The organism is Nocardioides flavus (ex Wang et al. 2016) (assembly GCF_014653115.1).
GTDB lineage: Bacteria > Actinomycetota > Actinomycetes > Propionibacteriales > Nocardioidaceae > Nocardioides > Nocardioides flavus.
In genome coordinates, this window is the sequence record NZ_BNAD01000001.1 from 846,071 (window position 1) to 902,453 (window position 56,383).

54 protein-coding genes (2 of these 54 cut by a window edge) are annotated in these 56,383 nt (G+C 73.4%); 30 read left to right on the forward strand and 24 right to left on the reverse strand.

The features are described 5' to 3' along the window. Together IE200_RS04130 and IE200_RS04135 are read right to left on the reverse strand one after the other, a co-directional pair. Positions 1-1,291: the 5' portion of a solute symporter family protein gene (locus IE200_RS04130; protein WP_191278041.1), read on the reverse strand. Its footprint begins 317 nt before the window's first position; 1,291 of the gene's 1,608 nt are visible here — the first part of the coding sequence; its start codon is at positions 1,289-1,291; the stop codon falls past the left edge of the window. Next, the gene (locus IE200_RS04135; protein ID WP_191278042.1) at positions 1,291-1,632 is read right to left on the reverse strand and encodes a DUF485 domain-containing protein; all 342 of its coding nucleotides are present in this window, start codon (positions 1,630-1,632) and stop codon (positions 1,291-1,293) included. Before IE200_RS04135 ends, IE200_RS04130 begins: the two co-directional genes overlap by 1 nt. A gap of 365 nt (positions 1,633-1,997) precedes the next feature. Here IE200_RS04135 and IE200_RS04140 point away from each other — a divergent pair, with 365 nt between their 5' ends. The 5 genes from IE200_RS04140 (at position 1,998) to IE200_RS04160 (ending at position 7,707) form a co-directional block, all read left to right on the forward strand. Further along, on the forward strand, positions 1,998-2,201 hold the full coding sequence (locus IE200_RS04140) for a cold-shock protein (protein ID WP_191278043.1): 204 nt from the start codon (positions 1,998-2,000) through the stop codon (positions 2,199-2,201). 177 nt (positions 2,202-2,378) lie between these two features. After that, the gene (locus IE200_RS04145; protein ID WP_191278044.1) at positions 2,379-3,854 is read left to right on the forward strand and encodes an MFS transporter; all 1,476 of its coding nucleotides are present in this window, start codon (positions 2,379-2,381) and stop codon (positions 3,852-3,854) included. A 15-nt stretch (positions 3,855-3,869) separates the two neighbouring features. Next, positions 3,870-5,939 (forward strand): molybdopterin oxidoreductase family protein, encoded by a 2,070-nt coding sequence (locus IE200_RS04150; RefSeq protein ID WP_191278045.1) that lies wholly within the window; start codon positions 3,870-3,872, stop codon positions 5,937-5,939. Further along, positions 5,932-7,353, forward strand: coding sequence for an FAD-dependent oxidoreductase (locus IE200_RS04155; protein ID WP_191278046.1), 1,422 nt, complete (start codon positions 5,932-5,934; stop codon positions 7,351-7,353). The genes IE200_RS04150 and IE200_RS04155 overlap by 8 nt, the downstream gene beginning before the upstream one ends. A gap of 33 nt (positions 7,354-7,386) precedes the next feature. After that, complete coding sequence (locus tag IE200_RS04160; protein ID WP_191278047.1) at positions 7,387-7,707, forward strand: hypothetical protein; 321 nt, start codon at positions 7,387-7,389, stop codon at positions 7,705-7,707. Positions 7,708-7,901: 194 nt separating this feature from the next. Here IE200_RS04160 and soxR read toward each other — a convergent pair whose 3' ends face one another. Next, positions 7,902-8,399, reverse strand: coding sequence for a redox-sensitive transcriptional activator SoxR (gene soxR, locus IE200_RS04165; RefSeq protein ID WP_191278048.1), 498 nt, complete (start codon positions 8,397-8,399; stop codon positions 7,902-7,904). A gap of 35 nt (positions 8,400-8,434) precedes the next feature. On the opposite strand from soxR, the gene IE200_RS04170 reads away from it, so the two are divergent. From IE200_RS04170 to IE200_RS04210, 9 genes are all read left to right on the forward strand, one after another. Continuing rightward, positions 8,435-8,773, forward strand: a complete 339-nt coding sequence (locus IE200_RS04170) for an S-adenosylmethionine:tRNA ribosyltransferase-isomerase (RefSeq protein WP_407940954.1) — start codon at positions 8,435-8,437, stop codon at positions 8,771-8,773. 89 nt (positions 8,774-8,862) lie between these two features. Further along, the gene (locus IE200_RS04175) at positions 8,863-9,537 is read left to right on the forward strand and encodes a phosphatase PAP2 family protein (RefSeq protein ID WP_191278050.1); all 675 of its coding nucleotides are present in this window, start codon (positions 8,863-8,865) and stop codon (positions 9,535-9,537) included. 9 nt (positions 9,538-9,546) lie between these two features. Further along, complete coding sequence (locus IE200_RS04180; RefSeq protein ID WP_229856067.1) at positions 9,547-10,914, forward strand: TrkH family potassium uptake protein; 1,368 nt, start codon at positions 9,547-9,549, stop codon at positions 10,912-10,914. A 16-nt stretch (positions 10,915-10,930) separates the two neighbouring features. Further along, the gene (locus tag IE200_RS04185; RefSeq protein WP_191278051.1) at positions 10,931-11,617 is read left to right on the forward strand and encodes a potassium channel family protein; all 687 of its coding nucleotides are present in this window, start codon (positions 10,931-10,933) and stop codon (positions 11,615-11,617) included. 58 nt (positions 11,618-11,675) lie between these two features. After that, entirely contained in the window at positions 11,676-13,211 is a 1,536-nt protein-coding gene (locus tag IE200_RS04190; RefSeq protein WP_191278052.1) for an alpha/beta hydrolase family protein, read from the forward strand. A 98-nt stretch (positions 13,212-13,309) separates the two neighbouring features. Next, complete coding sequence (gene nirB / locus IE200_RS04195) at positions 13,310-15,874, forward strand: nitrite reductase large subunit NirB (protein WP_191278053.1); 2,565 nt, start codon at positions 13,310-13,312, stop codon at positions 15,872-15,874. Next, positions 15,871-16,206, forward strand: a complete 336-nt coding sequence (gene nirD / locus IE200_RS04200) for a nitrite reductase small subunit NirD (RefSeq protein WP_191278054.1) — start codon at positions 15,871-15,873, stop codon at positions 16,204-16,206. The genes nirB and nirD overlap by 4 nt, the downstream gene beginning before the upstream one ends. Then, entirely contained in the window at positions 16,203-17,312 is a 1,110-nt protein-coding gene (locus IE200_RS04205; RefSeq protein WP_191278055.1) for a uroporphyrinogen-III synthase, read from the forward strand. The genes nirD and IE200_RS04205 overlap by 4 nt, the downstream gene beginning before the upstream one ends. A gap of 108 nt (positions 17,313-17,420) precedes the next feature. After that, positions 17,421-18,182 (forward strand): HpcH/HpaI aldolase family protein, encoded by a 762-nt coding sequence (locus tag IE200_RS04210; protein ID WP_229856069.1) that lies wholly within the window; start codon positions 17,421-17,423, stop codon positions 18,180-18,182. A 7-nt stretch (positions 18,183-18,189) separates the two neighbouring features. Here IE200_RS04210 and IE200_RS04215 read toward each other — a convergent pair whose 3' ends face one another. From IE200_RS04215 to IE200_RS04255, 9 genes are all read right to left on the reverse strand, one after another. Then, positions 18,190-19,704, reverse strand: coding sequence for a sodium/solute symporter (locus IE200_RS04215; RefSeq protein ID WP_191278056.1), 1,515 nt, complete (start codon positions 19,702-19,704; stop codon positions 18,190-18,192). Continuing rightward, positions 19,701-20,102 (reverse strand): hypothetical protein, encoded by a 402-nt coding sequence (locus IE200_RS04220; protein WP_191278057.1) that lies wholly within the window; start codon positions 20,100-20,102, stop codon positions 19,701-19,703. The genes IE200_RS04215 and IE200_RS04220 overlap by 4 nt, the downstream gene beginning before the upstream one ends. Before the next feature lie 10 nt (positions 20,103-20,112). Continuing rightward, the gene (locus IE200_RS04225) at positions 20,113-20,826 is read right to left on the reverse strand and encodes a LytR/AlgR family response regulator transcription factor (RefSeq protein ID WP_191278058.1); all 714 of its coding nucleotides are present in this window, start codon (positions 20,824-20,826) and stop codon (positions 20,113-20,115) included. After that, positions 20,823-21,950: a sensor histidine kinase gene (locus tag IE200_RS04230; RefSeq protein WP_191278059.1), complete on the reverse strand. Its 1,128-nt coding sequence runs from the start codon at positions 21,948-21,950 to the stop codon at positions 20,823-20,825. Before IE200_RS04230 ends, IE200_RS04225 begins: the two co-directional genes overlap by 4 nt. A 30-nt stretch (positions 21,951-21,980) precedes the next feature. Next, entirely contained in the window at positions 21,981-22,667 is a 687-nt protein-coding gene (locus IE200_RS04235; RefSeq protein WP_191278060.1) for a calcium-binding protein, read from the reverse strand. Further along, positions 22,664-23,254: a hypothetical protein gene (locus IE200_RS04240; protein WP_191278061.1), complete on the reverse strand. Its 591-nt coding sequence runs from the start codon at positions 23,252-23,254 to the stop codon at positions 22,664-22,666. The genes IE200_RS04235 and IE200_RS04240 overlap by 4 nt, the downstream gene beginning before the upstream one ends. Next, on the reverse strand, positions 23,251-24,735 hold the full coding sequence (locus tag IE200_RS21015; protein ID WP_191278062.1) for a calcium-binding protein: 1,485 nt from the start codon (positions 24,733-24,735) through the stop codon (positions 23,251-23,253). Before IE200_RS21015 ends, IE200_RS04240 begins: the two co-directional genes overlap by 4 nt. Positions 24,736-24,925: 190 nt before the next feature. Beyond that, on the reverse strand, positions 24,926-25,774 hold the full coding sequence (locus IE200_RS04250) for a class I SAM-dependent methyltransferase (RefSeq protein ID WP_191278063.1): 849 nt from the start codon (positions 25,772-25,774) through the stop codon (positions 24,926-24,928). A gap of 23 nt (positions 25,775-25,797) precedes the next feature. Further along, on the reverse strand, positions 25,798-27,117 hold the full coding sequence (locus IE200_RS04255; RefSeq protein ID WP_191278064.1) for a hypothetical protein: 1,320 nt from the start codon (positions 27,115-27,117) through the stop codon (positions 25,798-25,800). An 87-nt stretch (positions 27,118-27,204) separates the two neighbouring features. On the opposite strand from IE200_RS04255, the gene IE200_RS04260 reads away from it, so the two are divergent. Next, positions 27,205-27,921, forward strand: a complete 717-nt coding sequence (locus IE200_RS04260; protein ID WP_191278065.1) for a Fic family protein — start codon at positions 27,205-27,207, stop codon at positions 27,919-27,921. A gap of 256 nt (positions 27,922-28,177) precedes the next feature. Here the strand turns inward: IE200_RS04260 and IE200_RS04265 are convergent, their stop codons facing one another. Beyond that, positions 28,178-28,975, reverse strand: coding sequence for an HAD family hydrolase (locus IE200_RS04265; RefSeq protein WP_191278066.1), 798 nt, complete (start codon positions 28,973-28,975; stop codon positions 28,178-28,180). A 133-nt stretch (positions 28,976-29,108) separates the two neighbouring features. Here IE200_RS04265 and ssd point away from each other — a divergent pair, with 133 nt between their 5' ends. The 7 genes from ssd to IE200_RS04300 are packed head-to-tail and all read left to right on the forward strand — an operon-like array spanning position 29,109 to position 33,698. Continuing rightward, positions 29,109-30,122 carry a septum site-determining protein Ssd gene (gene ssd / locus IE200_RS04270; protein WP_191278067.1) on the forward strand — a complete coding sequence of 338 codons (1,014 nt, stop codon included), beginning with the start codon at positions 29,109-29,111 and terminating at the stop codon, positions 30,120-30,122. Continuing rightward, positions 30,119-31,282: a TadA family conjugal transfer-associated ATPase gene (locus IE200_RS04275; RefSeq protein ID WP_191278068.1), complete on the forward strand. Its 1,164-nt coding sequence runs from the start codon at positions 30,119-30,121 to the stop codon at positions 31,280-31,282. Before ssd ends, IE200_RS04275 begins: the two co-directional genes overlap by 4 nt. After that, the gene (locus IE200_RS04280; RefSeq protein ID WP_191278069.1) at positions 31,279-31,959 is read left to right on the forward strand and encodes a type II secretion system F family protein; all 681 of its coding nucleotides are present in this window, start codon (positions 31,279-31,281) and stop codon (positions 31,957-31,959) included. Before IE200_RS04275 ends, IE200_RS04280 begins: the two co-directional genes overlap by 4 nt. After that, positions 31,956-32,645, forward strand: a complete 690-nt coding sequence (locus IE200_RS04285; RefSeq protein WP_191278070.1) for a type II secretion system F family protein — start codon at positions 31,956-31,958, stop codon at positions 32,643-32,645. The genes IE200_RS04280 and IE200_RS04285 overlap by 4 nt, the downstream gene beginning before the upstream one ends. Continuing rightward, positions 32,642-32,989, forward strand: coding sequence for a DUF4244 domain-containing protein (locus tag IE200_RS20615; RefSeq protein WP_229856070.1), 348 nt, complete (start codon positions 32,642-32,644; stop codon positions 32,987-32,989). Before IE200_RS04285 ends, IE200_RS20615 begins: the two co-directional genes overlap by 4 nt. After that, positions 32,989-33,351, forward strand: a complete 363-nt coding sequence (locus IE200_RS04295) for a TadE family protein (protein WP_191278071.1) — start codon at positions 32,989-32,991, stop codon at positions 33,349-33,351. The genes IE200_RS20615 and IE200_RS04295 overlap by 1 nt, the downstream gene beginning before the upstream one ends. Next, complete coding sequence (locus tag IE200_RS04300) at positions 33,348-33,698, forward strand: Rv3654c family TadE-like protein (protein ID WP_191278072.1); 351 nt, start codon at positions 33,348-33,350, stop codon at positions 33,696-33,698. The genes IE200_RS04295 and IE200_RS04300 overlap by 4 nt, the downstream gene beginning before the upstream one ends. Before the next feature lie 4 nt (positions 33,699-33,702). On the opposite strand, the gene IE200_RS04305 is transcribed toward IE200_RS04300, so the two are convergent. Further along, positions 33,703-34,014: a hypothetical protein gene (locus IE200_RS04305; RefSeq protein WP_191278073.1), complete on the reverse strand. Its 312-nt coding sequence runs from the start codon at positions 34,012-34,014 to the stop codon at positions 33,703-33,705. Positions 34,015-34,024: 10 nt separating this feature from the next. After that, on the reverse strand, positions 34,025-36,373 hold the full coding sequence (locus tag IE200_RS04310) for a DEAD/DEAH box helicase (RefSeq protein WP_229856072.1): 2,349 nt from the start codon (positions 36,371-36,373) through the stop codon (positions 34,025-34,027). A 219-nt stretch (positions 36,374-36,592) separates the two neighbouring features. Between IE200_RS04310 and IE200_RS04315 the strand changes: the two genes are divergently transcribed. Both IE200_RS04315 and IE200_RS04320 read left to right on the forward strand, forming a co-directional pair. Beyond that, entirely contained in the window at positions 36,593-36,928 is a 336-nt protein-coding gene (locus IE200_RS04315; protein ID WP_191278075.1) for an anti-sigma factor antagonist, read from the forward strand. Between the two features lie 197 nt (positions 36,929-37,125). Beyond that, the gene (locus IE200_RS04320) at positions 37,126-39,429 is read left to right on the forward strand and encodes a sodium-translocating pyrophosphatase (RefSeq protein ID WP_191278076.1); all 2,304 of its coding nucleotides are present in this window, start codon (positions 37,126-37,128) and stop codon (positions 39,427-39,429) included. 48 nt (positions 39,430-39,477) lie between these two features. On the opposite strand, the gene IE200_RS04325 is transcribed toward IE200_RS04320, so the two are convergent. The 7 genes from IE200_RS04325 to IE200_RS04355 all read right to left on the reverse strand — a co-directional run bounded on the left by IE200_RS04325 (position 39,478) and on the right by IE200_RS04355 (position 47,325). Then, positions 39,478-40,164, reverse strand: coding sequence for an AfsR/SARP family transcriptional regulator (locus IE200_RS04325; protein WP_191278077.1), 687 nt, complete (start codon positions 40,162-40,164; stop codon positions 39,478-39,480). Positions 40,165-40,331: 167 nt separating this feature from the next. After that, entirely contained in the window at positions 40,332-40,505 is a 174-nt protein-coding gene (locus tag IE200_RS04330; protein ID WP_191278078.1) for a hypothetical protein, read from the reverse strand. Positions 40,506-40,517: 12 nt separating this feature from the next. Continuing rightward, positions 40,518-44,723 (reverse strand): S8 family serine peptidase, encoded by a 4,206-nt coding sequence (locus tag IE200_RS04335; RefSeq protein WP_191278079.1) that lies wholly within the window; start codon positions 44,721-44,723, stop codon positions 40,518-40,520. A gap of 38 nt (positions 44,724-44,761) precedes the next feature. Further along, a complete protein-coding gene (locus IE200_RS04340) occupies positions 44,762-45,307 on the reverse strand; it encodes a hypothetical protein (RefSeq protein WP_191278080.1) in 546 nt (181 codons plus the stop codon). A 10-nt stretch (positions 45,308-45,317) separates the two neighbouring features. Continuing rightward, positions 45,318-46,064: a hypothetical protein gene (locus tag IE200_RS04345; RefSeq protein WP_191278081.1), complete on the reverse strand. Its 747-nt coding sequence runs from the start codon at positions 46,062-46,064 to the stop codon at positions 45,318-45,320. Beyond that, the gene (locus tag IE200_RS04350; protein WP_191278082.1) at positions 46,061-46,561 is read right to left on the reverse strand and encodes a hypothetical protein; all 501 of its coding nucleotides are present in this window, start codon (positions 46,559-46,561) and stop codon (positions 46,061-46,063) included. The genes IE200_RS04345 and IE200_RS04350 overlap by 4 nt, the downstream gene beginning before the upstream one ends. Continuing rightward, positions 46,558-47,325: a hypothetical protein gene (locus tag IE200_RS04355; RefSeq protein WP_191278083.1), complete on the reverse strand. Its 768-nt coding sequence runs from the start codon at positions 47,323-47,325 to the stop codon at positions 46,558-46,560. Before IE200_RS04355 ends, IE200_RS04350 begins: the two co-directional genes overlap by 4 nt. Positions 47,326-47,521: 196 nt before the next feature. Here IE200_RS04355 and IE200_RS04360 point away from each other — a divergent pair, with 196 nt between their 5' ends. Next, positions 47,522-49,024, forward strand: a complete 1,503-nt coding sequence (locus IE200_RS04360) for a DUF7059 domain-containing protein (protein WP_191278084.1) — start codon at positions 47,522-47,524, stop codon at positions 49,022-49,024. Here IE200_RS04360 and IE200_RS04365 read toward each other — a convergent pair. Beyond that, a complete protein-coding gene (locus IE200_RS04365; RefSeq protein ID WP_191278085.1) occupies positions 49,008-49,802 on the reverse strand; it encodes a hypothetical protein in 795 nt (264 codons plus the stop codon). The two genes, IE200_RS04360 and IE200_RS04365, sit on opposite strands and share 17 nt — an antisense overlap. A 226-nt stretch (positions 49,803-50,028) precedes the next feature. On the opposite strand from IE200_RS04365, the gene topA reads away from it, so the two are divergent. After that, the gene (gene topA / locus IE200_RS04370; RefSeq protein ID WP_191278086.1) at positions 50,029-52,761 is read left to right on the forward strand and encodes a type I DNA topoisomerase; all 2,733 of its coding nucleotides are present in this window, start codon (positions 50,029-50,031) and stop codon (positions 52,759-52,761) included. Between the two features lie 16 nt (positions 52,762-52,777). On the opposite strand, the gene IE200_RS04375 is transcribed toward topA, so the two are convergent. Beyond that, positions 52,778-53,152, reverse strand: a complete 375-nt coding sequence (locus IE200_RS04375) for a hypothetical protein (RefSeq protein WP_191278087.1) — start codon at positions 53,150-53,152, stop codon at positions 52,778-52,780. Positions 53,153-53,208: 56 nt separating this feature from the next. Between IE200_RS04375 and IE200_RS04380 the strand changes: the two genes are divergently transcribed. The 4 genes from IE200_RS04380 to IE200_RS04395 form a co-directional block, all read left to right on the forward strand. Next, positions 53,209-54,006, forward strand: a complete 798-nt coding sequence (locus IE200_RS04380; RefSeq protein WP_191278088.1) for an SGNH/GDSL hydrolase family protein — start codon at positions 53,209-53,211, stop codon at positions 54,004-54,006. 66 nt (positions 54,007-54,072) lie between these two features. Next, a complete protein-coding gene (gene tmk, locus IE200_RS04385) occupies positions 54,073-54,705 on the forward strand; it encodes a dTMP kinase (RefSeq protein ID WP_191278089.1) in 633 nt (210 codons plus the stop codon). Further along, positions 54,702-55,874 (forward strand): DNA polymerase III subunit delta', encoded by a 1,173-nt coding sequence (locus IE200_RS04390; protein ID WP_229856073.1) that lies wholly within the window; start codon positions 54,702-54,704, stop codon positions 55,872-55,874. The genes tmk and IE200_RS04390 overlap by 4 nt, the downstream gene beginning before the upstream one ends. Then, positions 55,874-56,383, forward strand: partial view of an alpha/beta hydrolase gene (locus IE200_RS04395; RefSeq protein ID WP_191278090.1) — the start only. 1,047 nt of this gene lie beyond the right edge of the window; only the first 510 of its 1,557 coding nucleotides appear in the window; the start codon lies at positions 55,874-55,876; the stop codon falls past the right edge of the window. Before IE200_RS04390 ends, IE200_RS04395 begins: the two co-directional genes overlap by 1 nt.

A 56,383-nucleotide genomic window follows, 5' to 3' on the forward strand; every position in this document is an offset into this window, starting at 1 on the left:
ACGGCAGGTTGGCCGAGGCGGCGACGGCGAAGGCCAGCGCCACGAGGAACGCGATGTTGAGCCGCTGCGCCGGGATCGACAGTCCGATCGCGACCGCGCCGATGACGAACGCCGAGATCCGGGCGACCCGCACCTCGTCGTACTCCGAGACGGGCTGGTCCTTCTTGATCACGCCCTTGTAGAGGTCGTGCGCCACCGACGAGGAGCTGGCCAGGGTGAGGCCGGCGACCACCGCGAGGATCGTCGCGAAGGCGACCGCGGCGATCAGCGCGAGCAGGATCGCGCCGCCCGTCGAGCCGTCCCCGCCGCCGACGGCCTCGGCGAGGAGCGGCGAGGCCAGGTTCTGGTTGCCGCCCTCGAGCGGGTCGACCGCGCTCCGGTCGAGCAGGGCCGCGGCGCCGAAGCCGAGGACGAGCGTCATCAGGTAGAAAGCGCCGATGAGGCCGATCGCCCACAGCACCGACTTCCGCGCGTCCTGGGCGGTCGGCACGGTGTAGAAGCGGATCAGGATGTGGGGCAGGCCCGCCGTGCCGAGCACGAGTGCCAGGCCGAGGGACAGGAAGTCGATCTGCGAGAGCAGCGACCCGCCGTACTGCAGGCCGGGCTGGACGAACGCCTCGCCCTTGCCGGAGTTCTCCGCTGCGGTGCCGAGGAGCTCGGAGAGGTTGAAGTCGAACCTGGCGAGGACCAGCACCACGATCAGCGCCGAGCCGATCATCAGCAGGACGGCCTTCACGATCTGGACGTAGGTCGTGCCCTTCATGCCGCCGACGACGACGTAGAAGATCATCAGCGCGCCGACGCCGACGATGGTGATGTTCTTGATCACCTGGCTGTCGACGCCGAGGAGCAGCGCCACGAGCGAGCCCGCGCCGACCATCTGGGCGAGCAGGTAGAAGATCGAGACGACCACGGTCGAGATCGACGCCGCGGTGCGCACCGGACGCTGGTTCATCCGGAAGGCGAGCTGGTCGGCCATCGTGTAGCGGCCGGCGTTGCGCAGCATCTCCGCGACCAGCAGCAGCGCGACGAGCCACGCCACGAGGAAGCCGATCGAGTAGAGGAAGCCGTCGTAGCCGTACACCGCGATGGCTCCGGAGATGCCGAGGAACGACGCCGCCGACATGTAGTCGCCGCCGATCGCGAGACCGTTCTGGAAGCCGGAGAACGAGCGACCCCCGGAGTAGAAGTCGGCGGCCGTCTTGGTCTGGCGGCTCGCCCAGAAGGTGATGCCGACGGTCGCCGCGACGACCGTCAGGAACAGGAGCGTGGTGAGGAGCTGGGTGTCCATCAGGCGTCCACCCCCGCGCGGTACTCGGCGTCGAGGCGTCGGGCGAGCGGGTCGAGCTTCTGTGCCGAGTAGCGCGCGTACATCCAGGCGAGACCGAACGTCGTCACGAACTGGAGCAGGCCGAAGACGAGGGCGACGTTGATGTTGCCCACGAGCTCGATCGCCATGAAGTCGCCGGCCCAGTTCGAGAGGACGACGTACAGCAGGTACCAGGCCAGGAACGCGGCCGTCGCCGGGAACACGAAGCTGCGGTAGCGGTGCCGCAGCTCGGCGAACTCGGGGGTCGCGTGCAACCGGTCGTAGATGGGGTCGTGGCGCGCGGCCTGGTCGTGCTCTGTCACGGATCGCGTCCTTTGCGGGGAATGTACGGCGGCCAGCGGGGTGTGACCGCGGTCACCGTGGCACCCCGCCGGTGCCGCGCGGGAGGGTCGCGTACGTCCGGGGCGGTCGGTGGGCGCCCCGGCTCGCCCAGCGGTCGCTGCCGTACGACGAGCGGTCCCGGAGTGCGACGAGTCGTCGGTGGGCGTCGCGATGCCGTAGGGTCGAGGGTGTTGAAGGGACGGAGCACCCAGCTGTCCTGGCCGCACACGATGCGCGGCTCGTATCTCGTACTCCTGGTTTCGGTTCGCTGGACATCAGTACGCATGGATGTCTTCAGCAGTTCAGGGGCACCTCCGCCCCGACACCGATTCACAGGAGATTCATCATGGCTCAGGGAACTGTCAAGTGGTTCAACGCTGACAAGGGCTTCGGCTTCATCGCGCAGGACGGCGGCGGCGAGGACGTGTTCGTGCACTACTCCGCGATCCAGTCCAACGGCTACAAGTCGCTCGACGAGAACCAGAAGGTCGAGTTCGACGTCACCTCCGGCCCCAAGGGCCCGCAGGCCGAGAACGTCCGCGTCGCCTGACGCACGCACTCCCCGAGGAGCCCCGACCGCCCGGCGGTCGGGGCTCCTCTGCGTCCTGGGGCGCCCGGGAGCCCTCGTGAGCCCCCGTGAGCCCTCGTGAGGTCGTGAGGAGAAGTTGACGGCTCGGCCACCGGAGCGGCAGGTCACGTGTCACACCGGTGGCCGAGTCTCGTCGGCATGAGCACGCAGACCCCCACCCGTCATAGCCGCCGCTGGATCGAGGACTGGCGTCCCGAGGACCCCGACTTCTGGGCGAGCACCGGGCGCCGGGTCGCCCGGCGCAACCTGGTCTGGTCGATCTTCGCCGAGCACCTCGGCTTCTCCGTCTGGCTGATCTGGAGCGTGAGCTCGGCCTTCCTGGTGGCGACCGGGTTCGACTACTCGCCGCAGCAGCTCTTCCTGCTGGTGGCGCTGCCCAACCTCGTCGGCTCGTTGCTGCGCCTGCCGTACACCTTCGCGGTGCCGAAGTTCGGTGGCCGCAACTGGACGATGGCGAGCGCGGCGCTGCTGCTCATCCCCACGCTCGGCTTCGCCTACGCCGTGCAGCGGCCGGACACGCCGTACTGGGTGTTCTGCCTCATCGCCGCCACGGCCGGTCTCGGCGGCGGCAACTTCGCCAGCTCGATGGCCAACATCAACTTCTTCTACCCCGCAGCCAAGAAGGGCGCGGCCCTGGGCCTCAACGCCGCGGGCGGCAACGTCGGAGTCGCGCTGATTCAGCTCCTCCTGCCCGTCATCGTCGGCGGCGCCGGCATCTTCGGCCTGGTCAAGGCCTCCGAGGGCGGGATCGACCTGCAGCGCGCGGCCTGGGTGTACGCCGGTCTCGCGGTCGTCGCGACGCTCGCGGCGTACTTGTTCATGGACAACCTGAGCACCGCCAAGTCCTCGCCCCGCGAGCAGCTGCAGGTCGTGCGCAAGCGGCAGACGTGGATCATGGCCTTCCTCTACATCGGCACCTTCGGCTCGTTCATCGGCTACTCCGCCGCGATGCCGCTGCTGATCAAGCTGAACTTCTGGGTGCCGGAGCCGGCGCCCCTGGGGACCGGCATCTACTTCGCCTACTACGCGTTCCTCGGTGCCTTGGTCGGCTCGGCGACGCGGCCGTTCGGCGGCTGGCTGGCCGACCGCCTCGGCGGCGCGAAGGTGACGCTGGGCGCGTTCGGTGCGATGGTCGTCTTCGCCCTGGCCGTGCTCTGGACGTTGATGCAGCTCACCCCGAACCCGACCGCGGACCCGGCGATCGCGTCCGCCAACCAGTCGTGGTTCCCGTGGTTCCTGGGCTTCTTCCTCTGCGTCTTCGCCGCCACCGGCATCGGCAACGGCTCGACGTACAAGATGATCCCGGCGATCTGGCGCACCGAGGCCGAGCGCGTCACGGCACCCGGCACCCCCGAGCGCAGCGCCGCCCTGCTGGCCGGCACGAAGCAGGCCTCCGCCGCGATCGGCGTGATCGGTGCGGTGGGCGCCATCGGCGGGTTCCTCATCCCGATGGCCTTCAGCGCACCGTGGGTGGCCGACCCCATGTCGGCCACCAAGGGGGCCTTCCTGGTCTTCACCGTCTTCTACGTGGTCTGCGGCGTCGTGACCTGGGCGGTCTACCTGCGCCGTCCTGCCGAGGTGCGTGCGCAGAGCCTGGCCGGCGCCGGGATCTGAGCGGAGACTGACCTGATGGCGACCGAGACCCATTGCCCCTACTGCTCCCTGCAGTGCGGGATGCGCCTGACCGGACGGCGTACGCCCGAGGTGAGCGCCTGGGAGGAGTTCCCCGTCAACCGGGGCGCGCTGTGCCGCAAGGGCTGGGCGGCCGCCGGGCTGTACGGCGGCCGCGAGCGCCTGACGTCGCCGCTGGTGCGCGACCGGGGGACCGGCGAGTGGTCGGCGGTGTCGTGGGACGACGCGCTCGACCGGTTCGTCGCCGGGATCCGGGCGGCGCAGGCGGCGAAGGGGCCGGACGGCGTCGCCGTCTTCGGTGGTGGTGGCCTGACCAACGAGAAGGCCTACGCCCTCGGCAAGCTCGCCCGGGTCGCGCTCGGCACCTCCCAGATCGACTACAACGGCCGCTGGTGCATGTCGTCGGCCGCCTCCGCCGGCATCCGCGCCTTCGGCGTCGACCGCGGGCTGCCGTTCCCCCTCGCCGACGTCGAGGAGGCCGACGTCCTCGTGCTCGTCGGCTCCAACCTCGCCGAGACGATGCCGCCCGCGGCGCGCCATCTCGACCGGCTCCGCGAGCGCGGCGGCCGGGTCGTGGTCATCGACCCCCGCCGTACGCCCACCGCGGAGCGGGCCGACCTGCACCTGCAGCCGGTGCCGGGAACCGACCTCCCGCTGGCGCTCGGCGTGCTGCACCTGCTGGTCGCCGCGGGCGCGGTCGACGAGGCGTACCTCGCCGAGCGGGTGACCGGGTGGGAGCCGGTGCGGGAGTCGGTCGCGGCCTGGTGGCCCGAGCGGGTCGAGCGCGTGACCGGGGTCGAGGCGACCGAGGTGCGCGCGCTGACGGACATGCTCGGCGCCTCACCGCGGGTCATGGTCCTCACCGCCCGGGGGGCCGAGCAGCACTCGACCGGCTCCGACACCGTGCTCGGTTGGATCAACGTGGCCCTGGCGCTCGGCATGGTCGGTCGCCGGGGCGCCGGCTACGGCTGCCTCACCGGGCAGGGCAACGGCCAGGGCGGCCGCGAGCACGGCCAGAAGGCCGACCAGCTGCCCGGCTACCGACGCATCGACGACCCCGCCGCACGCGCCCACGTGGCGGGGGTGTGGGGCGTCGACCCCGACTCGCTGCCGGGGCCCGGACGCTCGGCGTACGAGCTCCTCGACGCCCTCGGCACCCCGGACGGACCGTCGGCGCTGCTGGTCCTCGGTTCCAACATCGTCGTCAGCGCGCCGCGTGCCACGCACGTGACCTCGCGCCTGGAGGCGCTCGACCTGCTGGTGGTGTGCGACGTCGTGATGTCCGAGACCGCGGCCCTCGCCGACGTGGTGCTGCCGGTGACCCAGTGGGCGGAGGAGACCGGCACGATGACGAACCTCGAGGGGCGGGTGGTGCTGCGGCAGCGGGCGATCACGCCGCCGTCGGGTGTCCGGTCGGACCTCGAGGTGATCGCCGCGATCGCCGACCGGCTGGGATCGACGGCGTCCTTCCCGACGGACCCGGAAGAGGTCTTCGTCGAGCTGGGCCGGGCCTCGGCGGGCGGGCCGGCGGACTACTCCGCGATCACCTACGACCGGATCCGTGCCGAGCAGGGGGTCTTCTGGGGCGGCGAGCGGTTGTTCGCCGAGTCGTTCGCGCACCCCGACGGGCGGGCGCGCATGCTGGCCGTCGAGCACCGCGGCGCCGCGGAGCAGCCGTGCGCGGACTACCCGGTCCACCTCACGACCGGGCGGGTGCTCGCGCAGTACCAGTCCGGCGCCCAGACCCGCCGGGTGCGCTCGCTGCCCGACGAGGGTCCCTTCGTCGAGCTCCACCCTCAGCTGGCCGGCCGCCTCGGCGTGGCGACCGGCGAGCCCGTACGGGTCGCGACCCGCCGCGGCGAGATGACCGCACCGGCCAGGGTGGTGGCCACCATCCGGCCGGACACGGTGTTCGTGCCGTTCCACTGGGTCGGCGCCAACCGGCTGACCAACGACGCCCTCGACCCGGCCTCGCGGATGCCGGAGTTCAAGGTGTGTGCGGCTCGCCTCACGCCGGTCGAGGAGGTCGCGCAGCGACCGTCACGAGACCCGGTGACCCATGCCTGAGCGGGTCGTCGTCGTCGGCGGGGGCATGGCCGCCGTCCGCCTCGCCGAGCACCTCGGTGGGGACGATCGGTTCGCCGTGACCGTCCTCGCCGACGAGCCGCACGCGCCGTACAACCGGATCCTGCTGTCGGCGGTGCTGGAGGGCACCCACGCGCCGTCGGCGTTGACACTGCGCTCGCAGGCGTGGTTCGCCGACCACGGCATCGACCTGCGGCTCGGCGCCCGGGTGCTCGAGGTCGACCGCGACGCGCGCGAGGTCGTGCTCGTGGACGGGGAGCGCGTCGGCTTCGACCGGCTGGTCCTGGCGACCGGGTCGATCCCCACGCTGCCGCCGATCCGTGGACTGGTCCGGCGTGACGGGACGCTGCACCCGAAGGTCCACGCCTTCCGCTCGCTCGCCGACTGCCGACGGCTGGACGAGGCGGCGTCGTTGCTGGTCGAGGAAGGGCGGAGCCCTGTCGCGAGACCCGCACGCGCGGTCGTCGTCGGCGGTGGCCTCCTCGGACTCCAGGTCGCCCGTGCGCTGTCGGTGCGCGGGCTGCGGACCGAGGTAGTGGAGGGCGCCGGCCACCTCCTCGCCAGCCAGGTCGGGCCGGGCGGGGGGTGGGTGCTCGAGCGGGACCTCCGCCGCCTCGGCACCGACGTCTACACCGGAGCCCGCGCCGTACGCCTCACCGACGAGGGCCTGCGGCTCGACAACGGCTACGTGCTGCCGACCGAGCTCGTCGTCCTCACCGCGGGTGGTCGCCCCTCGACCTCGCTGGCCCGGCGCGCCGGGCTGATGGTCCGCCGGGGCGTCGTGGTGGACTCCAGCCTGACGAGCGTGACCGACGACCGCGTGCACGCCATCGGCGACTGCGCCGAGCACCGTCGCCGCACGACCGGGTTCGTCCCGCCGGCGTGGGAGCAGGCGGAGGTGCTCGCCCGGGTGCTGCGCGGCGACGCCACGGCGTACGACGGGCGCCGCAGCGTCGCCCGGCTGCGGGCCACCGGGCTCGAGGTGGCCGTGCTCGGCGACCCCGAGCACGCCGAGGGCGAGGTCGTGGAGATGTCCAACCCGATCGCCGGCTCGCACCGCCGGCTCGTGGTCCACGGCGGCCGGATCGTCGCGGCGGCGCTCGTCGGCGACCTCTCGCGCGTCGGGCTGATCACGCAGCTCTACGACCGCGGCACGGTGCTCGGTCCCGACGAACCCGGGCAGCTGCTGCTGCCGGAGGCCGCCGACGCGCCGGCGCCGCTGCCCGACGGGGCCGAGGTCTGTGCCTGCGCGGGCGTCACCGCCGGCGAGGTCAGGGCCTGTGCGACGGTGGCCGAGTGCGCCGACCGGACCAGGGCGACGACCGGCTGCGGCGGGTGTGCCGACGTCGTGCGCCGCCTGGTCGGGAGCAGCCCGGCGCCCGTCGCCGTCGGCTGACAACTTCCGGCGGTCCTCTCTCGTCCCACCCCTGTGCTCGTCAAGATCGCGCTCGGCCTCGCCGCGCTCGTCCTCGGTTTCGTCGCGGGCGCGCAGGCGCAGCAGGTGGTGGCCGCGTCCGGCGAGCCCGAGCCGGTGGCGCGCGCCATCGACCCTCGCGCCCACCCCGAGGGCGGGCTGGGTGAGGACTGTCCGCCGCACCCGCGGCGTGCTCTCGTCGCGGCCCGCGGCACCGACGGCAGGTGCGGCTTCGTCCGGGTGTCCGACCTGCGGGCCCACGCCGAGGGTGCCGAGGTCGCGCTCCACGCCCGCGACGGAGTGACGGTGATCGGGACGTTTCGCATCCGGTCGTGACCTCAGGTGCACCCGAGCCGGTCCGCGGCTGCACTGTGAAGGCAGTTCGCCGGCCTCGGCTCCGCTCGTACGCTCGCCAGGTCCGCCGGCAGCGCGAACTGCCTTCGTGGTGCGCGCCGGACGCCGAGCCGATCAGCCCGCTCGGCGACCGCGGCCGCCAGTCGTCCACCCAGCCCCCGGCCCGCGGTGGTCGCTCACGAGGCAGATCCTCGCCGACCGGCGCCGCGGCGGGTCGGGTGCGGCCGCCGGAGCGAGTCCGGGAGCAACCGGGCTCCCGCACCGTCCTCGCCGTGGACGTCGCCCGGGTTGGAGAAGGCGCACGAGCGCAGGCTCAGGCAGCCGCAGCCGATGCAGCCGTCGAGACCGCCCTTGAGCCGCTGCAGGGCGGCGATCTGCTCGTCCAGCCGACGGCCCCAGTGCCGCGAGATGCGCTGCCAGTCGGCCTTGGTCGGCGTGCGGTTGCCGGGCAGCCGGCCGAGCTCGTCGCGGATCTCCTCGATGGTGAGCCCCACGTTGGAGGCGGCCCGGATGAAGGCGAGGCGGCGCAGCACGCTGCGCTCGAAGCGCCGCTGTCCACCGCCGGACCGGTGCGCCTCGATGAGACCCTCGGCCTCGTAGTAGCGGATCGCGGAGGCGGCGAAGCCGCTGCGCTGAGTGATCTCGCACATCGGCAGCAGGTCCCGCGCATCCATCCTGGCCTCCCCCTTGAACTCAAGTTCACTTCAACTTGAACGATGATGTCATGACTCACGAGACGACGGAACGGGTGGACGGCGGCCGCGTGGTCGCCGTCGGGACGACCGCCACCCGTGCCGTCGAGTCGGCGGTGCTCGGTCGCCACGTGGTGGCCAGCCGGGGCTGGACCTCGCGCGTCGTCTCCCCCGCGCAGCCGCCGCGCGTGGTGGACGGCCTGATCACCGGGTGGCACGACCCGATGGCCTCCCACCTCCTCCTCGTCGAGGCGGTCGCCGGCACCCGCCTCACGCAGGCGGCGTACGCCGCGGCCGTGGCCGAGGACTACCTCTGGCACGAGTTCGGGGACTCGGCGCTGCTCCTGCGGCGGTGAGGGGGCGGGCCGGCAGCAAGGGGTGGTCATCGAGACCCACCCCGCGAGGGTGAGGACGGCCGGCAGCGCCGCGGTGAAGTCTCAGCGGCGTGACCGAGCCGAGCCGCGGTACCACAGCACGCACCCTGGCCCTCGCCTGGGGTGTCGTCGTCGGCTCCGCGCTGTCCCTGGGCTGGCTGATCACCGGACCGTTGGCGCCCGTGGTCGAGCCGCCCGACGACCGGTTCGTGCGATGGCTCGCCTCCCACCGCACCCCGGCCCTCGACACCGCAGCCGCCGTGGGCAGCCACGTCGCGGACACGATCGTCGGCATGGGCCTGGCGCTCGTGGTGGCGCTCGTCGCCGCCGTGGTGGGGCGGTCGTGGCGCCCGGTCGTCTACTTCACCGTGCTGGTCGCGGGCTACCTCGCGCTCTACCTGCTCGTCACGCACCTCGTCCCGCGTGACCGTCCGCCGGTGGAGATCCTCGATCCCGGCCTGGTCCCCGACCACAGCTATCCCTCGGGCCACATGGCGACGGCGATACTGGTCTACGGCGGCACCGCGCTCTGGTGGGGCAGGGTGCGGCCGGCGTGGCGGCAGTGGACCTGGCCCCTCTTCCTGGTGCCCGTCGTCGTCGCCCCCTCGCGGCTCTACCAAGGTGCGCACCACCTCACCGACGTCCTCGCCAGCCTGGTCTTCGCGACCGTGTGGCTGGTGGTCGTCGCACGGGTCCTGCTCCCGCACACGCCGAGCCGGTGCGGGGAGGGGCGTGCCGTGCCCTAGCCTCGGAGCGTGACGGCATCGCTCGTACGGGTTCTGCGCCGCGACGGCGGGCCGTTCTTCCGGCACCCCGCGCAGGTCGTCGTGGTCGCCTTCGCACTCGCCGTCCTCGTCGGCACGGCCTTGCTGATGCTGCCCGCGGCGCGGACCGAGCAGGTGGCGGCGCCGTTCGTCGTCGCGCTGTTCACCTCGACGAGCGCGGTGTGCGTCACCGGACTGGTGGTCGTCGACACGCCCTCCTACTGGTCGACCTTCGGCGAGGTGGTCATCCTCGCCCTGATCCAGGTGGGCGGCTTCGGGATCATGACGCTGGCCTCCCTCCTCGGCCTGCTGGTCTTCCGCAGGCTGGGCCTGCGATCTCGCCTGACCGCGGCCGCGGAGACCAAGGCGACCGGCCTGGGCGACGTCCGGACCGTGGTGAAGGGGGTCGTCGCGATCAGCCTGCTCTTCGAGGCTGTGACCGCGGTGCTGCTGACGCTGCGGTTCGTCTGGGGCTACGACGAGGAGTGGGGACGTGCGACGTACCTCGGCGTCTTCCACGCCGTCTCCGCCTTCAACAACGCCGGGTTCGCGCTCTACAGCGACAGTCTGATGGGCTTCGTGTCCGACCCGTGGATCTGTCTGCCGATCGCCTTCGCCGTGGTCGCGGGCGGGCTGGGCTTCCCGGTGTGGCTCGAGCTCTACCGGCGCTTCCACCCGACGTGGGCCTGGAGCATGCACACGCGGATGACGCTCACCGCGACCGCGACCCTGCTGGTCCTCGGCACCGTCTTCGTGACCGCGAGCGAGTGGAGCAACCCCGCGACGCTCGGGGCGCTCAGCGCGCCCGACCGTCTGCTGGCGGGCTTCTTCCAGGCCGTGATGCCACGGACGGCGGGCTTCAACAGCCTCGACTACGGCCAGATGAACGACGGCACGCTGCTGGGGACCATGATCCTGATGTTCATCGGCGGTGGTTCGGCAGGCACGGCCGGCGGCATCAAGGTCACGACGTTCGTCCTGCTGTTCTTCGCGATCCTCGCCGAGGTGCGGGGCGAGTCCGACGTCCGGGCCTTCGGGCGCCGCGTCGACCCGCGCGCCATCCGGCAGGCGCTGACGGTGGCGCTGCTCGCCGTGGGCGCCGTCGTCGCCTCGACCCTCCTCGTCCTCCAGCTCGCCGCCGTGTCGACCGAGGACGCGCTGTTCGAGGTGGTCTCCGCGTTCGCCACGGTCGGGCTCTCCACGGGCATCACCGCCGACCTCCCGACGAGCGTCCACCTGGTGCTGGTGCTGCTGATGTTCACCGGCCGGCTGGGACCCATCACACTGGTCTCGGCGCTCGCGATGCGGGACCGCACGCACCTGCACCGACTCCCGGAAGGACGGCCCATCATTGGCTAGGAACGACACCCGGAGCGTGGCCGTCGTCGGGCTCGGCCGGTTCGGCCGCTCGCTGGCGCTCGAGCTCACCAAGGAGGGCGTCGAGGTCCTCGGCGTCGACTCCGACCCCCGCGTCGTACGATCGCTCGCCGGCCGACTGACCCACGTCGTCGAGGCCGACTCCACCGACCTCGAGGCGATGCGCGAGCTGGGGGTCGCGGAGCTGGACCGGGCCGTCATCGGCGTCGGCACCAACCTCGAGGCGAGCATCCTCTCGGCCTCGGTCGTCCTCGAGCTGGGCGTGGGTGACGTGTGGGCCAAGGCGATCAGCCAGTCGCACGCGCGGATCCTGAACCAGATCGGTGTCCACCACGTGGTGCGGCCCGAGCACGACATGGGCAAGCGGGTGGCGCACCTGGTCACCGGCCGGATGCTCGACTACATCGAGTTCGACGACGGCTACGCCTTCGCCAAGACCCGACCGCCACGCGCCCTGATCGGTCGCAGCCTCGGCGGCTACGGCGTGCGCCAGGAGTACGGCATCACGGTGGTCGGGGTGAAGCCCTACGGCGAGGACTTCACCTACGCCACGGCGACCACGGTGCTGCGCGAGGGGGCCGAGATCATCGTCTCGGGGCCCAAGGAGGCGGTCGAGCGCTTCAGCGCCCTCGGTCACGACGTCGGACCGCGCACCGAGCGACGGAGCCCCGGCCGACCCTGGTGACGTAGCCCAGCGGAGGGCTGCTCGTTGGAACGGGAGACCCCGTCGCAGGAGAGCCGCCATGCACCGACTGATCGCCACCGCTGTCGCCACCGCCCTGGCCGTCGCCACCGCGCCGTTCGTCGGCTCGCCCGCCGCCGCGGCCGGGGTGACCACCACGGACGGGTGCGTGAGCAGCGTCCCTGACCCGGGGACGACCGCCCCGGTCGACATCTGCTTCACACTGTTCCGCCCCGCCGGCGCGACGAAGGACCGGCCGGTGCCGATGGTGCTGCACAGCCACGGCTGGGGCGGCAGCCGTACGACGGACACGGCCGCGTTCGCGTACCTGACCGACGCCGGCTTCGGGGTGCTCAGCTTCGACCAGCGCGGGTTCGGCGAGAGCGGCGGCAATGCGCACATCGAGAACCCCGACGTCGAGGGCGCCGACGTCCGGCGGATCGTCGACCTCGTCGCCGCGCAGCCGTGGGTGGAGAAGGACCGCCCGGGCGACCCGGTGCTGGGTGCGATCGGCGGGTCGTACGGCGGCGGCTACCAGTTCGTCGGCGCCTTCAGTGAGATCCGCGAGCGCGGCGCGACGCGCTTCGACGCGCTGGTCCCCGAGATCACGTGGTTCAGCCTGACCGAGAGCCTGTTCCCCCAGGGCGTCCCGCGCACCGAGTGGGCCACGGCCCTGACCGCCGCCTCGCTCCCGTCCGACGCCCTGCCCCCGCTCGTCGTGCAGGGGTTCGCGGAGGCGGCCGCGACCGGCAACGTGCCCCCGTACCTCTTCCAGTTCCTCGACCGCAACGGCCCGGAGTGGCACGTGCGCCAGGGGCGCCGGCTGGACGTCCCGGTGCTGTTCGGCCAGGGCGCGACCGACAACCTGTTCCCGCTCGACCAGGGGCTGAAGAACTTCAGCCGCGCGCTGACCGACAGGGCGCGCTCGCGCAGCATCTTCGTCGGCTACAACGGCGGCCACACCCTGCCGGCGCTGCTGCCGGGCGGCACCAACCTCGACGTCCCGCTCGTGACCACCGACGCGTGCTCGGCCACCCTGGGCGGGGCGTCCTTCACCGACCTCGGCCTGCGGTTCCTGCAGCGCAACCTCCAGGGCAAGCGGACGGGCCTGAGCGGCTTCGGCGCCTACCACCTCACCACCGCGGCCGGCGACCGCTGCGTCAGCGTCCCGACGGTCGCGCCCAGCACGTCCGTCGAGCTCGGCGAGGTGGTCAGCACCGTCGGCGCCGGCGCCCCGATCGCCTACCCCGTGGCTCAGGGCCCGCTGACGATCGCGGGGTCGCCCACCCTCGACGCCCGGCTGACCACGATCGGGCTGGACAACCGCGCCTTCCTCGGCCTGTCTGTCGGCACCAGCCCCCTCGACGCCGAGGTCGTGCAGAACAACATGCTGCCGATCCGCGAGAACGGCATCGCCATCGACAAGCCGCGCCGGGGAGTCGAGCTCCCGTCGGTCGCCCTCGACGTGCCGGCCGGGCAGACGCTGTTCCTCACCGTGGCGCCGATCTCCGACATGTCCGTCGGCTTCGGCAGCCGCGTGGTCGGCGCGATGCGGATGAAGGACGTGGTGCTGCACCTGCCGGTCGTGGAGGACTGAGGTCGTGCCGCGCGGCCGGTGAGGCTGTGCCGGCCAGTTTTCCTGCCCGAAACATTCGCGGAAGCCGCTGACAACATCCGGTTCCTACCGTCCTCGGCATGGTCACAGGCAAGCGTCAGCGGATCGTCGTCGTCGGGCACGGCATGGTGGGGCACCGCTTCGCCCAGGCAGCCGTCGAGCGCGGTCTCACCGAGACCCACGACGTCCTCGTCGTCGGCGAGGAGCCGCGGGCGGCGTACGACCGGGTCGCGCTCACCAGCTGGTTCGGCCACCCGGACGGGGCCGAGGGCCTCTCGCTCCTGCCGGGTGGGGAGTACGACGACCCGCGGGTGCGGCTGGTCCTCGACAGCGTCGTGACCGAGGTCGACCGGGACGCGCGGACGGTGACGGTGGTGTCGCCGCCGAGCGCCGCGGGTGACCTGCTGGCCGACCCCGGCGCGGTGACGGTGCACGAGTACGACGTGCTGGTGCTCGCCACCGGTGCCGCGCCGTTCGTCCCGCCGGTCGAGGGCCGCGGCAAGGCGGGCTGCTTCGTCTATCGCACCATCGAGGACCTCGAGGCGATCCGCACCGCCAGCGAGACCGCGACCAGCGGTGTCGTGATCGGCGGTGGTCTGCTCGGACTCGAGGCCGCCAACGCCCTCGTGCAGCTCGGCCTCGACACCCACGTCGTCGAGATGGCGCCGCGGCTGATGCCCGTCCAGCTCGACGCCGCCGCGGGCTCCACGCTCGTGAGGCACGTCGAGCGGCTCGGCGTGAAGGTGCACACCGGGGTGGTGACCGAGGAGATCCTCGGCGACGAACAGGTGACCGGGGTGCGGCTGGCCGACCGGGAGATCGAGACGCAGGTGGTCGTCTTCTCCGCCGGCATCCGGCCCCGCGACGCCCTGGCCCGCGAGTGCGACCTCGAGGTCGCCCCGCGCGGCGGCGTCCTGGTCGACGAGCAGTGCCGCACGTCCGACCCGCACGTCTTCGCCATCGGCGAGTGCGCGGCCCCCGGCGGCACGATGTACGGCCTCGTCGCACCGGGCTACGCCATGGCCGAGGTCGTCGTGGACGCCCTCCTCGACGGGCCGGGCACCTTCACCGGCGCCGACATGTCCACCAAGCTCAAGCTCCTCGGGGTCGACGTGGCGAGCTTCGGCGACGCGTTCGCGGCCACCGACGGCGCGCTCGAGCTGACCTACTCCGACGCGGTCGCGGGCATCTACAAGAAGCTCGTCGTGAGCGAGGACGGGACCCGGCTGCTCGGCGGCATCCTCGTGGGCGACGCGTCGGCGTACGGCGTGCTGCGGCCGATGGTCAGCAGTGGCATCGCGTTGCCCGACAACCCCGAGCAGCTGATCCTGCCGGCCAGCTCCGGCGTGCAGCTCGGGATGCCCGACGAGGCCCAGGTCTGCTCGTGCAACGACGTGACGAAGGCCGACATCCTCCACGCGGTGGCCGAACAGGGGTGCGAGGACGTCGCCGCGGTCAAGCAGTGCACCCGCGCCGGGTCGACGTGCGGTTCGTGCGTCGCGACGGTCAAGAACATCATCGAGGACCACTTCGCCAGTGTCGGCAAGGTCGTCGACAAGGGTCTGTGCGAGCACTTCCGGCTCACCCGGCAGGAGCTCTTCGACGTCGTCGCGGTGCACGGCTACCGCCGCTTCGACGACATCGTGGAGGCCCACGGCACCGGCCGCGGCTGCGACATCTGCAAGCCGGCGATCGCCAGCATCCTGGCCAGCCAGACCAGCACCCACATCCTCGAGCCGGCGACCGCCGAGCTCCAGGACACCAACGACAAGTACCTCGGCAACATCCAGCGCAACGGCACGTACAGCGTCGTCCCCCGCATCCCCGGCGGCGAGATCACCCCGGAGAAGCTCATCGTCATCGGCGAGGTGGCGCGCGACTTCGGGCTCTACACCAAGATCACCGGGGGCCAGCGCATCGACCTCTTCGGCGCCCGGATGGAGCAGCTGCCGGTGATCTGGAAGCGGCTCGTCGACGCAGGGTTCGAGTCGGGCCACGCCTACGGCAAGTCGCTTCGCACGGTGAAGTCGTGCGTGGGCTCGACCTGGTGCCGCTACGGCGTGCAGGACTCCGTCGGCCTCGCGATCGCGCTGGAGCTGCGCTACCGCGGGCTCCGCAGCCCCCACAAGCTCAAGGGTGGCGTGAGCGGCTGTGCGCGCGAGTGCGCCGAGGCGCGTGGCAAGGACTTCGGCGTCATCGCGACCGAGAAGGGGTGGAACCTGTACGTCGGCGGCAACGGCGGTGCCACCCCGGCCCACGCCCGGCTGCTCGCCGGGGACCTGGACACGGCCACGCTGGTGGCCTACCTCGACCGGTTCCTCATGTACTACGTGCGCACCGCCGACCGGCTCCAGCGCACCTCCACCTGGATCGACCAGCTCGAGGGCGGCCTCGACCGGGTGCGCGAGGTGGTCGTCGAGGACTCCCTCGGCCTGGGCGCCGAGCTGGAGGCCGAGATGGCGCGGCACGTCGGCGGCTACGAGGACGAGTGGCGCGCGACGCTGGAGGACCCGTCCAAGCTCGAGCGGTTCGTCTCCTTCGTCAACGCCCCCGGGACGCCCGACCCGACCATCGCCTTCACGACCGAGCGCGACCAGATCCAGCCGATCGCCCCCGCGCTGATCCCCGTGGGGGCTCCCGCATGACCTCGCTGACCTGGACGGCGGTGTGCCCGCTCGACGCGATACCGCTGGAGGGTGGCGTCGCCGCGCTGGTCGACGGCTCCGCGGTGGCGGTCTTCCGCACGCACGACGGCGCGGTGTTCGCCATCGGCAACGTCGACCCCTTCAGCGGAGCCTCGGTGCTCTCACGCGGGATCGTCGGCAACCGCGGTGACGCGCCGGTGGTGAGCTCGCCGATGTACAAGCAGGCCTTCGACCTGCGTACGGGCCAGTGCCTCGACGACGACTCGGTGCGCGTGCCGACGTACGAGGTGAGCGTCGTCGACGGCGTCGTCCACGTCGGTGGTGCCGGGTGAGCCTGCCGCTCGAGGGCTTCCGGATCGGGGTCACCGCTGCTCGCAAGGCCGAGGAGCAGGTGGCCCTGCTGGAGCGTCGGGGTGCTCGCGTCGAGTGGGCGGCGGCGCTGTCGCTGGAGCCCAACCACGTCGACCTCGCGGAGCTCCTGGACGCGACTCGCGAGGTCGTCTCCGCGCCGGTCGACCTGTTCCTCGCCACGACCGGCATCGGCATGAAGACCTGGCTCGCCGCGGCCTCCGAGGCCGGCTTGTACGACCGGCTGGTCGCCGCGCTCGGCGCCGCGGAGATCCTCGCCCGCGGACCGAAGAGCGTCGGCGTGCTGCGCGCCCACGGTCTGCGTGAGCTGTGGGCACCGGAGTCGGAGTGCTTCGAGGACGTGCTCGCGCATCTGCGCGGGCGCGACCTCACCGGCAAGCGGATCGTCGTGCAGGAGCACGGCCAGTCGCTGTCGATGGCCGCCCACGCCCTGCGCCGGCAGGGGGCGTCGGTGGTCACCGTGCCGATCTACCGCGTCGCCTCGGCCGACGACCCGTCGCCGATGTTCCACCTGATCGACCTGATCGCCGACCGCGAGCTCGACGCCGTCACGTTCACCTCCGCGCCGGCGGTCGCCGCGCTGATGGAGGCGGCCTACTCCGTGGGCAGGCGCGACGACGTCGTCTCGGCCTTCCAGTCCGATGTCGTCGCCTCGTGCGTGGGGCCGGTCACCGCGGCCGCCTTCGAGATGTGGGGCGTCCCGACGATCGTCCCCGACCGCTCGCGCCTGGCCGGCATGGTCAAGCAGCTCGAGACCGAGCTGCCCACCCGCCGTGACGGCGTCGACGTACGCCTCGCGGACGGCCGCACGCTGATCGTCCACTCCGACTCGCTGCTCCTCGACGGGGTGCCGGTGGAGCTGTCCCCAGCGCCCTTGTCGGTGCTGCTCGCGCTGCTGGTCAACCCCGGCCACGTGGTGTCCCGCCGCGCGCTCCTGGCTGCGCTGCCCTCGGGCCAGGCGGGGTCCGAGCACGCCGTCGAGATGGCGGTGGCGCGGCTCCGCGCGGCGATCGGGACGAAGGCCGTGGTCACCGTCGTGAAGCGGGGGTACCGGTTGGCTGTGGGGTGACGTCCTGGCAGCACCATGAAGGCAGTTCGCCGTCGGCGAGGGCCGGTTGAGCGTGGAACCGGCACCCAGCCGCGCGAACTGCCTTCATGAGGGGCAGACTCCCTGGGCATGGACGTGAGCCAACGGCCCGAGATGGCGATGACCGAGACCGAGCTGCGGCGGCGGTGGCGCGAGGGACGCCCGAGCCACGGGGTGTGGAGCCTGCTGCCGGGCGTGGTGACCGCCGAGGTCCTCGCACGGACGGGGGCTGACCACGTCGTGGTGGACCTGCAGCACGGCGCTGCGACCGAGGCTGACCTGCCGGGGGTGGCGGCGGTGGTGAGGGCGGCCGGCGCGGTGCCGCTGGTGCGCTCCCGGAGCTCGTCGTTCGCCGACGTGGGCCGACCGCTCGACCTCGGTGCCTGCGGCGTCATCGTGCCCAACGTCCGCGACGCCGACCATGCCCGCGAGGTCGTCTCCGCCTGCCGCTACGCCCCGGCCGGTGGGCGGTCGATCGGGAGGCTCACGGGCGGCGCCGACCAGCCCCTGGTGATCCCCATGGTCGAGACCGCCAGCGCCCTCGACGACCTCGACGCCCTCCTGGCGGTGCCGGGCGTGGACGGGATCTACGTCGGGCCGGGCGACCTCTCGCTCTCCCTCGGCCTCGACGGCGAGGACCGCCGGGACGACCTGCGCGCCGTGCTGTCGTCGATCATCGCCCGGGCCGTCGCCGCCGGGGTGCCGGTGGGCGTCCACGCGTACGACGGCGCGGCCGCGGCAGCCTACGCCGCGGAGGGCGCCACCATCGTGACGGTGGCGGTGGACACCGTCTCGCTGGGCGACGTCATGGCCCGCCACCTCGAGAGTGCCCGGGGCGGCCGCGCGACGTAGGCGCTCCTCAGCGCTTCAGCTCGACGACCTCCGGCGTGTGCAGCCGCACCATGAACCGTCCGGCGTGCGCGGGGACCGAGGCGCGCGTCAGCCGTGAGACCGCGACCATCGTCAGGAAGGACGCCGGCACCGACCACGCGGCCGGCTGGCCGAGCAGGGCGGAGGCCCAGCCCGCTGCCGGCGAGGTCGCCAGGGTCCAGGCCACGGCGAAACCCGACCCCAGCCCGCCCACGAGCAGCCCGGCGACGGCCCCGGCCGGGGTCAGCCCGCGCCACCAGATGCCGAGCATCAGCAGCGGGGCGAAGGTCGAGGCCGTGACCGCGAAGGCCAGGCCCACCGTCCGCGCGACGGCGACGTCCTGGGCGGGCAGCGACATCAGCAGCGGGACGACGACCGCGATCGCCGCGGCGACTCGGAAGGCCGCCACGCCGCCGAGCCGGAAGGATCCCCACCGCCGGCCCGTCACGTCCTGCGACAGCACCCCGGCGACGGCGATGGTCAGTCCCGAGCTCGTCGACAGGAAGGCCGCGAACGCGCCGGCCGTCACCAGGCCCGTCAGCACGGCGCCGACCGCCCCGCCGACCATCAGGTTGGGCAGCTCGAGCACCAGCACGTCGGAGCGCCCGGCCACGAGGCCGGGGGCATAGATGCGGCCGAGGGCGGCGTACACCGGCGGCAGCACGTAGAAGATGCCCAGCAGCGCGAGCACCGCGAGCGTCGTGCGGCGGGCCGCGCGGCCGTCGGGGTTGGTGTAGAACCGCACCACCACGTGTGGCAGCCCCATCGTGCCGAGGAAGGTCGCCACGATGAGCGAGTACGTCGTGTAGAGGCCGATGCCGCCGCCCGGGGCGGCGAGCGGGACAGACCACGAGGCGGGGGCGCTGGCGGTGGGGTCGGCGGCGCCGTCGGCGAGCCACACCGCGAGCAGCACGAAGACCGGGATGAGCAGCGCGGTGAGCTTCAGCCAGTACTGGAAGGCCTGGACGAAGGTGATGGACCGCATGCCGCCGGGGCTCACCGACGCCAGCACGACCACCGCGACGACGAGCGAGCCGGACCATTCCGGCGCCCCGATCGTGGAGCGCAGCGTGACCCCGGCCCCCTGGAACTGCGGCAGCAGGTAGAGCCAGCCTATGCCGACGACCAGCACCGAGCAGAGCTTGCGCACCCCGCGCGAGCCCAGCCGCGCCTCCGCGAAGTCCGGCAGGGTGTACGCCCCCGAGCGCCGCAGCGGCGCGGCCACGAGCACCAGCAGGACGAGGTAGCCCGCGGTCCAGCCGACGGGGTACCAGAGCATCTCGGCGCCGAAGGTCAGCAGCAGGCCGGCGACGCCGAGGAAGGACGCGGCAGAGAGGTACTCCCCGCCGATCGCGCTGGCGTTGAGCCGGGGCCGCACGGTGCGCGAGGCGACGAAGAAGTCGCTCGTGGTGCGCGAGATCCGCAGCCCCCAGGTACCGATCACCAGCGTCGCCAGCGACACCAGGACGACGGCGACGATGCCCGGCACCACGTCGGTCGTCACCGCGGGTCCTCGGGGCCGGCCTCGTCGAGCGACCCGACGAGGTCGGCGAAGTCGCGCTCGTGGTCCTCCGAGCGGCGGATGTAGAACCAGCCGAGCACCACCAGCCACGGGTAGGTCAGCACGCCCAGCAGCAGCCACGCCAGCGGCATCTGCCCGACCCGCTCGTCGCCGAGCGAGGGGAACAGGTGGAACAGCAGCGGCAGCATCCCGACCGTGGCCGCCAGCGCGGCCAGGACCCGCAGCGCGAGGAACAGCTGCTCGCGCAGCAGGGAGCGCATGAACACCTCGCCGAGGGCCGTCTCCGCGTCGATCTCGCGGGTGCCGGCGGAGCGTACGGCGTGGGCGCGGCGCCGCGGCGGACCGGTGACGCGTACGCGCGGGGGCGGCTGGTCGCTCACGGCACGCCCGTCAGGACTCGCGTCGGGTCAGCACCGAGCGCAGCTCGCGGGTGTGGCGGCGGCTCACCGGGAGCTCGGTGCCCCCGATCACCACGCTCACCCGTCCGCCCTCGCTGCGCACCTCGTCGACGTGGGGGAGCGCGACCAGGACCGAGCGGTGGATCCGTACGAAGCCGGCCGGCGCCCACTGCTCGGCGAGGGAGGACAGCGGCGTGCGGACGAGGTGCGAGCCCTCGGCGGTGTGCAGACGGGCGTAGTCGCCCTGCGCCTCGACGTGGGTGATCTCGGAGCGGTTGATGAAGCGGGTCACGCCGCCGCGCTCGACGGGGATCTGCACGTCGCCCGACGGTGCGGGGCCGCCGGCCTCCACCACCCGGCGTACGGCCTCGGCGAGCCGCTCCTCGCGCACCGGCTTGAGGACGTAGTCGACGGCGCGCAGCTCGAAGGCCGCGACCGCGTGCTCCTCGTGGGCCGTCACGAACACCACCGGCGGCGGGGACTTGAAGCGCGAGAGCACCTGCGCGAGATCGAGACCGGTGAGCCCGGGCATCTGGACGTCGAGGAAGACCGCGTCGACCTCCTCGGCCTGCAGCACCCGCAGCGCTTCGGTGGCGGAGTCGCTGCCCCGCACCTCGCCGACGCGCGGGTCGCGGCCGAGCAGGAAGGTGAGCTCGTCGAGGGCAGGACGCTCGTCGTCGATCACGAGGACCTTCAGACCTGTCATACCTGGACTCCCGGGGCGAACTTGGGCACCCGCACGATCACCTTGGTGCCCGCGCCGGGTGCGGTCTCGACGACCAGACCGTAGTCGTCGCCGTAGGCGTTGCGCAGGCGCGCGTCCACGTTGCCGAGGCCGACGGAGTCCATCGAGGCGTCTCCGGCCAGCGCCTGGCGCACGCGCTCGGGGTCCTCACCGGTCCCGTCGTCCTCCACCTCGATCACGCACTCCTGGTCGAGGTCGCGCGCGGTGATGGACAGCCGGCCGACGCCGTCGGCCTTGTCGGCGCTGGCCTCGAGGCCGTGGCGCACGGCGTTCTCGACGAGCGGCTGGATGCACAGGAACGGCACCGCCACGGGCAGCACCTCGGGCGCGACCTGCAAGGTCACCTGGAGCCGGTCGCCGAAGCGCGCCTGCTCGAGGAGGAGGTAGCGCTCGACGGAGCGCAGCTCCTCGGCCAGCGTCGTGTACTCGCCGTGGCGTCGGAACGAGTAGCGGGTGAAGTCGGCGAACTCCAGCAGCAGCTCGCGGGCCCGGTCGGGGTCCGTACGGACGAAGCTGGCGATCGCGCCGAGGGAGTTGTAGACGAAGTGGGGGCTGATCTGGGCCCGCAGCGCGCGCACCTCGGCCTCCATCAGCCGCGTCCGCGACGCGTCGAGCTCGGCGAGCTCGAGCTGCCCGCTGACCCAGGAGGCGACCTCGTCGGCGGCGCGCACCAGCCCACCGGTGGTGTGCGGGGCCCCGACCACGAGCGCCCCGACGAGGGTGTCCTCGACGACCAGCGGGCTCACGATGGCCTGGCGCACCTCGCAGCCCCCGTCGTCACACACGAGTGTCCGCTCGTCGACGATCATCGTGCGCCCGGTCTCGGCGACCTGCTTGATGGTGGCGGCGAGCTGCGAGCGGTGGTGCCCGCCGAGCCCGTCCCACGCCAGCAGCCCGCTGGTGTCACCCAGTCCGGCCGCGGGCGTGCCGAGCAGCGCGCGCAGGTGGCGGACCGACTTCTCCGCGCTGGTGGTGGTCAGCCCCTCACGCAGCGCGGGACTCGCCAGGGAGGCGTTGTGCAGGGCGCGGAACGCGGCGCGGTCCGCCTCGCCGCCCAGCGACGTACGCCGCCATCTCCACGCCATGGCCGGAGACTAACCCGGCGTCGGGTCCGTTCAGCGCTCGCAGCGTCGCTCGCGCTCCGCGGCGCAGCGGTCTCGACCCGTGCCACCGTCGGCGCGGTCGCGTCCGCCGCCGCCGAGCAGGACGTCGCCCCCGGCCTTGCCTGCGAGACGGTCGTCGCCGCCCCCGCCGACGAGGCGGTCCTCGCCGAAGCCGCCCACGAGGGCGTCCTTGCCGGAGCCGCCCTTGAGCGTGTCGTCGCCGCGGGTGCCGGACAGCTCGTCGTCGCCGGCCCCGCCGTTGGCGGTGAGCGTCTCCGCGCACCGGATGTCGGACTCGAAGCTCGAGTCGTACTGCCGCTCGACGGAGTCGTCACCGCCGCCGAGGCGTACGACGCCGGTGCAGGCCGTGAGGCCGATGTCGTTGGGGCCGTCCGTGCCGCGCACGGTGACGCTCGGGGCGAACACGTCGGCGTCCTCGAAGCCCGAGGTCGTCACGTCGTAGGGCGTCGCGGCTGCGACACCCATCGTCCCGGCGGCAAGGTCGAGGTCGATGCCGGCCTCCTCGGACGCCACGTACATGCTGTCGCGGCCGGCGCCGCCGAGGATGCGGCTCGACGGCGTGGGCGGGCTCGGCGAGGACCAGCGGTCGTCGCCGCCGCCGAGGCTGGCGTCGAGGACCGCGTCGTCCACCGAGGACCACGCGAGGGTCTCGTCGCCACTGGTGCCGACGAAGCTCATCCGCTGGGAGCCAGCGGACTGCTCGACCCCGAACCCTTCGAGCCCTGCCCACGTCGCGCGGACCTCTCCGCCCGCGGTGAAGCGGCCGGCCGCATTGTCGACGACGACGTCACCGGGGCCGGTGGTGATGCTGACGAAGTCGACACCGCCGCCGCCGTCGACGGTGTCGACGCCCCCTGCGGCGTCGGGTAGTCGAGCACGACGGAGTCGCCCGCGCCGCCACCGAGGAAGGTGTCCACGCCGGACCCCATCTGCGCGTGGACCTCCTGCCGCGGCGAGCCGGTGCCGTCGACGACGTCCTTGCCGTCGCCCGCCCGGACGTCCACAGCGAGGTAGCGGCCCGTGTAGGGCCCGGTGATGCACACGAGGTCGTCGCCGCCCTTGGCGTGGACCGCCCGGGCGCCGTTGGTGAGGATCACGTCCGGGCCCTCCGTGCCATCGACGCGGTGCCCGGCCCCGACGATCGTCGCGGTCCTGCCCTGGCAGGTCTCGGCGGCGCCGCTGGCCGCGCCCGCGCCGAGCAGGGCCAGGCCCGGGACGGTGAGGCCGATCAGCGCTGCGGCCGTCAGGGAGGTCGTACGCCTCATCGCTCGCACCGCGTCTTCCGCTCGCCGACGCAGCGGTCGCGCCCGTTGCTGCCGTCGACCCGGTCTCGCCCGGGCCCTCCGATCAGCACGTCGTCGGCCGAGCGTCCGTTGATCACGTCGTTGCCCGCGCCACCGCTGACCCTGTCGCGGCCCTGTCCGCCGTCGACCTCGTCGTTGCCGCGGCTGCCGCGGACCCGGTCGTCGCCGCCGCGACCCTCGATGGTGTCGTGCCCGCGACCGCCGATGAGCAGGTCGGCCTTGTTGGAGCCGCGCAGGGTGTCGCGGCCGTCACCGGCGTTCATCGTGACCTCGCCGGTGCAGTCGAACCTGTAGGACTCGAAGATCCCGTCGAACTGCCAGCCGAGGTAGTCGTCGCCCAGGCCGCCGCGCAGCGTGGCGTCGCAGCCGTTCCACCGGAGCTCGTTGTCGTCGTCGTCGCCGTTCATCACGACCTCCGGGGCCATCAGGAAGGCGTCCTCGAGACCGACGGCGACCGCGTCCACCCCGCCGGCGCCGAAGCGCTGGGTCGCCAGGTCGAGCGCGAGGCGCCCGGTCTCGGTCGCGGCGACGAGGGTGTCGGTGCCCGCGCCGGTGTCGATGCGGCTGCCCGCGCCGATCGCGGTGGCGGGCTCGAGGAAGACGTCGTCGTCACCACCACCCGTGGTCACGTCGAGCGTGGGTACGCCGTCGGTGGGGCGCAGCGTCACGTCGTCATCGCCCTCGGTGCCGCGGTAGGCGACGGTGCCGGTCCCGACCTCGAGGCTGCTGAACTCGAACGACGTGAAGGCGGCCGTCCCCTGCGGGGAGGTGAAGGTGCCTGCTGTCATGTCGAGAGCCAGGTCGCCCGACCCGCCGGTGAGGCGCAGGCCGTCCTCGCCCGCGCCGCCGTCGAGCACGGCGTCGGCCGTGGCGTTGGCAGCGCCCAGGTAGAGCCGGTCGGTGCCGAGGCCGAGGCGGACCACGTCACGGTTCGGGGTGCCGGCCGCGCCGGTCCAGGCCGTGTCGTCGCCGTCGCCGGTGTCGATCGTGTCCCTCTCGGTGTCGGCGCCGAAGGTGTAGCCCCCGTTGGCGGTGCTCGCCCGCTCGCCGGCGTACACCGTGTCGGAGGCCGGGCCGCCGGCGAACGTGTCGGCCCCCGCGCCCAGGACGGTGGTGACGTAGAAGCCGGCCGCGAGCGCGGTCGTGTCGACCACGTCGTCGCCGGCCCCGGCGACCACGGACAGCAGGTTGGAGCTGCCGCCGGGACCGGTCACGCAGATCAGGTCGTCGCCGCCGAGCGCGTCGACCACGCCCGCTGCTGCGGTCACGATCACGTCGCGACCCTCGGTGCCGGTCACGGTGGGCCCGGTCCCGACGATGGTGGCGGCCTCGCCCCGGCAGGTCTCGCCCGCAGCTGTGGCCGCGGGGCTGGTCCAGGTGGTCGGCGTGAGCACGGCCAGGCCGAGCAGCGCGGCAGTGGTCAGTGATGTCGTACGTCGCATGAGGTCCCCCGAGTTCGTCGTGGCGCTTCCGGACGTGTGATGCGCGGGCGGCCCGGAAGGTTGCGTGGCCCCCCGCAGGGTTCCACGACCGCGGTCCGGGGCAGGGTGAGGACATGCGACGACGTCCTTCCCCGATCCGCCCCGCCGCGGCCGCCGCGCTCGTGTGCCTTCTCGCCGCTGAGCGGTCGGCTCAGCGGAAGTCGATGAGCAGCATGTCGGTGTCGGTCCCGTCGCTGACGAGCGGCCCGTCCGGCTCGCGCTCCTCGGGTGCGGGGCCGGTGTCGTCGCGGTCGACCACCGCGGCCCGGTAGCACCGGGTGACGTACGGGATCCGCATGCCGTCCATGCCGCGGCCGTAGTCGTCGTAGAACGCCAGCACGTCGGCGAGGTGCTGCTCGCGCTCCTCCTCGCCCATCACCGCGAAGCTCGACCGTGACCGTGCCATGTCGACGATCGTCTCGCGGTCGATCTCCTGCCAGTGCTTGAAGCTCGCCTCCTCCATGAACCCGAAGAGGTCGCTGTGCACGAGGTGCTCCGCCGAGGAGGTGTCGAGGTCCTGGCGCCCGAGGATGTCGCCCATCCGCCGCACCCACGGGATCCGCTCGTCGCGGCTGTTCCACACCAGGGCGACGTGGCCTCCCGGCTTGAGCACGCGCGCGATCTCGGGCAACGCCGCCCGGTGGTCGAACCAGTGGAACGCCTGCGCGACCACCACCACGTCGACGGAGCGGTCGTTGGCCGGGATCTCCTCCGCGGCGGCGACCTTCGCGCTCACCTCGGGCACCCGCTCGCGCAGCACCTCGAGCATCGCCTCGTCCGGCTCGGTCGCGAACACCGCGTGACCCTGGTCGACGAGCTTGCGCGTCAGCTTGCCGGTGCCTGCCCCGAGCTCGAGGACCACCTTGGCCTCGCCGCCGGCGAGCCATGCGACCGCCTCGGCCGGGTATGCCGGCCGGCCGCGGTCGTACGCCTCGGCGACGGCCCCGAAGGAGCGTGCGCGATCGGCGTGGGCGGGGCTGGAGGTGGGTTCGTCGCTCATCGCCGCAAGGCTACAAGTGACGCTCAGCGACGCACCTCGCACCGCCGCCGCACCTCGGCTCCGCACACGTCGCGCCCCTTCTTGCCGTCCGCGCGGTCGCGGCCGGGACCGCCGACGAGCACGTCGGGTCCGCGGCCGCCGATCATGACGTCGTTGCCTGCGCCGCCGAGCATCCGCGTCCTCGGGCGACGGCAGCGCAGGCTCTCGTCCACCACCTCGTCGAAGGTCGAGATCCGGTCGCGCCCCGCGCGGCCGGCCACGGTGGAGCGGCAGGCGTACACCTCCAGCTGGTTGCGGCGCGCGGTCCCACGCAGCTCGACCTCCGTCGCCATCACCGACGCGTCCTCGAAACGCGCGACCCGTGCCGCCCGTCCACGTCGGTCACTCGTCGCGAGGCGAGCGCGGGCCAGGTCGAGCTCGACGGCGACCTCGTCGGGGAGCAGGAGCTCGACGCGGTCGTGCCCACCGCCACCGTGCTGGGTCGACGCCCGCGTCATGCCGTCGACGCCCGGGGCCTGGTACCGCAGGGTGTCGTCCCCGCCGCCCATGCGCACGTCGTGCCCTCGGGCGTCCCACAGCTCCAGCGAGAGGGACTCGTCGCGACTGCTGCCCCGGAAGCTGATCCACCGGGGGCCGCGCTCGGCGAAGACCGTGAAGTCGGTGAACCCGGTGAACGGCAGGGCCGGGTGCTGGTCGACGGTCAGGGTCCCGGCGCGGTTGTCGATCGCGATCGTCTCCGTGAGCACGGCGTCCAGGGCCAGGGTGCTGCGGGAGCCGGCATCGACCACGGTGCTCGGCGTCGGGACGCCCGCCCACCGCAGGATGCCCCGGTCCAGGTGGACCTCGTCGGCGTTCGCGACGCCACGGCTGCCCGAGTCGACCTCGTCAGGCTCGTACCGCGAGGACGTTGCGGGCCCGGTGTCGATCACGTCGCGCTCGCTGTCGGTCATGTCCGCAGAACCGGGCGCGGACGCACCCGCGAACACGATGTCGCGCGCGGCTCCGCCGACGAAGCGGTCGCTGCCGGCGCCGAGGCGCGCGGTCGTGGACAGCTGCGTCACCGCGGTCGTGTCGACCACGTCGTCGCCGTCGCCGGCCCGGACCTGCGCACCGCGCACGGTCACGCAGAGGAGGTCGTCGCCGCCGAGCGCGTCGACCTGCAGCGACCCGTTGGTGACGATCACGTCGCGTCCCTCGGTGCCGGTCAGCACGAAGGCCCCCGGGGTGCCGACGATGGTGGCCGGCTGCCCCTGGCAGGTCTCGCCGGCGGCGGTCGCGCCCGTGGGCGCGAGGAGGGTCAGGCCGAGCAGGGCGGTGGTGGTCAACGTGGCGCTGCGGAGCATCGGTCCCCCGGAGGATCGGTGTGGGTGGTGGGCGTCGGTGTGGGACGCGCCACCGGGGCCGGAAGTTGTCGGGGCTACCGTCCTCCCATGACCGACCCGCTCGCCTGGCTCACCGACCTCGAAGGGGTGCCCTCGGCCTACGCCGGTGTCCGCGACGGGATCGACGTGATGCTCCGCGACCGCGGGCTGCGTCGTACGTCTCCGGAGATGACGGCCGAGTCGTTGCTGCGCGGCGCCCACGCGAGCGCGGTGCTCGAGGGCTCGTCGTCGACTCTCGAGCAGGTGCGGGCGGGGGAGGGCGACGAGATCGCCGCCGACGCCGTACGGCTGTCCGCCTCGATGCTCGCCCTGGCTCCCTTGCTCAAGACCGCCCCGCTGCAGGCGATCGCGCGCCTGCACACGGTGGTGGCCTCGTCGTCGCTGGCTCCCGAGGAGCTCGGTCGCCCGCGCGACGCCGCCTCCGCGGACCGGCTGCGCGGCGTCTCGGAGCTCCTGCTGTCCGGCACGTCGGCGCCCGCGCTGCTGGTCGCCGCGATCGCGCATGCCGACGTGGCGACCGCCGCCCCCTTCGCCTCCCACAACGGGATCGTGGCCCGCGCGCTCGAGCGGCTCGTGCTGGTCTCCCGCGGCGTCGACGCGAAGTCGCTCGTCGTGCCCGAGGCCGGACACCTCGCCCAGCGTGCGGCGTACGAGTCCAACCTGCGTGCCTACAGCGACGGCGGGCCGCGCGGGGTGCACGCCTGGGCGCTCTACGGGGCGGAGGCGTTCGCCGCGGGGGCCGAGGCCTCGCCGCTGCGGGGATAGACCGAGCCCCGGACATGCGAGCGGCACCCGCTCACATGGATCGGGTGCCGCCGCTGACACGTGATGCCGTGGCTACCAAGCGTGCTCTTCTCAATCGCTGCCTCGGGCAGATCCCGATCGGCCAGCACCCCATCGGATGGGTGGATCGCCGCGTGGGTACCCGGATCACGTGCTGCTGTGGAGTTCTGTACCCAGTTCTAGTCCGCCCCGGTGACACCTTCAAGGCTTGACTTTGGCGGGTGTCGGTGGGTCTCGCTCAGGCGTCGAGGATCCGCCTGCGACGGTTGGCCCAGAGGACTCCACCCGCCGCTATCGCGCCACCGACGGCCAGCGCGGCGAGGGTGGGCCGCGTGGGCGGGACGGGCAGCCGACGGCGCAGCGCGACCGGTCGTACGAACAGCAGCACCGGCCAGTCGCGGGTTCCGGCGATGCGACGCAGCTCCCGGTCGGGGTTCACCGCGAACGGGTGTCCGACGACCTCGAGCATGTGGACGTCGGTGACCGAGTCGCTGTAGGCGAAGCACGCGTCGAGGTCGTATCCGACGGTCTCGGCGAGGCGCTCGATGGCGCGGGCCTTCTCCTCGGCGTAGGCGTAGTAGTCGATGGTGCCGGTGTACTTGCCGTCGACGATCTCCATCCGGGTCGCGACCACCCGGTCGGCGCCCAGCATCTCGCCGATCGGCTCCACGACCTCGGCGCCGGAGGCGGAGACGATGACGATGTCGCGGCCCGCCGCGCGGTGCTCCTCGATGAGGGTGACCGCCTCGTCGTAGACCAGCGGCTCCACGATGGTGGTGAGGGTCTCGTGGACGATCTCGCGGACCGTGGCGACGTCCCAGCCGGCGCACAGCTGCGACATGAACTCGCGCATCTTGTCCATCTGGTCGTGGTCGGCGCCGCCGGTGAAGAACAGGAACTGGGCGTACGCCGAGCGCAGCATGGCGCGCCTCGAGATCAGCCCGCCCGCCTGGAACTCGCGGCTGAAGGCCAACGTGCTCGACTTGGCGATGATCGTCTTGTCGAGGTCGAAGAAGGCCGCTGTCGGGCGGGTCATGCGGCCATCGTAGGTGCCGGGCGACCGCCTTCGTGGGCCATCGCGCATCCACAGGCGGGCGCGCGCGGCACTTGTCCACAGGCCGGCGACCACGCCCGAGCCAGAAGTCGGTGCCGCAGCGGACGCTCCTCGCATGCCGGTCCTGCTGATCACTCGTTCCTCGTCGGTCCACGAAGCCGTCGTCCCGCTCTGCGCCGCCGCAGGCATCGCTGCCGAGGTCTGTGCCGACCCCGACCTGTCGCTGGCGACGTGGCGAGAGGCCGACCTGGTGCTGGTCGGGGCCGACCTCGCAGGCCCGGTCGGGGGGCTCGCGCCACCGAGACGGCCGGGGGTCCACGTCGTCGGCGCACCGCCTGACGACAGCGCGTTCCGCCACGCGGTGACCCTCGGTGCCGACTCCGTGGTCGACCTGCCCGACGGCGCGGCCTGGCTGTCCGGGGCGCTCGCCGACGTGGGTGAGCGCGGCTCGCCGGGACGTCTCGTGGGGGTCGTCGGCGGCACGGGCGGGGCCGGGGCGACGACCCTCGCCTGCGCGCTGGCGCAGTGGCACGCGCGGCGTGGGCCGACGCTGCTGGTGGACGGCGACCCCCTGGGGCCCGGCGTGGACCGCCTGCTGGGGATGGAGGACCTGCCGGGGGTGCGGTGGGAGGCGCTCGCCGAGACGTCGGGACGCCTGGGCGCTGGGGCGCTGCGGGAGGGCGTACCCCGACGGGACCACCTCGGCGTCCTCACCTGGTCGGGCCTGCGGCGGCGGCTCGACGTGCCCACCGTCCGCAGGGTCCTGCCTGCGGGTGTGCGGGGCCACGGGCTGGTCGTCGTCGACCTGGCCCGCCAGGGCGGCGCGGGCATCGTCGAGCTGGCCGACCGGTGCGACGACCTGCTGGTCGTCACGCCGGCGACGGTGCCCGGCCTCGCCGCCACCGCACGGTTGGTCGCCGACCTCGGCCGCGCCGGCCGCGCCGGACTGGTGGTGCGTCCCGGTGGGCTCGGCGACGCCGACGCGGAGCGGGTGACGGGGCTGCCGGTGGTCGCCGCGGTCGCCGACCAGCGCGGGCTCGCCGCCGCGCTCGACCGGGGCCTGGGACCGCTCGCCGGGCGAGGGCCGCTCGCCCGCGCGGTCCGCGACCTGCTGGCGGACGCCGCATGAGCACCCCGGTCCCCGACGTGGTCCTCGACGACGTGCGCCGCCGCCTCGCCGCGACGGCCGGCGAGCTGACGCCCCACCGGGTGGCGGAGGCGCTGCGTGCGTCGGGGTCGCCCGTCGGCGACGCGACGGTCCTCGCGGTCCACGACCTGCTCCGCCGCGACGTGCTCGGTGCCGGCCCGCTGGAGGACCTGCTCCGGCTCCCCGACGTCACCGACGTGCTCGTCAACCGCCCGGACGAGGTCTGGATCGACCGCGGCACCGGGCTGGAGCGGGTGCCGGTGACCTTCCCCGACGACGCCTCCGTGCGCCGCCTCGCCCAACGACTGGCCGCCTCGGCCGGGCGGCGGCTCGACGACGCCACCCCGCACGCCGACGTACGCCTCCCCGACGGCACCCGCTTCCACGCGGTGCTGGCCCCCGTCGCCCGCTCCGGCACGGTCCTCTCGCTGCGGGTGCCCCGCGGCCGCGTGTGGACCCTGCCCGAGCTGGTCGAGGCGGGCGCGGTGCCGCCGGACGGCGCGTTCCTGCTCGAGGAGGTCGTCGACTCGCGCTGCGCGTTCCTCGTCACCGGCGGCACCGGCACCGGCAAGACGTCGGTGCTCTCGGCACTGCTGTCCCTGGTCGACCCGGGAGAACGGATCGTGGTCGTCGAGGACGCCAGCGAGCTCCGGCCCGAGCACGGGCACGTCGTCGCCCTCGAGGGGCGCCCGGCCAACGTCGAGGGCGCCGGTGAGATCTCCCTGCAGACCCTCGTGCGCCAGGCCCTGCGGATGCGTCCAGACAGGCTCGTCGTCGGGGAGGTGCGCGGATCTGAGGTGGTCGACCTGCTCGCCGCCCTCAACACCGGCCACGGCGGCGGCTGCGGCACGCTCCACGCCAACTCGGCCGCTGACGTCCCGGCGCGGATCGAGGCGCTCGCGCTCGCCGCGGGCCTGCCGCGTGCGGCCGCGCACAGCCAGCTCGCCTCGGCGCTCGACGTGGTGATCCACCTCGGCCGCGGCCGCGACGGGCGCAGGCGCATCCTCGAGCTGGGGGTCCCCGAGCGGGACGACTCGGGGCTGGTCGTCCTGCGGACCGCGGCGACCTTCGTGTCCGACCGTGTGGCGCGCGGCCCGGCGGCCGGAGCCCTGGCAGCGCGCCTTCGCTCGGCGGCCCGGTGAACGCCTGGGTCGCGGCCGTCCTCGCCGCGCTGCTCACCGCGACGGCGGTCGCGTGCCTCGTGCCACCCGTCCGGTCGACCCCGGGAGTGCCGCGACCCGCGCTGCGGGTGCGCCCCTTCTCCCCGTACGCCGCCCGCCGCCGCACCGCGGCCGACCAGGCCGCGGTGCTCGAGGTGTGCGACCTCCTCGCCGCCGACCTCGCCGCCGGCCGCCCGCCCGAGGCCGCGCTCTCGGCTGCGGCCGAGCGCTGGCCGCCGCTCGTCCCCGTGGTCGACGCACTGCGCCTCGGCGCGGACGTCCCTGACGCGATGCGTCGCCTGGCGAGCGCCCGGAAGGGCGCGGCGGACCTCCACTGGGTCGCCGGGGCCTGGCAGGTCGCCCAGCACTCGGGGCACGGGCTGGCCACGGCGCTCGAGCGCACCTCCCGGGGCCTGCGGGCCCGACGGCGGACCCGGCGTCTCGTCGACTCCGAGCTGGCCTCGGCCCGGGCGACCGCCCGGCTGGTCGCCTGCCTGCCCGTGGCGGTGCTGCTCATGGGCTCGGGAGCCGGCTCCGACCCGTGGTCGTTCCTGCTCGGCACCCCGGTCGGCTGGGTCTGTGCTGCCGTGGGGGCGAGCCTCCTCGTCGTGGGGCTCTGGTGGATCGAGCGGCTGGCCGACCGGGCGGCCGCGCCATGACCTGGCTCAGCGTGGCCCTCACTGCCGCGGCGGTGGCGGTGGCGCTGCCGTCCTTGCCGCCGCTGGGCGCCGTCCGGGTGCGCGGGCCGGGCGGAGGCGGGCTGCGACCGGTGGCGGTGGTCGGCGTCGCGATCGGCGGCTGGCTGGTGGTCGGGGGCACCGCCGGTCTGGTCGTCGCCCTGGTCGCGGCCGCGCTGGCGCGCCACGCGCTCGCAGGTGCTGAGACCGCGCCCGCCCGACGCGAGCGCGAGGAGGTGGAGCGGACCCTGCCCCACCTCGTCGACCTGTTCGCCTCGACGCTGCGTGCCGGGGCCGAACCCGTCGCCGGCCTCGCCCGCGTGTGCGCCGCCCTGCCCGGCCCCGCCGCCGAGCGGCTGGCGCCGGTGGTCGAGCGTGCCCGCTGGGGCTCCGGAGCCGACGCGTGGGCCGCGGTCGCCGACGACGAGTCGCTGGCGCCGCTGGCTCGCGCCCTCGTGCGGTCCCAGGTCTCCGGGGCCTCCGTGGTCCAGGCCGTCGAACGCCTCGCCGACGAGCTCGAGCGGGAGTCGCTCGCGCGCGCCGAGGACGCAGCGCGCCGGGTCGGCGTGGCTGCCGCCGTCCCGCTGGGGGTGTGCCTGCTGCCGGCCTTCATGCTGCTCGGTGTCGTGCCGACGGTCGCCTCGCTGTTCGGCACGGTGGCGCCGTGACGGACCACCGGATCGACCGCCGCACGGGCCGCGAGGTGTCCACAGGGCTGCTGCTGGAGGCGTCCTCCACAGGCGGGACGGAGTACGGGTGCGGGCGCTCCGGGCTGCTCGCAGGCTGGTCCCGGTCGGGGCTCATCGGGAGCTCCGCGACGACAGGGGAAACGATGATGGTCCAGCGTCACGACAGGTCGGAGTCGGGCATCACCACCGCGGAGTACGCCGTGGGCACCGCGGCCGGGGCCGGGTTCGCCGGCCTCCTCTACACGCTGCTGACGGGGGCGTTCGGCGATCGGCTGCTCGAGCGGCTCTTCACGCACGTCATGGGTCTGCTCGGCATCGGCTGATGGCCGTGCGGGCTCGGCACGAGCGTGGCGCGGCGACCGCCGAGCTCGCCATCGGCATCCCGTTGCTGGTCGCGTTGACCGCCGGTCTGGTGTGGATGCTGGCGGTCGGCGCGGCGCAGGTCCGCGTCGTCGACGCCTCCCGCGAGGCTGCCCGGGTCGTGGCCCGGGGTGACGACGTGTCCTCGGCCGAGGCGGTCGCCCTGCGGATCGCTCCGGAGTCGGCGCGGGTGCACGTCGCGCTGGCGGACGGCCGGGTGGAGGTCACGACGACCGCCCGCGTGCGGGGGCCGGGCGGGCTGCTGGGGTCCCTGCCGGGGGTGACGGTGAGCGCCGCCGCCGTCGCGGTGGTGGAGCAGTCATGAGGCGGCGTGACGACGACACGGGTGGAGCCACCGTCCTGGTGGTGGCGATGGCGGGGGTGCTGGTATTCGTGATGGCCGGCCTGGGTGCGGCGGGCGGCCTGGTCGTCGCGCAGCGCCGCGTCCAGGCGGCCGCCGACCTCGCGGCGCTCGCCGGTGCGACCGCCACCGGCGACCCGTGCGGGGAGGCTGCCCGGGTCGCGGCCGCCAACGACGCGGCCCTGGACCGGTGCAGCCTCGACGCCGAGGTCGTCAGCGTCGTGGTGTCCGTGCCCGGACCGGTGTTGTCGTGGGCGTCGAGGTGGTCGCAGGTCCGGGTGAGCGCCGAGGCGCGCGCCGGTCCCGGGTGAGCCCTCAGGCGGTGTCGTGCCGCTCGGGGGTCTCGTCGCGGCGCTCGGCCTCGACCCGCTCGAGCTTCTCGTTGAGCTTGGCCAGCTCCTTGCGCTCGCGCCGGTGCGCCAGGCTGCGCTTCGTGCCCCACTTGAGGATCGCGAACCCCCACAGGATGGCGGCGCCTGCGGCGACCCCGACGAGGAAGGACTCGAGCGTGGTCACGTTGAAGCCGAGCAGCTCGCCGCCGCCGCCGGGCACGTCCTCGCTGACGAAGATGGCGGACAGCACCGCGATGGCGCCGAGGATGAGGAGGCCGAGGCCGAGGATCACCATGCGCCCGAATCTAGCCCCAACCCCCAGGACGCGGTGCACCCGCGAGGAGGGCGTCCAGCAGGGCGATGGCACCGGCCTTGTCGAGCGGGTTGTTCTGGTTGCCGCACTTGGGTGACTGGATGCACGACGGGCACCCGCTGACGCACTCGCAGCCGGCGATGGCCTCGCGGGTCGCGGACAGCCAGGCGACAGCCGTACGGAACCCGCGCTCGGAGAAGCCGGCCCCGCCCGGGTGGCCGTCGTAGACGAAGACGGTCAGCACGCCGGTGTCGGCGTGACGTGCCGTCGACACGCCACCGATGTCCCACCGGTCGCACGTCGCGAAGAGAGGGAGCAGCCCGATCGAGCAGTGCTCGGCGGCGTGGGCCGCGCCCGGCACGTCGAGTGCGTCCAGCCCGGCCTCGGCGACCACGTCGTCGGGCACCGTCCACCACACGGCCGTGGTCCGCACCGTCCGCTCGGGCAGGTCGAGCGGCTCCTCGCCCAGCACCTCGCCGCCGGGCTGGCGACGCCGGAGGAAGGAGACCACCTGGTGCGACACGTCGACCTCGCCGAGGGCCAGCTCGCACCCGGCCCACGACTGCCGCTCGCGGGTGGCGACGATGCTGATGTCGGTGACCTCGCGTGCGGTGGTGCTCCAGGCAGGGTCGTCGCGACGCATGACCGCCACGTGGTGCTCGAGGTCGAGGTCCTCGACGACCCAGGTCTCGCCCTGGTGGACGTACACCGCGCCGGGATGGGCCTGGTTGTGGGCGCCGCCGGCGTCGACGGTGCCCACCACGCGGCCGGTGTCCGCCTCGATCAGCTGCACCGGCGATCCGCCCGCCGAGCGGATGTCGGCGAGGTCGGCGGCGCGCGACCGGTCGGTCCAGAACCATCCGCGCGGCCGCCGCCGCAGCAGCCCCAGGCCGGTCAGCTCGTCGAGGACCTCGCGCGCGGTGGGCCCGAACAGAGGCAGGTCGGCCTCGGTGAGCGGCTGCTCCTGCGCGGCGGCGCACAGGTGCGGTCCCATCACGTGGGGGTTCGACGGGTCGAACACGGACGCCTCGACGGGGGCGCCGATGAGCATCTCGGGGTGGGTCACCAGGTAGGTGTCGAGCGGGTCGTCCTTGGCGACCAGCACGCCGAGCGCGTCCTGCGCCCCGCGTCCGGCTCGGCCGACCTGCTGCCAGAAGGCCGCGCGGGTTCCGGGGAACCCGGCGACCAGGACGGCGTCGAGCCCGCTGATGTCGATGCCGAGCTCGAGCGCGTTGGTGGCGGCCAGCCCGACGAGGTCTCCCCGCCGCAGCTCCGCCTCGAGCGCCCGCCGCTCCTCGGGCAGGTAGCCGCCTCGGTAGGCCGCGATCCGTCCGGGCAGCGACGGGTCGACCTCGGCCAGCAGGTCGGCGGCGGTCAGCGCCACCTGCTCGACGCCGCGCCGAGACCGGACGAAGGCCAGGGTCCGGACGTCCTCGGCGACCAGGTCGGCGAGGAGGTCGGCGACCTCCGACGACGCGGCCCGCCGTACGGGAGCGCCGTTCTCGCCGGCGTGGGAGGTGAAGGGCGGCTCCCAGAGCAGCAGCGACATCTCCCCGCGGGGCGAGTCGTCGCGGGTCAGTGCCACGACATCGAGCCCGGTGAGCCGCGCGGCCGTCACCTCGGGCTCGGCCACGGTCGCGGAGGCGAGCACGAAGGTGGGGTGCGCCCCGTACATCGCGCACACCCGCCGCAGCCGGCGCAGCACGTGGGAGACGTGCGCCCCGAAGACCCCGCGGTAGTGGTGGCACTCGTCGACCACGACGTAGCGGACCGAGCCGAGCAGTCGCGCCCAGCGGTGGTGCGAGGGCAGCAGCGAGCGGTGGAGCATGTCGGGGTTGGTGAGGACGTACTCGCCGAAGTCGCGCGTCCAGTCGCGCTCCTCGCGAGAGCTGTCGCCGTCGTGCGCGGCGAGGCGCACGTCGAGCCCGAGCGACTCGAGCCCGGCGAGCTGGTCGTGGGCGAGCGCCTTCGTCGGCGCGAGGTAGAGCACCGCCGCACCGCGCTCGCCGCGAGGTCCGCGGGCCGCGCGGATCGCGGACAGTGCCGGGAGCTGGTAGGCCAGCGACTTCCCCGAGGCGGTGCCGGTCGCGACGATGACGTGGTCGCCCGCGTGGGCCGCGTCGGCGGCCACCACCTGGTGCCGCCACGGCCGCGCGACGCCCTGGGCGGCGTACGCCCTGCGGACGTCGTCGGGCACCCAGTCCGGCCAGTCCTCGTGGACCGCCTGCCGGGCGGGCAGCACCTCGAGGTGGCGCAGCCGGTCCTCGCGCCCGGGCACCGCGATCAGCCGGCGGACCAGGGTGTCGACCGGCGGCGCGACACCGGCGCGGGAGTGGCTCACGACCGCAGTCTGGCAAAGACCGGGGACAGCGCCGGGAGGGGTTCCGGGGGAGATCGGGGGGAGATCGGGGGGAGATCGGGTGCAGATCGGGCAGGGCATGTGGAGAGGACCCCTGCGGAACCCTTGTGACTCGTGGTTTGATACCACCCGAATGGACCGAGGGCACCGGCGTGCCCGCAGGCGCACTGTCCGAACGAGTTCGGGGACCGGGGAGCAGTCGTGGATCTCACCCTTGCGACACGCGAGGTGGACGGGCGTGCCGTCGTGGCCGTCGGCGGGGAGATCGACGTCTACACCGCGCCCAAGCTGCGTGACTGCATCACCGACCTCGTCAGCGCCGGCACCTACGACATCGTGATCGACCTCGAGGCCGTCGAGTTCCTCGACTCCACCGGCCTCGGCGTCCTCGTGGGCGGGCTGAAGAAGGTCCGGGCCCACGACGGCTCGCTCGACCTCGTCTGCACCCAGGAGCGGCTGCTCAAGATCTTCCGCATCACCGGTCTGGCCAAGGTGTTCGTCATCCACGACTCCGTCGGCACCGCTCCCACCGCCTGACCCTCGCGCGCGACCCGCGCCGTCGACCACCCCTCCGGACGTGTCCCGAGGGGTTTTGCACGTTCGAACCCGGTCCCGGACCAGACACCCGGTGTGGTGTGGGTCACGCTGCCCCGTGATCTGGGTCACGTCTGCGTAGACTCCGGCGCGTTCACGGATGTGTTTCCAGTGCCAGCTCAAGTCCGAGGAGGACACGAATGACGGGGATCTTGCCCGCGGTCGTCGCGCAACCGGAGCTCGAAGGAGGCAACCTCGTCCTGGTCGTCGTCGTCGCCCTGATCGCGCTCGGCGCGCTCGGGATGGCTGCGATGTTCAGGTCGCAGGTGCTGGCCGCGGGTGAGGGCACCGACAACATGAAGACCATCGCCCTGGCCGTCCAGGAAGGCGCCAACGCCTACCTGCAGCGCCAGTTCCGCACGCTGGGGATCTTCGCCGCGGTGGCGTTCGTGGTCCTGTTCGCGCTGCCGGCCGACGACATCACCGTCCGCATCGGGCGCTCCATCTTCTTCCTGGTCGGCGCCGGCTTCTCCGCCGCCATCGGCTACCTGGGCATGAGCCTGGCCGTGCGCGCCAACCTGCGCGTGGCCGCTGCCGCCGAGACCGAGGGCCGCGACCCCGCCATGACGATCGGCTTCCGCACGGGCGCGTTCGTCGGCATGGCGACCGTCGGCCTGGGCCTGCTCGGCGCGAGCGTGGTGGTCCTTCTGTTCAAGGACGAGGCGCCCGTGGTGCTCGAGGGCTTCGGCTTCGGCGCCGCGCTGCTCGCGATGTTCATGCGAGTCGGCGGCGGCATCTTCACGAAGGCTGCCGACGTCGGCGCCGACCTCGTCGGCAAGGTCGAGAACAACATCCCCGAGGACGACCCGCGCAACGCCGCCACGATCGCCGACAACGTGGGCGACAACGTGGGCGACTGCGCCGGCATGGCCGCCGACCTGTTCGAGTCGTACGCCGTCACGCTGGTCGCCGCGCTGATCCTCGGCGCGGCCGCCTTCGGCGACAAGGGCCTGGTCTTCCCGCTGCTCATCCCGGCGATCGGTGCGCTCACCGCGGTCCTCGGCATCTACATCACCAAGCCGAAGGCCGGCGAGAACGGCCTCACGACCATCAACCGCGCCTTCTACATCTCCGCCGCGGTCGGGGCGCTCGCCTCCGTGGTGCTGTCCTACGTCTACCTGCCGGGCGACTTCGCGGAGTTCGGTGACACCTTCGCCGGCGTCGACGGCGACCCGCGCTTCATCGCCAGCGCCGCCGTGGTCATCGGCATCGTGATGGCCGCAGGCATCCTGGCCCTCACCGGCTACTACACCGGCACCGAGTACCGCCCGGTGAAGGACGTCGGCAAGACCTCGCTCACCGGCCCCGCGACCGTGATCCTGTCCGGCCTGAGCGTCGGCTTCGAGTCCGCGGTCTACACCACGCTCGTCATCGGTGCAGCGGTCTTCGGAGCGTTCCTGCTCGGCGGCGCGACCCTGACGGTGTCGCTGTTCGCCGTCGCGCTGGCCGGTTGCGGCCTGCTGACCACCGTCGGCGTCATCGTCGCCATGGACACCTTCGGCCCGGTCTCCGACAACGCGCAGGGCATCGCCGAGATGTCCGGCGACGTCAGCGAGCAGGGCGCGCAGATCCTCACCGAGCTCGACGCCGTCGGCAACACCACCAAGGCGATCACCAAGGGCATCGCGATCGCGACGGCCGTGCTGGCCGCGACGGCGCTGTTCGGGTCGTACGCCACGTCGGTGGGCGAGGCGCTCGCGGAGTCCGGCTCCGACGAGATCCTGAACTTCCAGGTCTTCAACCCGGCCGTCCTGGTCGGCGTGCTGCTCGGTGCGGCCGTGGTGTTCCTCTTCTCCGGGCTCGCGATCAACGCGGTGGCCCGCGCGGCCGGCGCGGTCGTGTTCGAGGTGCGTCGCCAGTTCCGCGAGATCCCCGGGATCATGGAGGGCACCGGCCGTCCGGAGTACGGCAAGGTCGTCGACATCGTGACCCGCGACTCGCTGCGCGAGCTCGTGACGCCCGGCATCCTGGCCGTGATGGCCCCGATCGCCGTCGGCTTCGGCCTCGGCGTCACGGCGCTGGCCGGCTTCCTCGCCGGTGCCATCGGCGCCGGCACCCTGATGGCTGTCTTCCTCGCCAACGCAGGCGGCGCGTGGGACAACGCCAAGAAGCTCGTCGAGGACGGCCACCACGGCGGCAAGGGTTCGGAGTCCCACGCCGCGACCGTCATCGGCGACACCGTCGGCGACCCGTTCAAGGACACCGCCGGCCCGGCCATCAACCCGCTCATCAAGGTGATGAACCTGGTCTCGCTGCTGATCGCCAGCGCCGTCGTCTCGATGAGCGTCGGCAAGGACGAGAACGACGCCCTGCGGATCGTGATCGCGCTCGTCGCGGTCGCGATCATCACGGCGGCGGTCGTCGTCTCCAAGCGGCGCGAGGTCGCGATCGCCGACGACGGTGACAACACCGGCTCGTCGTCGTTCAGCCCGCACCACGCCTGACCCCGTACGACCGCAACGGCCCGTCGCCCTCGAGGTGGCGGGCCGTTGTCATGCCCGCGGCAGGTCTGACAGCCGCGGCCGCGGCGCGCGAAGCAGCGCCTGGAGCTCGGCGCTGGTGCGCAGGCCGAGCTCGTTGCGCAGCAGTCGCGCGTAGGTGTCGAGGGCGCGGTGTGCCTCGACCTGGTTGCCCTCGGCGAGGTGGGCGAGCAGCAGCGCCCGCTGCCCGCTCTCGCGCAGCGGCTCGAGGTGCACCGCGCACAGGGCTGCCTCGACGGCCTCGGCGCACCTGCCCTGCTCGCGCAGCAGGGTGCTGAGCGCCTCGAGACCGTGCAGCACGCGCTGGCGCAGACGTTCGCGCTCGAAGATGACCCAGTCGTCGTACCAGCCCGGGAGCACGTCGTCGGGGTCCAGCGGCCGGCCCTCCAGCACCAGGTCGTCGTCGGTGTGCGTGCCGCGGACCAGGCGGTCGGCCCAGGACGCGACTGCGTGCACGTCGACGTCGACCCGTTCGCGGAGCGTCACCACGCCGTGCTCATTGCTCAGCAGGTCGAGCCCCGCGCTGCGCAGACGCCACATGGCCGAACGCAGGTTGCCGGCCGCGCGGTCGTCGGAGCCGTTGGGCCACAGGCTGCCCGCCACGCGGCGCCGGTCGACGCGGCCGCCGCGCAACGCGACCAGGACGAGCAGCCGCTGCGAGCCTTCGGGCACGACGATGCGGGTGCCGTGGTGCAGCACGCTCGGCCCCCCGAACAGGCACAGGAGCGCGCGCGGAGTGCATCGCTGGTCACGATCCAGATCCGTGCTCACGACCGACTCCCGGATGTCGACGGCCCTCGGGTGACCGCCCTCTTCGGTCACGTGCAGGTCCTCTTGCTGAGTAAAGACCACTGCGGGGCCCGGAGTCACGGGAATCGGGAAGGTATCGACCGGTCGAGGAACGCCTGCACGAGTGGCAGCACCTCGGCGGGGTCGGTCAGCCGCCACTGGTCTAGAACACGTCCGGCGAGGTCGTGGGAGGTCAGGACCGACAGCAGGACGGAGCCCGGTCCCTCCACCTCGACCCGGATGAGGCACACGGCGCACATCGGTCACTGCGCCCGGCGCGAGGCGCGGATCCCGGCGAGCACCACGCGCCCGACGCCGTCGGGTCGGGCGTCGAAGTGCATGATGTCGCCGCTCTCAGCGCCGAAGTCGATCGCGCCCCACGCCAGCCGGCCGCTGTCGCGCAGGGCGATCACGAGGTCGCGGTTCATCGACATGAATCCCTTGAGCGGGTCGCGCACCCGATCCCCTGAGGCGAAGTTGGAGCCCGGCAGCCGTAGCCGGTCGAGGTCGACCCGCGCCTGTCCCGCCCACCGTGCGGCCGCCGCGTCGGGCGGCTCTCCCTCGCGGACCACACCGGCGACCGCCCGGTTGCGGTCGACGTGCGCGCGCATCCCCGCCACGTCGCCGGCGAGCCCGAGGTAGGCGACGAGCTCGCGGTCGAGGGTGCGGAGGGTGTCGTACGCAGCGGCCGTGGTGCCGCGTGAGAGCCGGGACAGGAACGGCGGCGCCGTGTCGACGACCCGTCCACCCACGACGAGCGCGGCCCGGTTGCAGGCTTGGCGCATCGCCTCGTTGGACACCGGGGCGCCGGGGTTGCCCAAGATCCACGGGCTCGCCGTGTACTCGATGTCGGTCGCCAGCCCGAACGAGTGCATCGACGCACGCCCCGGACGGGCGCCGCCGTGCGCCTCCCGGATGCCGAGGGCGCGGCCGAGCTCGGCGTCGGACAGCGTCGCGTAGGCCGGCTGCCGTCGCAGGGCGGCCTCGGCGGCCCGGAGCTTGGCCAGCAGCACCTCGTGGATGCCGTTGCGGAACCGCCTGCCCAGCCACACCGGGTCGACCATCCCGTCCCACCAGCGCTCGGGGGTGTGACCGGTCGGGGCCAGCTCCGCGCGGACGGTGCCCAGGACCCCGGTGGCCCACTCGTTGGCGAAGCCGGTACCGCCCTCGACCGGCGGGGGCGGGGTGACGGGCACGTCCTCGGCAAGGGTGGACGGCGTGACGAGTCGCTGCACCTGCGCGAAGACCGTCGCAGCGTGCCGACGCTGCTGGGCGAGCCGGTCTCGCAGCCCGTCCGGGCAGGGTGGGGCGGTCGCGGCGAGGGCGTCGTCGAGGTGGGCGAGCTTGTCGGCGGCCGTCGTCCAGCGCGCGAGCCGGGTGAGGATCTGCGGCAGGCAGCCGGAGAACCGGACGCCTGCGCTGAGCAGCAGCGCGGTCAGCACGAAGGTGTCGCGATCGGGGCGGGTGACGTCGAGTGGGCCGACGCCGGCGGCGCGGATCCGGGTGAGCGCAGGCTCGAGCCACCACGACGTCGTGTCGACGACCATCTGCTGCACGTGCGGCCAGACCACGGCGTCGCGGAAGCACCCGGCGACCCGACGGCGGTAGTCGGGGTCGCGGGGACCCGTCCCCGGGACGCCGCGCATCAGGTAGGTCGCGTTGGTGTCGCGGTCCGCCGCGCGCCCGTGGAGGGTGTCGGTGACGGTGCCCCGGGCCACGACCAGGTCGGGGTGGTCGGTGTGCCACGTCATGTCCCAGCCCAGCGGCGCGCCGAGAGCGCTCGCGAACAGCGCGGGGTCCTCCGAGCGCAGCTGCCACAGGAAGCGGAAGAGGGCGGCGCGGTCGGCGTTGAACTGGATCGGCCCGAGGCTGACACCGGCACCGGCGTCCCACGCGTTGATGCTCTCCATCCGGCCCTCGACCCGGGCGATGACCGGCAGGTAGCAGTCGGGCTCGCGCAGCGGCGCGACCAGTGGCGGCAGTGTCACCCCGTTGACGACTCCGCCCGCGTCGTACGGAGGGTCGCCGCGCTGGACGCGGCGCACGGGGAACGCCGCTGCCCCGTGGTGCGCGAGGGTCGCGCGCAGGAGCGGGACCCCGAGGGCGCGAGCCTGCGCCGTGGTCAGGGTCGTCGCGCCGGCCAGGCGGGCGGCCCACTCGTCGCGCTGGGCGTCGCGGTCGCGGGCGGCGAGCCCGTAGAAGGAACGCAGTCCCGGCACGTCCACGCGCCGCGGACCGGGGGAGGAGGGATCCACGGGGACGTAGACACGCTCGCCGCCGTTGACGGTGATCACCTGCAGCCCCGTCCCGTCGAAGCCCGCGACGGGGGTGGTGAGCCAGCACACCGCGGGCCCGAAGGGCGCGACCTGCCACCCCCTGGCAGTCGCGGAGGCGACCTGGTGGCCGGTGCGGGCGGAGAGTGCCTCGATCATCGCGGCGTCAGGGTCGGCCGCCGTGCGTACGGGGGCCCGCGTGTCGACGCGGTGCGTGAACGGCGCACCGCCCGGTCGGTTGAGGGTCAGGGTGCCCAGCACGGCCTCGTCCGGGGGCGCGTCCTCGCCGTGGAGCCAGGCCAGGACCCGCTGGTCGGGTGCCGCCGTGGCGGTCGCGGTGGTGGTCATGGTTCCTCCTGGTGTGGGTGTGGTCGGGTTGAGGACGTCGGGGACGGTGCGCGGGACCGCGGACGTCGGTGCGTGGGCCAGGTCGAGCGCGAGCCGGCAGGCGGCAGCCGCGTCGAGCAGGCCGGCGCCGTGACGGGGGTCCGGCCGCTCGGGCGCTCGCGCGCTCTCCATGACGATCCAGCGCGTCAGCGCCATCGGGAGGAGCCGCGGCAGCGCGGCCTCGAAGACCAGGGCGACGGTGCCGGTGACGTGGGGCGCCGCCATGCTGGTCCCGCTCTTGCGGGTGAGCGCGTCGCGCACCCGGCGCCCGTCCACGAGGGACGACGACCGTGCGGCGAGGACGCGGTCGCCGGGCGCCGACACGTCGGGCTTGGGACGTCCGTCGCGGCTGGGTCCCTCGCTGGAGAAGGCCGCGGGCGGGCGGTCTGCCGCGTGGTGGTCGTAGGCCCCGACCGCGAGCGGGAGCCGGCCGTTGCAGATGGAGCCGGTCGTCGAGCGTGAGGTGGCGACCTCGGCCGGGAAGCGTGCCTGGTGCGAGCCCGAGGTCCGTTCGACCCAGGCCTCGACGCGCCCGTCGTGGATGGTGCGGCCGGTCAGGCGCACGATCCAGCGCCCCGCCGGTGCTCCCGGCATGAGGAAGAGGTCGACGACGTTGTCGGCGTTGTTGGGGTCGCCGAGGCGCGAGAACCCGGAGGCGACGACACGTGCTCCGTCCCGGTGCACGTCGTGCGTGCCGGGCTCGAGGGCGAGCACGGGAGAGCCGTCGGGCGCCAGGAGGGTGGCCGCGACGCGGTCGCGGCCGTCGTACCAGAGCTCGAGCTCGGTCCCCTCGGGTGGCGGGGCCGGGACGTCCCACGGCAGGTCCAGCACCTCGTCCGCGGCCACGTGGAGCGTGGCGTGCATCCTCCCGGCGTGGTAGTTGCCGCAGCTCATCACGATCGCGACCCCGGGAGTGGTGGCCAGCAGGTGGTCGAAGGCACGGGTGACCAGCAGGGTGTCGTCGTGGGGGCCTCCGGTGCGGCCCAGGCTCATGTGGATCACGAGGGGCCGGCCGGCCGCCCGCCGCACGGCCCAGTCGCAGGCCTCGAGGATCCGCGCGGAGTCGCCCAGGGTGTCCTCGCGCGCGGTGTCCTCGCCCCGGAGGTGGACGAAGGCGAGCGATGCGCCCGGCGCGACGCCGGGGCTCGCCCCAGGCGCGCGGCCGCGGCCGACAGCGATGTCGGCGACGTGGGTGCCGTGGCTGCCCTCACGGGCGGGGTCGACGTCGCCGTGGTCGTAGCCGAGGACGGCGTGCGGGTCGTCGGTGCCCAGGGCCGCGTCGATCGCCGCCCGGGTCAGCTCCCTGCCGTAGCCGAAGGGCTGCGGACTGGCCGGGGTTGTCGCCCCCCGCTGGTCCCACAGCGCCTCGACGACGGTGCGGCCGTCCGCCTCACGGAGGTTCGCGTGCGTCACGTCGAGCCCCCAGTCGAGCACGACCACCAGGACGCCCGCGCCGGTCGGGGCGCCCGCGCCCGCGCGGAGCGGCAGGTCGGCGGGCCCGGCGCGGACGTCGGTCATGGTCTCGGCGAGGGCGGGACCGTAGGTCCGGGTGGCCTTGAGGCTGCGCACGGCCGGGTGCGCGCGGACGGACGCGAGGTCGCCGAGCCGGACGCGCGCGGTGACCACGCCACCGAAGGCGCTGACCACGCGCAGTCCGGGCACGTGGGCGCCGGCGGGGTCCAGGCGGGCGATGAGCGGCGCGACGTCGTCGGCGTGCGCCTCGGTGGGAGCCGGCACCAGGGTCGAACCGGTGCGGGTCAGCAGCTGCTGTCCCAGCGCCGGGTCGACCCGTGCGCCGAGGTCCGTCATGCCCGTGACCTGTCGGGATCGCGTGGCGTCCGGGGCCCTCAGTCCTCCCCGGCCGGCCTGACGATCTTGTCGCGGTCGGCGCCCGGGAGGAGATCGAGGTAGTCGTCGAACGGCTCCGCCTCGTCGGCCGTGAACAGCAGGTTCTTGGTTCGGCCGATCGCCTCGATGAGCATCTCCGTGGCGAGCCCGAGCGCGTTCCACAGCTCCTTGGTCGACTCCCCGGACTCTCCCGCGACCGCGCGCGTCGTACGGCCGCCGTCGTCGCGGTCGACGGCCGCGGTGAACTGGGCGGCCAGCGTGTCGGGCGCGAGGTCGCGCAGCGCCGGTTGGGCCGCGAACGCCGCCGTCGCCGGCTGGCCGCCGACGATGGCCTCGAGGGCGCTGATGACCGCAGCCGCGGCCTTCCTCTCCCGCCGCAGGCTGTCCTTGGCCACCGTGCCCACGGCGAGCGCGCCGAAGGCGGCCCGGGTGGCGGCGGTGCCGGGGACGAGGGTGAGGAAGGTGGCCTCCTCCGCCCGCTTGCGCTCGGCCTTCTTCATCGCCGCGAGTGAGACCACCGGCAGCACGTTCGGATCGATCGCCATCTCGCTCACCTCACCGGAAGGCCATCATCATGGCGATGGGCAGCATCGAGTCCGACGACGAGCCGCCTCCGGACATCATCAGCGGCAGCATCATCATCATGCTGCTGTCGGAGTCGTCGTCGACGTTGGCGGACCCCGTGACCGTGGCCCCCGACGCGATGGGGTGGGTGTGGTCCTCGAGGGCGTCCTGGGCGGACCGCGTCGCCATCATCGACATGACCATCGTCATCATCTGCTGCTGGCTCTGGTCCGCCTTGAGCTTGGCGAAGTGACGCCGCAGCGACACGCGACTCCTCGCCGAGTCCGCGCGGAGCTTGGCGATGTCCTTCTGGGTGTCGACCACGACGGCGCCCACACGGGTGCGCAGCGTGTCGAGGTCCTTGCTCAACGTGTTGACGCGTGCGGCGTCCCGGTTGATGCCGTCCTGGAGCTTGCGGATCCCGGCCTCGAACTCCTGCCGGGTGACCACCGGCTCGGGCAGGCGGAGCGTCGCGTTGCCCGCCGGGGTGTTCAGCGTCGCTGTCGACACCCCCCGGCCCGGCACGCCGACGTTGACCGCCGGCAGCGGCGGCTTGGGCGTCGGCTTCGATCCGAACAGCCCGCCGATCGCGTTGCCGATCAGCTGGGCGGGCCCGCCGAGCAGCGTTCCGAGGAACTCCGACTCGTCGTCCCACGCCTCGGTGACCAGGGACTCGTCGTCCCAGGCTTCGTCGTCCCAGGACTCGTCGTCCCAGGCTTCGGTCTCCATCGCCGTCATGGCATCTCCTGCTTCGTAGGTGTGGTGGTGTCGGGGGAATCGAGGGGTCGCAGCGTGCGGTGCGACCCGGGTTGCGGGACCAGGGCGAGCCCGACCCGTCGCAGCGCAGGGGCGAGCCAGTCGACGAGCTCGTCGACGGCGGGACGTCGGTGGCCGGGACCTCCGCGGCCGCGACAACGGGGACAGGCGTCGACGAGCCCCCAGCACTGGGGGCAGGCGCCGAGCAGCCGTGCGACCCAGGCCGTCATCTCGTTGGCCGCCACGAGCGCCTCACGCAGCTGCTGGTTGGCGCGCAGGGCAGCCTCGAAGCGACGCTCCAGCACGTCGACGGGGTCGGGCTCCAGGTGGTCCCCCTGAGCCTGGAGCCGGGCGAGCAGCAGTCCCGCCACCGGGTCGTGGGCGGCGCGCTCGGTGAGCTGCCGCAGCAGGGCTGCCTGGACGTCGTCGGCGTCCCGGGCGGTCCCGCCGCCGGCCTCGTCGACCGTACGGGTGCTCACGTCGGGATTTCCTGCCACTCGGGCTCCGCAGGCCAGCACTCGGCTGCAGTCTCGGTCTCGGTCTCGGTCTCTGCTGCTGCCCATGCCTCGACCTCCGTCGCGACCTCGGTCTCGGACTCCGTCGGGGCCTCACCGTCGTCCCCGGCAGGCGCGTCGTACGCCTCGACGTCCTCACCGACCGGCCAGAGGTCGTCGTCCTCGGGGGCACCGTCGAGACCCTCGACGACACCGGGCGCCGGGCCGGCCGGGGTGTTGGCCAGCTGCTGGCCGAGCGCGAGGAGCATCGGGGCGAGCGTGGTCACGAGGGTGGCCACGTCGGACGCACTCACCGTGCCGGGCGCGGCAGCGGGCGCAGGCGCCGGACGGGGAGCGGCGGTGCGCATCGGTGCGGGCGCCGGACGAGGCGCGGGGCGAGGTGCCGCGCGGGGGACGGGGCGAGGCGCCGGCGTCGGCGTCGGCGTCGGCCGCGCAGCAGGACCGCTCGGCGGAGGCGCGCTCGGCGGAGCGGGGGCGGGTGGGCGCTGACCCTGCTGGAGCGCGGTCTGCGCGGCCCCGAGACCGCCGCCCACGAGGCCCCCGATGAGGGCGCCCCACGGACCGGCCACCGCGCCGGTGGCGGCACCGCTCGCGACGCCGGACCCGATGTTGGTGAGCCACGTCAGGGCGTTCTCGGCGTCCTCGTCTCCCCAGTCCCCCCAGGCCTCGGCGGGGCTCCCGCCGTCCCAGTCCTCCGCCCACGTCGACTCGAGCACGAATGTCGTCACGGTCATCCCCTCCCCGCTGGTGTGGGCAGGATCGTGGGACGGCGCAGGTCACGACACCGTGGTCCACGAGCCACCCGGACGTCCACGCACCGCTGCGGCGGTGTCGCGGCCCGGTTCCCGCGGCGTCCTCCCAGCGTCTCCCGGGCGTCACCGCGGTGTCACCGTCCCGCTGGTCCCGGGGTGGGAGGCTGGGGCCATGTCGTCCCAGCTGCCGTCCGACCTCGACTTCGTCGCCCCGCTCCGGGACGCCCTGCGCGCCGCCGACTTCACCTACGACCGTGTCGCCGAGGCGATCGGCGAGGACGCGCACCGGGCGCTCGGACGCAACGAGACGCTCCCCGCGCTGCGGCGTACGACCTCGGGTGGGCCGCTGGACACCTTGGTCCGGCTCTTCCTCCTCCAGGCGCCGGTGGCGCGCGAGCACGCTGACCGAGCGCTGCCGGGGCTGGTCGACCGGCTCTGCAACGCCGGGCTGCTCGAGCAGAGCGTCAGCGAGGTCGCGGCGCGGACGGACTGCCGGCCCTACGCCACCGAGGACCGTGACCTCTGGATCGTCTCCGACCTCACCCCGGGGCTCGACGGCGCTCCGGTCGCGGTCGGGACCGACCACGTCCTCGGCATCTCGAGCGCCTCGACCAGCCTGGCCCAGCTGACCATGCGCGAGCCCGTCGGCAGCGCGCTCGACCTCGGCACCGGCTGCGGTGTGCAGGCCCTCCACCTCGCCGGGCACGCCGACCGGGTCGTCGCGACCGACGTGAACGCCCGCGCGCTGTGGATGACGCGGCTCAACGCCGCCCTCAACGAGGTCTCCGTCGACGTGCGCGACGGGTCGTTCTTCGAGCCGGTCGCAGGTGAGCGCTTCGACCTCATCTCGACCAACCCGCCCTTCGTGATCTCGCCGGCGACCGGTGAGCGCCTGGTCTACCGCGACTCCGGCCTGCCGGGCGACCGGGTCGTCGAGCACATCGTGCGCACCGGCCCGGACCACCTCACCGACGGCGGCTGGCTCCAGGTGCTGGCCAACTGGGCGGTCCTCGAGGGCGAGCCGTGGGACGAGCGGCTCGGCTCGTGGCTGCGTCCGGACTGCGACGCGTTGGTCGTGCAGCGCGAGACCCTCGACCCGGCGGCGTACGTCGAGCTGTGGCTCAAGGACAGCGGGCACCACGGGGGACCGGACTACGCCCAGCGCTACGACACCTGGCTGTCGTGGTTCGAGGAGACCGGCATCGCCGGCGTCGGGTTCGGCTGGATCAACGTGCGGCTCGGGAGCAGCGACCGTCCCGGGGGACACCACGAGCTCCTCGAGTGGCCCTACGACGTCGAGCAGCCCGTCGGCCCGGCGATCCACGCCTGGGGCGAGGCGGTCGCCGACCTGCGCGACCTCTCGGACGACGCGCTGCTGGGCAGCACCCTGCGCGCCCGCGAGGACGTGCAGCAGGAGACGGTCGGGCGTCCCGGCGCAGAGGACCCGGAGGCGATCGTGCTGCGCCAGCAGCGCGGCTTCCGCCGTGCCCGCACCGCCGACACCGTCGAGGCAGCCTTCCTCGGCGCCTGCGACGGCGACCTCGCGGTCGGCCAGCTCCTCGGCGCGCTCGGCGCCCTGCTCGACCGTGACGAGTCCGAGCTGCGCGAGACCTACCTGCCGGTCGTGCGCGAGCTCGTCGGACAGGGCTTCCTGGAGGTCACGGCACGGCGGTGACGCCGGCCCCGGCGCGCGCCTGGTCGGCGAGCGACCGGTCCCGCAGCTCGACGAGGTCGCGGCGCACCGACGCCGCCAGCAGCTCGACCCGCCCGACCGCGAGGAGAGCAGGTGCCCCGGAGCCGTACGGCTGGGAGCCCACCCAGCCGAGCCGGCGCACGTGCCCGAGGACCTGGGTGCCGCACGCGTTGAGCGAGGTGGTGCCGAGCCGGTCGGCGATCCGGACCTGCGTCACCGGCCCCTCAGGGCCGATCGCGGCGTTGGCCTTGCCGACGACCCAGGCCACGCCCGCGGCGAGGCGGGCGGGCGTCATCCGCTCGGCGAGCTCGGGGTAGCGGTCGCGGACCAGCAGCAGGCACTCGCGCAGCGGCGGGGCGAGGTCGGCGGGCATCAGGGTCTCGCGCAAGTCGTCGAGCAGCTCGTCGGCCACCAGCCACGGCTCGTCGGCGACCGGGTCGAGGTGGTCGCGAAGCCGGGGCAGGGCAACGGGCGAGCCGGTCATGGCCAGCAGCTCCTCGCGGCCGCCGGCGACCCCGTCGAGCCACTCGAGTGCCTGCAGGTGCCACGGGAGAGCGGGCGGCTGCTGCACCACCCTCGGACGCTGCTCCTCGTCGTGACGCCTGCCCACGTCGGCGTACGTGCTGTCCTCGACGCGCTCGCTCCACGCGTCGACGAGGCGTCCGTCGACGAAGACGAGGTGGCTGAGCCGCCCGCCCTCGTCGAGCCGCTCGCGGGGTTCGCGCCAGAGCATGGTGTCGTAGTGGTGGTGCTCGAACATCGGGTCCTCCTGGGTCGTGGTCGTCGTCCCACCGTCGGGACCGCCTCCGACATCCGTGGACCGTCGTCCACAGCTCGTCCCCCACGGGCCGTGGTCCACAGCCCAGGGGCGCGAAAGTGGCCCGTGACGGGCCGCCGAACCTCGCCCGGAGTGGAGAAGTCCGGATGTGGCGCTACCGTTGCGGCGCTGAGCAACATCGCAGCGCACACCTGAGGGAGCATCTGAAGTGGCAAAGCTCGTCATCGTCGAGTCCCCGGCCAAGGCCCGCACCATCGGCGGCTACCTGGGCGCGGACTACGTCGTCGAGTCCTCGATCGGTCACATCCGTGACCTGCCCAACAACGCCGCGGACACCCCGGCCAAGATCAAGGACAAGCCCTGGGGTCGGCTGGCCGTCGACGTCGACAACGGCTTCGAGCCCTACTACGTCGTGCCCCGCGACAAGAAGAGCCACATCGCCAAGCTGAAGAAGCTGGTCAAGGACGCCGACGCCCTCTACCTCGCCACCGATGAGGACCGCGAGGGCGAGGCGATCGCCTGGCACCTCCTCGACGAGCTCAAGCCGCCGAAGGGCCTGCCGGTCCACCGGATGGTCTTCCACGAGATCACCAAGCCCGCGATCCTCGCCGCCGTCGAGAACCCGCGCGAGATCAACGACGACCTCGTCGAGGCGCAGGAGGCGCGCCGCATCCTCGACCGCCTCTACGGCTACGAGGTCTCCCCGGTGCTGTGGAAGAAGGTCATGTCCGGCCTCTCCGCCGGCCGCGTGCAGTCCGTGGCGACCCGCCTGGTCGTCGACCGCGAGCGCGAGCGGATGAAGTTCCGCGTCGCCTCCTACTGGGACCTCGACGCCACCTTCGACGCCGGCACCGGCCACGACCCGCGGATGTTCCCCGCAAAGCTCTACTCCGTCGACGACGTCCGCGTCGCCCGCGGCGCCGACTTCGACAACACCGGCGAGCTCAAGGGCCGCTCCGAGCGCGTCCACCTCAGCCGCGCCGACGCCGAGGCGCTGGCGTCCGGCCTCGCCGACACGGCGTACGACGTGCGCTCGGTCGAGTCCAAGCCCTACCGCCGCTCCCCGTACGCCCCCTTCCGCACCACCACGCTGCAGCAGGAGGCCAGCCGCAAGCTCGGCATGAGCGCGAGCGTGACGATGTCGGTCGCGCAGCGCCTCTACGAGAACGGCTTCATCACCTACATGCGTACGGACTCCACGACGCTCTCGGACGCCGCGGTCGGTGCCGCGCGCGACCAGGTGCGTGAGCTGTACGGCGCGGAGTACCTCCCCGACTCCCCGCGCACCTACGCCTCCAAGGTCAAGAACGCGCAGGAGGCCCACGAGGCGATCCGGCCGGCCGGCGACACCTTCCGCACGCCCGCGCAGACCGGGCTGTCGGGCGAGCAGTTCCGCCTCTACGAGCTGATCTGGATGCGCACCGTCGCCTCGCAGATGAAGGACGCCACCGGCAACTCGGTGACCATCCGCATCGGCGGAACCGCCGCCGACGGTCGCGACGTCGTCTTCAGCGCGAGCGGTCGCACGATCACCTTCCACGGCTTCCTCAAGGCCTACGTCGAGGACATCGACGACGCCTCCAAGCGGCGCGACGACGCGGAGACCCGCCTGCCCAACCTCACCCAGGGCGCGACGGTGTCCGCGGCGACGCTGAGCCCCGAGGGCCACGAGACCAAGCCGCCCGCGCGCTACACCGAGGCCACGCTGATCAAGGAGCTCGAGGACCGCGAGATCGGCCGCCCGTCGACCTACGCCTCGATCATCGGCACGATCCTCAACCGCGGCTACGTCTACAAGAAGGGCACCGCCCTCGTGCCGGCGTGGCTGGCGTTCTCGGTGATCCGGCTGCTCGAGGAGCACTTCCCCCGCCAGGTGTCCTACGAGTTCACCGCCTCGATGGAGGACGTGCTCGACGAGATCGCCGGCGGTCGCAAGGACCGCGCCACCGAGCTCGCCGAGTTCTACTACGGCTCCGGCGACGTCGTCGGCCTCAAGACCCTCGTCACCGACCTCGGCGAGATCGACGCCAAGGAGATGGCGACCTTCCCGATCGGCGAGGGCATCGACCTGCGCGTGGGCCGCTACGGCCCGTACGTCGAGGGCCCGGGCCCCGAGGGCGGCGACGGTGCCCCGGTCCGCGCCAACGTCCCCGACGACCTGCCGCCCGACGAGCTGACCGTCGCCAAGGCCAAGGAGCTCCTGGCCAACCCCGCCGGCGAGGAGCAGGTGGTCGGCAACCACCCCGACACCGGCCTGCAGATCGTCGCCAAGAACGGCCGCTTCGGTCCGTACGTCACCGAGCTGCTGCCCGAGGACGCCCCCAAGAGCGCCAAGCCGCGCACCGGCTCGCTGTTCAAGTCGATGACCCTCGACACGGTCACCCTCGAGCAGGCGGTCAAGCTGCTCGACCTCCCGCGCATCGTCGGCACCGACGAGGACGGCACCGAGATCACCGCGCAGAACGGTCGCTACGGGCCCTACCTCAAGAAGGGCACCGACTCCCGCAGCCTCACGTCCGAGGACCAGATCTTCGACATCACCCTCGACCAGGCCAAGACGATCTACGCCCAGCCCAAGCAGCGCGGCCGTGGCGCGGCCACCCCGCCGCTCAAGGAGCTCGGCAACGACCCCGTCTCCGGCCAGCCGGTGATCGTGAAGGCCGGCCGCTTCGGCGAGTACGTCACCGACGGCGAGTACAACGCGACCCTCCGCAAGGACGACACGGTCGAGTCGATCACGCTCGAGCGCGCGGCTGAGCTCCTCGCCGAGCGCCGCGAGCGGGGTCCGGCCAAGAAGGCGGTCAAGAAGGGCGCGAAGAAGGCCCCGGCGAAGAAGACGGCCGCCAAGAAGACCACGGCCAAGAAGACGGCTGCCAAGAAGACCACGGCCAAGAAGACCACCGCGAAGAAGACGACGAAGGCCGCCGCCGAGAAGTCCTGAGCGGGCGGACCAGCGCTCACTGCCCCGCGGTCCGGAGCTCCCAGACGGCGCCCACGAGCCAGGCGATGCCTCCGAGCAGCGTGAGGGACAGCCCGATCGCTGCGGCTCCGTTGAGATCGACCACGGCGATCAGCGTGACGAGCGCCGCGAGCACCACCGAGGCGATCAGGCCGACCCGCTCGGGGACCTCGACGAGGTCCAGCGTCCCCGTACGGGTGGCCAGCGAGACCGCGCCGGCGAGCGCGAGGAGCAGCGTGTAGACCCCGTCGACGTGGATGCCGAGGACGGCGACGCCCAGGCACGAGATCCACGGCAGGAACGCGGCCAGCGCGACGACCAGGATCGAGATGCCCGACACGCGCTGGGCGGTGGAGAAGCGGCTGAGGTCCACGCCGCCGACGCTACGCCGGGGTGGTCAACGGGCTGCGGCGGACGTACCGTCCGGAGATGACTCCCCGCCTGCGCGCCCTCGCCTCGGCCGTCGTCCTGCTCCTGCCCCTGACGGCGGTGACCGCGCCGGCCTCGTCGTCCGCACCTCCGCCGACGTCGTACGACGTGCTCGGCGACTCCTACGGGTCGGGCTTCGGCGTGCCTCCGTACGGTGCGTGCGGTCGGTCGCAGTCGGCCTACGGCGTGCTGGTCGACGGGCGCGTGCGGCTCGAGCTCGACGACTTCGTGGCCTGCGGTGGCGCCACGACGACCTCCTTGGTCGCGGGGGGCCAGCTGGCTGCGCTCGACGCCGACACTGACCTCGTGCTCCAGAGCATCGGTGGCAACGACATCGGCTGGTCGCAGGCGGTGCTGGCGTGCCTGGCCGGGACCGATGAGCAGTGCGCCGGCGCCGCCGCACTGGTGCGCAGCCGCATCGCGACGACCCTGCCCGGCCGGCTCGACACCGTCCACGGGCTCGTCGCCGCGGCGGCACCGAACGCCCGGGTGGTCGTCACCGGCTATCCGCGGCTGTTCTCCCCAGAGGCGGGCGCCTACCTCGGCGCCTCCGCGGCCGAGCAGGAGGTGCTCAACGACGGGGCCGACCAGCTCAACGCCGCCCTCCGCGCCGCCGCCGAGCGCCACGGCTTCGACTTCGTCGACGTCACCGAGCGCTTCGTCGGCCACGGCGTCAACGCCGCCGACCCGTGGATCCTCGGTGCCGCCGACCCGGGGGCGTTCCACCCCACGCTCGCGGGCTACGAGGCGTACGCCGCGGCGGTGACGGCCGCGATCAGGCCGGGGCGCCAGCGCTGAGCGGCGCCCCCGACGGCGTGCGGGCGCCGGGACTGCCTGTCCCACCCCGCCCGTAGGGTGTGCCCCGTGAGCGTGTTTTCGGAGACCGGGCTCTTCGTGTGCTTCGAGGGCGGCGAGGGCGCGGGCAAGTCCACCCAGTCCCGCCTGCTGCACGACTGGCTCGTCGGGCGCGGGCAGCGCGTGCTGCTCACCTTCGAGCCCGGCGACACCCCGGTCGGCAAGGAGCTGCGCCGCATCGTCCTCGACCCGGCCACCGGCGAGCTGTCCGACCGTACCGAGGCGCTCCTCTATGCCGCCGACAAGGCCGAGCACGTCGACCACGTCGTGCTCCCCGCCCTCGCCCGCGGCGAGGTCGTGATCACCGACCGCTACGTCGACTCCACGCTGGCCTACCAGGGCGCCGGCCGCACCCTCGCCGTCGCCGAGGTCGAGTCGGTCGCCCGCTGGGCCACCGGCGACCTCCGCCCGCACCTGACCGTCGTCCTCGACCTCGCGCCGGAGGCGGGCCTCGGCCGCTTCGAGGCTCGCGACCGGATCGAGGGCCAGTCGCTGGAGTTCCACCAGCGGGTGCGCCAGGGCTTCCTCGACCTCGCCGCCGCCGACCCCGACCACCACGTCGTCCTCGACGCCCGGGCGCCGATCGACGACATCGCCTCGGCGATCCGCGAGCGGGTCGAGCCGCTGCTGGAGCTCACGTGACGACCACGACCCGCTCCGTGTGGGACGACCTCGTCGGCCAGCGCCCCACCATCGAGGTCCTGCAGCAGGCCGCCGCCGGCCAAGGCATGACCCACGCGTGGCTGTTCACCGGGCCGCCGGGGTCGGGCCGGTCCAACGTCGCGCGGGCGTTCGCCGCCGCGCTCCAGTGCGAGTCCCGGACCGGCTGCGGTGCGTGCGAGGCGTGCCGGCTCGGAACCTCCGGCTCCCACCCCGACATCACGTGGGTGAAGTCCGAGACCTCGGTGCTCTACGTCGACGACATGCGCGACCTGGTCCAGTCGGCGGCGAAGTTCCCCGCGATCGGGCGCTGGCAGATCGTGGTCATCGAGGACGCCGACCGCCTCGGCACCCCGGAGAACCCCCGCACCGGCAACGCGCTGCTCAAGGCGATCGAGGAGCCGACGCCCCAGACGATCTGGCTGCTGTGCGCGCCGACGGTCCAGGACGTGCTGCCGACCATCCGCTCGCGCTGCCGCACCCTCACCCTCTCGACGCCCGGCACCGACGACGTGGCGGCCTTCCTGCACCGCACCGACGGCATCTCCGAGACCATGGCCGGCTTCGCCGCGCGCGCCAGCCAGGGACACATCGGACGTGCCCGTGCGCTCGCGCTCGACGAGGAGACCCGTACGCGCCGCCGCGAGGTGACCAGCATCCCGGCGCGCCTGACGTCGCTCGGCTCGTGCATGAGCGCGGCGACCAGCCTCGCCGAGCTCGCGAAGGCCGAGACCGAGGCGATCACCGCCGCCGCGGAGAAGCGCGAGCTCGAGGAGCTCCAGGCGATCTTCGGCAGTGAGCGCAAGGACACCACGAGCCGGTCCTACCGCGCGGCCCTGGCCGGCCTGGAGAAGCTGCAGAAGCAGAAGGCCAAGCGACGGGTGCTCGACGTCATCGACCGCGCCCTGATGGACCTCGTCTCGGTCTACCGCGACGCCATCGCGCTGTCCGTCGGCGCGCCGGGCCAGCTGGTCAACGAGGAGCTGCGCGACGACGTCGCGCGCATCGCCGGCGTCGCGTCGCCGGAGCGGCTGCTGCAGATGATCGACGCGATCTTCACCGCCCGAGAGCAGATGCTGGAGTTCAACGTGCCCCCACAGCTGGCCCTCGAGTCCATGACGGTCGCGCTGCGGCTGCCCGGGGGCCGCTGATGCGCCGGGTCGTCGCGGTGGTCGCGGTGCTCGCGCTCGCCCTGACGGCGTTCGTGGCCGTCGGCCTCGCGATCCAGGGCACCACGTCCGACGAGCCGCGCGCGCGGCCGACGCCGTCGCCGACGACCCCGCCGCCGGCGTCGATCACCGCGGCGCCCGACGGGGCGCTGACCGATTTCTACTCCCAGCGCATCGACTGGCAGCCCTGCGAGACCGACGACAACCACGACTGCGGCTTCCTGACCGTGCCGGTCGACTACACCGAGCCGCAGGGCGAGACGATCGAGCTGGCGCTGCTGCGCGTACCGGCGCGCGGCGCGCGTGTCGGCTCGCTGGTGGTGAACCCCGGAGGCCCGGGCGCGCGCGGCACGTCGTACGCCGCCGCCGGGGGGCGGGTGTTCCGCCAGCCGCTGCTCGACGGCTTCGACATCGTCGGCTTCGACCCCCGGGGGGTCGGTGGCTCCGCGCCGGTCGACTGCCTCAGCGACGCCGAGCTCGACGACTACCTC

Excerpts from the sequence above, each read along its gene's own strand:
- IE200_RS04300 (WP_191278072.1), top strand. The coding sequence starts at position 33,348 with ATGAGGCGGCGTGACGACGACACGGGTGGAGCCACCGTCCTGGTGGTG.
- nirD (WP_191278054.1), top strand. The coding sequence starts at position 15,871 with ATGACCTCGCTGACCTGGACGGCGGTGTGCCCGCTCGACGCGATACCG.
- IE200_RS04340 (WP_191278080.1), bottom strand. The coding sequence starts at position 45,307 with ATGGCGATCGATCCGAACGTGCTGCCGGTGGTCTCACTCGCGGCGATG.
- IE200_RS04365 (WP_191278085.1), bottom strand. The coding sequence starts at position 49,802 with ATGTTCGAGCACCACCACTACGACACCATGCTCTGGCGCGAACCCCGC.
- soxR (WP_191278048.1), bottom strand. The coding sequence starts at position 8,399 with ATGGATGCGCGGGACCTGCTGCCGATGTGCGAGATCACTCAGCGCAGC.
- IE200_RS04210 (WP_229856069.1), top strand. The coding sequence starts at position 17,421 with ATGGACGTGAGCCAACGGCCCGAGATGGCGATGACCGAGACCGAGCTG.
- IE200_RS04285 (WP_191278070.1), top strand. The coding sequence starts at position 31,956 with ATGACCTGGCTCAGCGTGGCCCTCACTGCCGCGGCGGTGGCGGTGGCG.
- IE200_RS04190 (WP_191278052.1), top strand. The coding sequence starts at position 11,676 with ATGCACCGACTGATCGCCACCGCTGTCGCCACCGCCCTGGCCGTCGCC.
- IE200_RS04275 (WP_191278068.1), top strand. The coding sequence starts at position 30,119 with ATGAGCACCCCGGTCCCCGACGTGGTCCTCGACGACGTGCGCCGCCGC.
- IE200_RS04250 (WP_191278063.1), bottom strand. The coding sequence starts at position 25,774 with ATGAGCGACGAACCCACCTCCAGCCCCGCCCACGCCGATCGCGCACGC.
- IE200_RS04225 (WP_191278058.1), bottom strand. The coding sequence starts at position 20,826 with ATGACAGGTCTGAAGGTCCTCGTGATCGACGACGAGCGTCCTGCCCTC.
- IE200_RS04240 (WP_191278061.1), bottom strand. The coding sequence starts at position 23,254 with ATGAGGCGTACGACCTCCCTGACGGCCGCAGCGCTGATCGGCCTCACC.
- IE200_RS04235 (WP_191278060.1), bottom strand. The coding sequence starts at position 22,667 with ATGAGCTTCGTCGGCACCAGTGGCGACGAGACCCTCGCGTGGTCCTCG.
- nirB (WP_191278053.1), top strand. The coding sequence starts at position 13,310 with ATGGTCACAGGCAAGCGTCAGCGGATCGTCGTCGTCGGGCACGGCATG.
- IE200_RS04320 (WP_191278076.1), top strand. The coding sequence starts at position 37,126 with ATGACGGGGATCTTGCCCGCGGTCGTCGCGCAACCGGAGCTCGAAGGA.
- ssd (WP_191278067.1), top strand. The coding sequence starts at position 29,109 with ATGCCGGTCCTGCTGATCACTCGTTCCTCGTCGGTCCACGAAGCCGTC.
- IE200_RS04145 (WP_191278044.1), top strand. The coding sequence starts at position 2,379 with ATGAGCACGCAGACCCCCACCCGTCATAGCCGCCGCTGGATCGAGGAC.
- IE200_RS04345 (WP_191278081.1), bottom strand. The coding sequence starts at position 46,064 with ATGACGGCGATGGAGACCGAAGCCTGGGACGACGAGTCCTGGGACGAC.
- IE200_RS04305 (WP_191278073.1), bottom strand. The coding sequence starts at position 34,014 with ATGGTGATCCTCGGCCTCGGCCTCCTCATCCTCGGCGCCATCGCGGTG.
- IE200_RS04255 (WP_191278064.1), bottom strand. The coding sequence starts at position 27,117 with ATGCTCCGCAGCGCCACGTTGACCACCACCGCCCTGCTCGGCCTGACC.
- IE200_RS04360 (WP_191278084.1), top strand. The coding sequence starts at position 47,522 with ATGTCGTCCCAGCTGCCGTCCGACCTCGACTTCGTCGCCCCGCTCCGG.
- IE200_RS04265 (WP_191278066.1), bottom strand. The coding sequence starts at position 28,975 with ATGACCCGCCCGACAGCGGCCTTCTTCGACCTCGACAAGACGATCATC.
- IE200_RS04140 (WP_191278043.1), top strand. The coding sequence starts at position 1,998 with ATGGCTCAGGGAACTGTCAAGTGGTTCAACGCTGACAAGGGCTTCGGC.
- IE200_RS04155 (WP_191278046.1), top strand. The coding sequence starts at position 5,932 with ATGCCTGAGCGGGTCGTCGTCGTCGGCGGGGGCATGGCCGCCGTCCGC.
- IE200_RS04380 (WP_191278088.1), top strand. The coding sequence starts at position 53,209 with ATGACTCCCCGCCTGCGCGCCCTCGCCTCGGCCGTCGTCCTGCTCCTG.
- IE200_RS04150 (WP_191278045.1), top strand. The coding sequence starts at position 3,870 with ATGGCGACCGAGACCCATTGCCCCTACTGCTCCCTGCAGTGCGGGATG.
- IE200_RS04260 (WP_191278065.1), top strand. The coding sequence starts at position 27,205 with ATGACCGACCCGCTCGCCTGGCTCACCGACCTCGAAGGGGTGCCCTCG.
- IE200_RS21015 (WP_191278062.1), bottom strand. The coding sequence starts at position 24,735 with ATGCGACGTACGACATCACTGACCACTGCCGCGCTGCTCGGCCTGGCC.
- IE200_RS04335 (WP_191278079.1), bottom strand. The coding sequence starts at position 44,723 with ATGACGGACCTCGGCGCACGGGTCGACCCGGCGCTGGGACAGCAGCTG.
- IE200_RS04295 (WP_191278071.1), top strand. The coding sequence starts at position 32,989 with ATGGCCGTGCGGGCTCGGCACGAGCGTGGCGCGGCGACCGCCGAGCTC.
- IE200_RS04230 (WP_191278059.1), bottom strand. The coding sequence starts at position 21,950 with ATGGCGTGGAGATGGCGGCGTACGTCGCTGGGCGGCGAGGCGGACCGC.